General features: G+C 52.0%; 57 protein-coding genes, 1 tRNA gene, 1 pseudogene and 1 other annotated feature (1 of these 60 cut by a window edge). Of the genes and pseudogenes, 30 read left to right on the forward strand and 29 right to left on the reverse strand.

From position 1 onward, the window contains the following. A protein-coding gene (locus OGX84_RS14440) for an anthranilate synthase component 1 (protein ID WP_058669229.1) crosses the window boundary here: on the reverse strand, nt 1-953 show its 5' portion. It extends 610 nt beyond the left edge of the window; the window shows 953 of its 1,563 coding nt (coding positions 1-953); its start codon is at nt 951-953; its stop codon lies beyond the left edge, outside the window. A 23-nt stretch (nt 954-976) separates the two neighbouring features. Next, nucleotides 977-1,071 (reverse strand) — a sequence feature (Trp leader region). Then, on the reverse strand, nt 1,048-1,092 hold the full coding sequence (gene trpL / locus OGX84_RS14445; protein ID WP_012905981.1) for a trp operon leader peptide: 45 nt from the start codon (nt 1,090-1,092) through the stop codon (nt 1,048-1,050). It overlaps the preceding feature by 24 nt. A gap of 135 nt (nt 1,093-1,227) precedes the next feature. On the opposite strand from trpL, the pseudogene rnm reads away from it, so the two are divergent. From rnm to rluB, 3 genes and pseudogenes are all read left to right on the forward strand, one after another. Further along, nucleotides 1,228-2,108, forward strand: a pseudogene (gene rnm / locus OGX84_RS14450) (RNase RNM). Further along, nucleotides 2,105-2,725 carry an L-threonylcarbamoyladenylate synthase gene (locus OGX84_RS14455; protein WP_012132222.1) on the forward strand — a complete coding sequence of 207 codons (621 nt, stop codon included), beginning with the start codon at nt 2,105-2,107 and terminating at the stop codon, nt 2,723-2,725. The pseudogene rnm and the gene OGX84_RS14455 overlap by 4 nt, the downstream one beginning before the upstream one ends. 100 nt (nt 2,726-2,825) lie before the next feature. Next, the gene (gene rluB / locus OGX84_RS14460; RefSeq protein WP_012132223.1) at nt 2,826-3,701 is read left to right on the forward strand and encodes a 23S rRNA pseudouridine(2605) synthase RluB; all 876 of its coding nucleotides are present in this window, start codon (nt 2,826-2,828) and stop codon (nt 3,699-3,701) included. A 91-nt stretch (nt 3,702-3,792) separates the two neighbouring features. Here the strand turns inward: rluB and cobO are convergent, their stop codons facing one another. Together cobO and OGX84_RS14470 are read right to left on the reverse strand one after the other, a co-directional pair. Next, the gene (gene cobO, locus OGX84_RS14465) at nt 3,793-4,383 is read right to left on the reverse strand and encodes a cob(I)yrinic acid a,c-diamide adenosyltransferase (protein ID WP_200030176.1); all 591 of its coding nucleotides are present in this window, start codon (nt 4,381-4,383) and stop codon (nt 3,793-3,795) included. Continuing rightward, on the reverse strand, nt 4,380-5,141 hold the full coding sequence (locus OGX84_RS14470) for a YciK family oxidoreductase (RefSeq protein WP_047463540.1): 762 nt from the start codon (nt 5,139-5,141) through the stop codon (nt 4,380-4,382). Before OGX84_RS14470 ends, cobO begins: the two co-directional genes overlap by 4 nt. Before the next feature lie 237 nt (nt 5,142-5,378). Between OGX84_RS14470 and sohB the strand changes: the two genes are divergently transcribed. Then, entirely contained in the window at nt 5,379-6,425 is a 1,047-nt protein-coding gene (sohB, locus tag OGX84_RS14475; RefSeq protein WP_049011908.1) for a protease SohB, read from the forward strand. A 254-nt stretch (nt 6,426-6,679) separates the two neighbouring features. On the opposite strand, the gene OGX84_RS14480 is transcribed toward sohB, so the two are convergent. Continuing rightward, the gene (locus OGX84_RS14480; RefSeq protein WP_003020616.1) at nt 6,680-6,931 is read right to left on the reverse strand and encodes a YciN family protein; all 252 of its coding nucleotides are present in this window, start codon (nt 6,929-6,931) and stop codon (nt 6,680-6,682) included. A 400-nt stretch (nt 6,932-7,331) separates the two neighbouring features. Between OGX84_RS14480 and topA the strand changes: the two genes are divergently transcribed. The 6 genes from topA to acnA all read left to right on the forward strand — a co-directional run bounded on the left by topA (nt 7,332) and on the right by acnA (nt 14,841). Further along, nucleotides 7,332-9,929, forward strand: a complete 2,598-nt coding sequence (gene topA / locus OGX84_RS14485; RefSeq protein ID WP_114847857.1) for a type I DNA topoisomerase — start codon at nt 7,332-7,334, stop codon at nt 9,927-9,929. A gap of 211 nt (nt 9,930-10,140) precedes the next feature. Next, nucleotides 10,141-11,115, forward strand: a complete 975-nt coding sequence (gene cysB / locus OGX84_RS14490; protein ID WP_012132231.1) for an HTH-type transcriptional regulator CysB — start codon at nt 10,141-10,143, stop codon at nt 11,113-11,115. 303 nt (nt 11,116-11,418) lie between these two features. Next, nucleotides 11,419-11,580 carry a YmiA family putative membrane protein gene (locus tag OGX84_RS14495; RefSeq protein WP_012132233.1) on the forward strand — a complete coding sequence of 54 codons (162 nt, stop codon included), beginning with the start codon at nt 11,419-11,421 and terminating at the stop codon, nt 11,578-11,580. A gap of 3 nt (nt 11,581-11,583) precedes the next feature. Then, complete coding sequence (locus tag OGX84_RS14500) at nt 11,584-11,754, forward strand: YciX family protein (RefSeq protein WP_096753854.1); 171 nt, start codon at nt 11,584-11,586, stop codon at nt 11,752-11,754. 130 nt (nt 11,755-11,884) lie between these two features. Beyond that, complete coding sequence (gene ymiC, locus OGX84_RS14505) at nt 11,885-11,980, forward strand: small membrane protein YmiC (protein ID WP_223849120.1); 96 nt, start codon at nt 11,885-11,887, stop codon at nt 11,978-11,980. A gap of 185 nt (nt 11,981-12,165) precedes the next feature. Then, complete coding sequence (gene acnA / locus OGX84_RS14510) at nt 12,166-14,841, forward strand: aconitate hydratase AcnA (protein WP_047463548.1); 2,676 nt, start codon at nt 12,166-12,168, stop codon at nt 14,839-14,841. A 54-nt stretch (nt 14,842-14,895) separates the two neighbouring features. Here the strand turns inward: acnA and ribA are convergent, their stop codons facing one another. Then, nucleotides 14,896-15,486: a GTP cyclohydrolase II gene (gene ribA, locus OGX84_RS14515; protein ID WP_012132238.1), complete on the reverse strand. Its 591-nt coding sequence runs from the start codon at nt 15,484-15,486 to the stop codon at nt 14,896-14,898. A gap of 187 nt (nt 15,487-15,673) precedes the next feature. Between ribA and pgpB the strand changes: the two genes are divergently transcribed. The 5 genes from pgpB (at nt 15,674) to yciH (ending at nt 19,326) form a co-directional block, all read left to right on the forward strand. Then, nucleotides 15,674-16,438 (forward strand): phosphatidylglycerophosphatase B, encoded by a 765-nt coding sequence (gene pgpB / locus OGX84_RS14520; RefSeq protein ID WP_286458107.1) that lies wholly within the window; start codon nt 15,674-15,676, stop codon nt 16,436-16,438. Between the two features lie 150 nt (nt 16,439-16,588). Continuing rightward, complete coding sequence (gene lapA / locus OGX84_RS14525; RefSeq protein ID WP_286458108.1) at nt 16,589-16,897, forward strand: lipopolysaccharide assembly protein LapA; 309 nt, start codon at nt 16,589-16,591, stop codon at nt 16,895-16,897. Between the two features lie 6 nt (nt 16,898-16,903). Next, nucleotides 16,904-18,073 carry a lipopolysaccharide assembly protein LapB gene (gene lapB / locus OGX84_RS14530; RefSeq protein WP_012132243.1) on the forward strand — a complete coding sequence of 390 codons (1,170 nt, stop codon included), beginning with the start codon at nt 16,904-16,906 and terminating at the stop codon, nt 18,071-18,073. Nucleotides 18,074-18,262: 189 nt separating this feature from the next. Continuing rightward, on the forward strand, nt 18,263-19,000 hold the full coding sequence (pyrF, locus tag OGX84_RS14535; RefSeq protein WP_110494909.1) for an orotidine-5'-phosphate decarboxylase: 738 nt from the start codon (nt 18,263-18,265) through the stop codon (nt 18,998-19,000). Further along, nucleotides 19,000-19,326 carry a stress response translation initiation inhibitor YciH gene (gene yciH / locus OGX84_RS14540; protein WP_012132245.1) on the forward strand — a complete coding sequence of 109 codons (327 nt, stop codon included), beginning with the start codon at nt 19,000-19,002 and terminating at the stop codon, nt 19,324-19,326. Before pyrF ends, yciH begins: the two co-directional genes overlap by 1 nt. 112 nt (nt 19,327-19,438) lie before the next feature. Here yciH and osmB read toward each other — a convergent pair whose 3' ends face one another. The 7 genes from osmB to fabI form a co-directional block, all read right to left on the reverse strand. Continuing rightward, a complete protein-coding gene (gene osmB / locus OGX84_RS14545) occupies nt 19,439-19,657 on the reverse strand; it encodes an osmotically-inducible lipoprotein OsmB (protein WP_012132246.1) in 219 nt (72 codons plus the stop codon). 279 nt (nt 19,658-19,936) lie between these two features. Further along, on the reverse strand, nt 19,937-20,689 hold the full coding sequence (yciT, locus tag OGX84_RS14550) for a DNA-binding transcriptional regulator YciT (RefSeq protein WP_024130303.1): 753 nt from the start codon (nt 20,687-20,689) through the stop codon (nt 19,937-19,939). Between the two features lie 88 nt (nt 20,690-20,777). Continuing rightward, the gene (locus OGX84_RS14555) at nt 20,778-20,960 is read right to left on the reverse strand and encodes a YciZ family protein (RefSeq protein ID WP_024130304.1); all 183 of its coding nucleotides are present in this window, start codon (nt 20,958-20,960) and stop codon (nt 20,778-20,780) included. Between the two features lie 183 nt (nt 20,961-21,143). After that, a complete protein-coding gene (gene pdeR / locus OGX84_RS14560) occupies nt 21,144-23,135 on the reverse strand; it encodes a cyclic di-GMP phosphodiesterase (protein WP_115614757.1) in 1,992 nt (663 codons plus the stop codon). A 248-nt stretch (nt 23,136-23,383) separates the two neighbouring features. Next, nucleotides 23,384-25,318 carry an exoribonuclease II gene (locus OGX84_RS14565; protein ID WP_286458111.1) on the reverse strand — a complete coding sequence of 645 codons (1,935 nt, stop codon included), beginning with the start codon at nt 25,316-25,318 and terminating at the stop codon, nt 23,384-23,386. 88 nt (nt 25,319-25,406) lie between these two features. After that, nucleotides 25,407-26,564: a carboxymuconolactone decarboxylase family protein gene (locus tag OGX84_RS14570; RefSeq protein ID WP_115614758.1), complete on the reverse strand. Its 1,158-nt coding sequence runs from the start codon at nt 26,562-26,564 to the stop codon at nt 25,407-25,409. A 243-nt stretch (nt 26,565-26,807) separates the two neighbouring features. After that, on the reverse strand, nt 26,808-27,596 hold the full coding sequence (fabI, locus tag OGX84_RS14575) for an enoyl-ACP reductase FabI (protein ID WP_024130306.1): 789 nt from the start codon (nt 27,594-27,596) through the stop codon (nt 26,808-26,810). Nucleotides 27,597-28,073: 477 nt separating this feature from the next. Here fabI and OGX84_RS14580 point away from each other — a divergent pair. Further along, nucleotides 28,074-28,149: transfer RNA gene (locus OGX84_RS14580), tRNA-Thr, on the forward strand. A 109-nt stretch (nt 28,150-28,258) separates the two neighbouring features. Here OGX84_RS14580 and OGX84_RS14585 read toward each other — a convergent pair. From OGX84_RS14585 to pspF, 8 genes are all read right to left on the reverse strand, one after another. Further along, nucleotides 28,259-29,092, reverse strand: coding sequence for an SdiA-regulated domain-containing protein (locus OGX84_RS14585; protein WP_112002052.1), 834 nt, complete (start codon nt 29,090-29,092; stop codon nt 28,259-28,261). A gap of 85 nt (nt 29,093-29,177) precedes the next feature. After that, nucleotides 29,178-29,984, reverse strand: a complete 807-nt coding sequence (gene sapF, locus OGX84_RS14590) for a peptide ABC transporter ATP-binding protein SapF (RefSeq protein WP_012132256.1) — start codon at nt 29,982-29,984, stop codon at nt 29,178-29,180. A gap of 1 nt (nt 29,985) precedes the next feature. Further along, a complete protein-coding gene (gene sapD, locus OGX84_RS14595) occupies nt 29,986-30,978 on the reverse strand; it encodes a peptide ABC transporter ATP-binding protein SapD (RefSeq protein WP_012132257.1) in 993 nt (330 codons plus the stop codon). Continuing rightward, complete coding sequence (sapC, locus tag OGX84_RS14600; protein ID WP_012132258.1) at nt 30,978-31,868, reverse strand: peptide ABC transporter permease SapC; 891 nt, start codon at nt 31,866-31,868, stop codon at nt 30,978-30,980. Before sapC ends, sapD begins: the two co-directional genes overlap by 1 nt. Next, nucleotides 31,855-32,820 (reverse strand): peptide ABC transporter permease SapB, encoded by a 966-nt coding sequence (gene sapB / locus OGX84_RS14605; RefSeq protein ID WP_047463560.1) that lies wholly within the window; start codon nt 32,818-32,820, stop codon nt 31,855-31,857. The genes sapC and sapB overlap by 14 nt, the downstream gene beginning before the upstream one ends. After that, a complete protein-coding gene (gene sapA, locus OGX84_RS14610; protein ID WP_115181595.1) occupies nt 32,817-34,460 on the reverse strand; it encodes an ABC transporter substrate-binding protein SapA in 1,644 nt (547 codons plus the stop codon). Before sapA ends, sapB begins: the two co-directional genes overlap by 4 nt. A 178-nt stretch (nt 34,461-34,638) precedes the next feature. Beyond that, nucleotides 34,639-35,139, reverse strand: coding sequence for a DUF3828 domain-containing protein (locus OGX84_RS14615; RefSeq protein WP_081353184.1), 501 nt, complete (start codon nt 35,137-35,139; stop codon nt 34,639-34,641). A 178-nt stretch (nt 35,140-35,317) separates the two neighbouring features. Beyond that, entirely contained in the window at nt 35,318-36,292 is a 975-nt protein-coding gene (pspF, locus tag OGX84_RS14620) for a phage shock protein operon transcriptional activator (protein WP_199972032.1), read from the reverse strand. Between the two features lie 172 nt (nt 36,293-36,464). Here pspF and pspA point away from each other — a divergent pair, with 172 nt between their 5' ends. From pspA to OGX84_RS14675, 11 genes are all read left to right on the forward strand, one after another. Continuing rightward, on the forward strand, nt 36,465-37,133 hold the full coding sequence (gene pspA, locus OGX84_RS14625) for a phage shock protein PspA (RefSeq protein WP_071258393.1): 669 nt from the start codon (nt 36,465-36,467) through the stop codon (nt 37,131-37,133). Between the two features lie 54 nt (nt 37,134-37,187). Continuing rightward, entirely contained in the window at nt 37,188-37,412 is a 225-nt protein-coding gene (pspB, locus tag OGX84_RS14630) for an envelope stress response membrane protein PspB (RefSeq protein ID WP_012132266.1), read from the forward strand. After that, a complete protein-coding gene (gene pspC, locus OGX84_RS14635; protein ID WP_012132267.1) occupies nt 37,412-37,771 on the forward strand; it encodes an envelope stress response membrane protein PspC in 360 nt (119 codons plus the stop codon). The genes pspB and pspC overlap by 1 nt, the downstream gene beginning before the upstream one ends. Before the next feature lie 10 nt (nt 37,772-37,781). Next, nucleotides 37,782-38,003, forward strand: coding sequence for a phage shock protein PspD (gene pspD / locus OGX84_RS14640; protein ID WP_049008178.1), 222 nt, complete (start codon nt 37,782-37,784; stop codon nt 38,001-38,003). Between the two features lie 214 nt (nt 38,004-38,217). Further along, the gene (locus OGX84_RS14645; protein ID WP_058669435.1) at nt 38,218-39,615 is read left to right on the forward strand and encodes a YcjX family GTP-binding protein; all 1,398 of its coding nucleotides are present in this window, start codon (nt 38,218-38,220) and stop codon (nt 39,613-39,615) included. Further along, a complete protein-coding gene (locus OGX84_RS14650) occupies nt 39,612-40,673 on the forward strand; it encodes a YcjF family protein (RefSeq protein ID WP_286458112.1) in 1,062 nt (353 codons plus the stop codon). Before OGX84_RS14645 ends, OGX84_RS14650 begins: the two co-directional genes overlap by 4 nt. Before the next feature lie 148 nt (nt 40,674-40,821). After that, nucleotides 40,822-42,363: a transcriptional regulator TyrR gene (tyrR, locus tag OGX84_RS14655; protein ID WP_071258372.1), complete on the forward strand. Its 1,542-nt coding sequence runs from the start codon at nt 40,822-40,824 to the stop codon at nt 42,361-42,363. Nucleotides 42,364-42,571: 208 nt separating this feature from the next. Further along, the gene (locus OGX84_RS14660) at nt 42,572-43,831 is read left to right on the forward strand and encodes an oligosaccharide MFS transporter (protein ID WP_200030184.1); all 1,260 of its coding nucleotides are present in this window, start codon (nt 42,572-42,574) and stop codon (nt 43,829-43,831) included. Beyond that, entirely contained in the window at nt 43,824-45,551 is a 1,728-nt protein-coding gene (locus tag OGX84_RS14665) for a hypothetical protein (protein WP_200030185.1), read from the forward strand. Before OGX84_RS14660 ends, OGX84_RS14665 begins: the two co-directional genes overlap by 8 nt. A gap of 68 nt (nt 45,552-45,619) precedes the next feature. Beyond that, nucleotides 45,620-46,141 carry an oligogalacturonate-specific porin KdgM family protein gene (locus OGX84_RS14670; protein ID WP_286458113.1) on the forward strand — a complete coding sequence of 174 codons (522 nt, stop codon included), beginning with the start codon at nt 45,620-45,622 and terminating at the stop codon, nt 46,139-46,141. Beyond that, nucleotides 46,063-46,638: a helix-turn-helix domain-containing protein gene (locus tag OGX84_RS14675; RefSeq protein WP_286458115.1), complete on the forward strand. Its 576-nt coding sequence runs from the start codon at nt 46,063-46,065 to the stop codon at nt 46,636-46,638. The genes OGX84_RS14670 and OGX84_RS14675 overlap by 79 nt, the downstream gene beginning before the upstream one ends. A 51-nt stretch (nt 46,639-46,689) precedes the next feature. Here the strand turns inward: OGX84_RS14675 and tpx are convergent, their stop codons facing one another. Then, nucleotides 46,690-47,196 (reverse strand): thiol peroxidase, encoded by a 507-nt coding sequence (gene tpx, locus OGX84_RS14680; RefSeq protein WP_012132276.1) that lies wholly within the window; start codon nt 47,194-47,196, stop codon nt 46,690-46,692. 135 nt (nt 47,197-47,331) lie between these two features. Here tpx and ycjG point away from each other — a divergent pair, with 135 nt between their 5' ends. Beyond that, nucleotides 47,332-48,297, forward strand: coding sequence for an L-Ala-D/L-Glu epimerase (ycjG, locus tag OGX84_RS14685; RefSeq protein ID WP_012132278.1), 966 nt, complete (start codon nt 47,332-47,334; stop codon nt 48,295-48,297). Here ycjG and mpaA read toward each other — a convergent pair. Then, entirely contained in the window at nt 48,272-49,000 is a 729-nt protein-coding gene (mpaA, locus tag OGX84_RS14690; RefSeq protein ID WP_012132279.1) for a murein tripeptide amidase MpaA, read from the reverse strand. The genes ycjG and mpaA overlap by 26 nt on opposite strands. Nucleotides 49,001-49,228: 228 nt before the next feature. Here mpaA and OGX84_RS14695 point away from each other — a divergent pair, with 228 nt between their 5' ends. Beyond that, complete coding sequence (locus tag OGX84_RS14695) at nt 49,229-50,848, forward strand: peptide ABC transporter substrate-binding protein (protein WP_012132280.1); 1,620 nt, start codon at nt 49,229-49,231, stop codon at nt 50,846-50,848. Between the two features lie 42 nt (nt 50,849-50,890). Here the strand turns inward: OGX84_RS14695 and OGX84_RS14700 are convergent, their stop codons facing one another. After that, nucleotides 50,891-51,922, reverse strand: coding sequence for a mechanosensitive ion channel family protein (locus tag OGX84_RS14700; RefSeq protein ID WP_012132281.1), 1,032 nt, complete (start codon nt 51,920-51,922; stop codon nt 50,891-50,893). Between the two features lie 236 nt (nt 51,923-52,158). On the opposite strand from OGX84_RS14700, the gene OGX84_RS14705 reads away from it, so the two are divergent. Next, complete coding sequence (locus OGX84_RS14705; protein WP_012132282.1) at nt 52,159-52,419, forward strand: DUF2534 family protein; 261 nt, start codon at nt 52,159-52,161, stop codon at nt 52,417-52,419. A 56-nt stretch (nt 52,420-52,475) separates the two neighbouring features. Here OGX84_RS14705 and uspE read toward each other — a convergent pair whose 3' ends face one another. From uspE to ogt, 5 genes are all read right to left on the reverse strand, one after another. Then, complete coding sequence (uspE, locus tag OGX84_RS14710) at nt 52,476-53,426, reverse strand: universal stress protein UspE (RefSeq protein ID WP_012132283.1); 951 nt, start codon at nt 53,424-53,426, stop codon at nt 52,476-52,478. A 259-nt stretch (nt 53,427-53,685) separates the two neighbouring features. Continuing rightward, nucleotides 53,686-53,889: a putative selenium delivery protein YdfZ gene (gene ydfZ / locus OGX84_RS14715; RefSeq protein ID WP_024130312.1), complete on the reverse strand. Its 204-nt coding sequence runs from the start codon at nt 53,887-53,889 to the stop codon at nt 53,686-53,688. A 198-nt stretch (nt 53,890-54,087) separates the two neighbouring features. Further along, nucleotides 54,088-54,792, reverse strand: coding sequence for a class I SAM-dependent methyltransferase (locus OGX84_RS14720; RefSeq protein ID WP_225622033.1), 705 nt, complete (start codon nt 54,790-54,792; stop codon nt 54,088-54,090). Between the two features lie 325 nt (nt 54,793-55,117). Continuing rightward, nucleotides 55,118-55,870, reverse strand: a complete 753-nt coding sequence (fnr, locus tag OGX84_RS14725) for a fumarate/nitrate reduction transcriptional regulator Fnr (RefSeq protein WP_003020397.1) — start codon at nt 55,868-55,870, stop codon at nt 55,118-55,120. Between the two features lie 194 nt (nt 55,871-56,064). Beyond that, nucleotides 56,065-56,580, reverse strand: a complete 516-nt coding sequence (gene ogt, locus OGX84_RS14730) for a methylated-DNA--[protein]-cysteine S-methyltransferase (RefSeq protein ID WP_012132287.1) — start codon at nt 56,578-56,580, stop codon at nt 56,065-56,067. Nucleotides 56,581-56,760: the final 180 nt, after the last annotated feature.

Here is a 56,760-nt window from a genome sequence, read left to right on the forward strand (position 1 = left end):
CTGGTCGCGTCGTACTTCAGCGAGCTTTCCGGGGAGGCGCCAAACAGGGTGAAATCGTTATCCTGCATAAAGAACATGTATGGACTTGGGTTGCTCTTTTTCAGTACGTAATAGGCCGCCAGCGGTGACGGGCAGGGTAATGAGAAGCGGCGGGAAGGCACCACCTGGAAAATCTCTCCTGCGCGAATCGCTTTCTGCATGGTACGCACAACGGCGCCAAACTCTTCGTCGCTCTGGCTGCATTCGCAGCGCATTTGCGGCACTGGTGTAACGGGCAACGGCGGCGCGGGTTCGGTTAATTGCTGCGTCAGCTGCGCGAGGCGCGCCGTCAGACGCTGTTTTTCCGCTTCATTATCGGTAAAGAGGCTTGCCTGAATCCGGGTGCTTTTCTTCTGATGGTCAATCACCATCAGCGTTTCCGCCAGATAGAAGCAGTAATCCGGGCAGCGATTACCGGCTTCCAGTTGCGGTAACGCTTCAAATCCCGCCACCAGGTCATAGGCAAACAAACCGCCGAAAAACATGGCTTCGCGCTCTTCAGCAGGCACATTCACCAGATTCTGCAACAGACGGAATGCGTCAAATACCGACAGCGAACACAGACGCGCATCCTCATCTAACAGTGGGCTTACTGCGGGAAAGCGCAGCTTCCGGTTGCCGGGCTGCGCTGTATTTTCAACGCCTGCGGGCAGCGCGGCATCCAGCAGCGGGAGCAGGGATGCGCCGTTATCCGTTAACGCTTCGATAGTGACAGTGTCACCCAAAGCGGTAATGCGCAGCGCACTATCGACCAATAGCAGGCTTTTCAGATCATTTTTACTGTCGATATCAGCGGATTCCAGCAGCAGCGTTGCCGGGCGGTCGCCACAAACCTGATGGAACAACGCCGTCGGGTTCTCACGGTAGGCGGCATTGCAGGAAAGCAATTCGAGTGTTGGTTTTTGTATTTGCATCGTTATTCTCATTCATTCTGTTCAAAAAAAAGCCCGCTCATCTGGCGGGCCGGGTATCTGGTTGCTTATTGCAGACGTCATACACTGCCCGAAATCAGGAAGTGCGCCACCAACCGTGCAGTACGAATGTTGCTTTCATCTCAGATACCTTCTTCATGTGAACTTGCGTACTAGTTAACTAGTTCGATGAAATAAAGTCAACACCTGATTTCAGTATATTTGCCGGAACCGTTATGATGTTTGTGAAAGAACATTTATTAAGACGGGAGCCGCCTTGAGCGACACGAATTACGCAGTGATTTACGACCTGCACAGTCATACAACGGCGTCCGATGGTCGGTTAACGCCAGAAGCGTTAGTACATCGTGCGGTAGAGATGCGAGTCGGCACACTGGCGATCACCGATCATGACACCACAGCCGCTATTCCGGCGGCAAGAGAAGAAATTTCACGTTCCGGGCTTGCCCTGAACCTGATTCCTGGCGTGGAAATTTCAACTGTCTGGGAAAATCATGAGATCCATATTGTGGGTCTGAATATCGACATTGCGCATCCGGCGATGTGTGCGTTCCTGGCGGAACAAACCGAACGTCGTCAGCAGCGTGCGCGTCTGATTGCCGAGCGTCTGGAGAAAGCGCATATTCCTGGGGCGTGGGAAGGCGCTTTGCGGCTTGCCGACGGTGGGGCCGTGACGCGCGGGCATTTCGCCCGTTTTCTGGTGGAGTGCGGCAAAGCCGGGAGCATTGCCGATGTTTTTAAAAAATACCTTGCGCGTGGGAAAACCGGATACGTTCCGCCACAGTGGTGTACAATAGAACAAGCTATTGATGTGATTCATCATTCTGGCGGTAAGGCAGTATTGGCCCATCCGGGCCGCTACGACCTTAGCGCTAAGTGGCTGAAAAGGTTGATTGCGTATTTTGCGCTGCATCGCGGTGATGCGATGGAAGTGGCGCAATGCCAGCAGTCGCCCAATGAGCGAACCCAACTGGCGACCTATGCGCGCCAGCACCATTTATGGGCATCACAAGGCTCTGATTTTCATCAGCCGTGCCCGTGGATTGAACTGGGGCGCAAGCTCTGGCTGCCAGCAGGCGTCGAAGGCGTATGGCAGCTGTGGGAAGAGCCACAAACACCACAGTGAGGGAAGTATGAGCCAGTTTTTTTATATTCATCCTGAAAACCCGCAACAACGGCTGATCAATCAGGCGGTTGAAATTGTGCGTAAAGGCGGGGTGATTGTTTATCCAACCGATTCCGGCTATGCGCTGGGTTGTAAAATCGAAGATAAAGGGGCGATGGAGCGCATCTGCCGCATTCGCCACCTGCCGGACGGGCATAACTTCACGCTGATGTGTCGGGATCTGTCTGAGTTATCGACCTATTCGTTTGTCGATAACGTCGCCTTTCGCTTAATTAAAAACAATACGCCGGGCAACTACACTTTTATCCTGAAGGGAACGAAAGACGTGCCGCGCCGCCTGTTACAGGAAAAACGGAAAACAATCGGTCTGCGCGTGCCGTCGAACCCGATCGCGCTGGCACTGCTGGAAGCGCTGGGCGAACCGATGCTCTCCACCTCGCTGATGCTGCCCGGCAGCGAATTTACCGAGTCTGACCCGGAAGAGATCAAAGACCGCCTGGAAAAACAGGTCGATTTGATCATTCACGGCGGTTACCTCGGCCAGCAACCGACCACGGTGATTGATTTAACCGATGATTCCCCGGTTGTCTTGCGCGAAGGCGTTGGTGACGTTAAACCTTTCTTATAAGGGCGCAACTCTGTATACTACGCGGCCTTAAAATGGCGCTGTAAAGCGCCGTTGATTCTCCTGTTCGACGCCTGTGAAGGCGACACCTGAAGGAAGCTCTATGAGCGAAAAGTTACAAAAAGTGCTGGCTCGCGCTGGCCACGGTTCTCGCCGTGAAATTGAATCCATTATTGAAGCAGGCCGTGTAAGCGTTGACGGCAAAATCGCCACGCTTGGCGATCGCGTTGAAATCACGCCGGGTCTGAAAATCCGTATCGACGGTCATCTGATCTCGGTGAAAGAGTCTGCGGAACAAATTTGTCGCGTTCTGGCCTATTACAAACCAGAAGGTGAGCTGTGCACCCGTAACGACCCGGAAGGTCGTCCTACCGTTTTTGATCGCTTACCGAAACTGCGCGGCGCGCGCTGGATTGCCGTAGGTCGTCTGGATGTGAATACCTGCGGTTTGCTGTTGTTCACGACGGATGGCGAACTGGCGAACCGTCTGATGCACCCGAGTCGTGAAGTTGAGCGTGAATACGCCGTGCGCGTATTTGGTCAGGTTGATGACGCCAAGCTGCGTGACCTGAGTCGTGGCGTTCAACTGGAAGATGGCCCGGCGGCGTTTAAGACCATCAAATTCAGCGGTGGTGAGGGTATTAACCAGTGGTACAACGTCACGCTGACCGAAGGGCGTAACCGTGAGGTACGTCGTCTGTGGGAAGCGGTTGGCGTGCAGGTTAGCCGACTGATCCGCGTGCGCTATGGCGATATTCCATTGCCGAAAGGGCTGCCGCGCGGTGGCTGGACCGAACTGGACCTGGCGCAGACCAACTATCTGCGTGAACTGGTGCAGCTGGCGCCGGAAACCACCTCCAAAGTGGCCGTGGAGAAAGACCGACGTCGTATGAAGGCGAACCAGATTCGCCGTGCGGTGAAGCGTCACAGCCAGGTTGGCGGCGGTCGTCGTTCAGGCGGTCGTAACAACAACGGTTGATGCTGAATGCCCGGTGGCGCTTACGCTTACCGGGCCTACGTTTTGCCTGTAGGCCGGATAAAGCGTTTACGCCGTCATCCGGCACCGTTTCCTAATAATCAATTCCCATCTGGGCCTTTACGCCCGCTTCAAAAGCATGTTTGACCGGACGCAGCTCGCTGACCGTGTCGGCCAGTTCCAGAATATCGCGATGACAACCGCGACCGGTAATAATCACCGTCTGATTCTGCGGACGGGCATTTAAGGCATTGATGACCTCTTCAAGCGGCAGATAGTCATACGCCACCATGTAGGTCAGTTCATCCAGCACGACCATATCCAACGTTGGGTTCGCCAGCATACGTTTGCCATGTTCCCAGACAGCCATACAGGCTGCGGTGTCGGTTTCGCGATTTTGCGTTTCCCAGGTGAACCCGGTCGCCATCACCTGAAACTCCACGCCGTGGGGCTCCAGCAGATTGCGTTCGCCGTTAGGCCATGTGCCTTTAATGAACTGCACCACGCCCACTTTTTTACCGTGGCCGACGGCGCGCGTTGCGGTGCCGAATGCCGCAGTGGTTTTGCCTTTACCGTTGCCGGTAAACACGATGATGATGCCGCGTTCGTCCTGCGCCGCCGCAACGCGGGCGTCGACCCGGTCTTTCACACGCTGCTGGCGTTGTTGATAGCGTTCTTCAGTCATTGGGCGATTCCTGGTTTACGGCCCGGCTGGGCATCAAAAGTCATACCGGTTTTACGGCGGCTGTCGTCGCCCATCAGCCACAAATAGAGGGGCATGATATCGGCGGGCGTTTTTAACTTCTGCGGATCTTCCGTAGGGAAGGCGCTGGCGCGCATACTCGTGCGCGTGCCGCCTGGGTTGATGCAATTTACACGTAAGGGGTGGTTCTGGTATTCGTCCGCCAGTACCTGCATCATGCCTTCGGTGGCGAATTTAGAGGTGGCGTAAGCGCCCCAGTTGGCGCGTCCCTGACGACCGACGCTTGATGAGGTAAAGACCAGCGAACCGGCGTCGGATTTAAGTAATAAAGGAAGCAGCGCCTGAGTCAGCATGAATGTCGCATTGACGTTAACCTGCATAACATCCTGCCAGACGTGCGGATTTTGTTCGCTCATTGGGCAGATATCGCCCAGTAACCCGGCGTTATGCAGAACGCCATCCAGTCGTGGATAGTGCGCCGCAATCCGCTGGCCTAACTGGTGGCACTCTTCAGCGGTGCAGGTCAGTAGATCCAGCGTAAACCACTGTGGCAATGCGCCTGTATCTTCGGCGACAGTCTGTGCGACCTGACGCAGTTTTTCTTCATTTCGACCCAGCAAAATGACGTTTGCGCCGTAGCGCGCGTAGGTGAGCGCGGCTTCGCGACCAATGCCATCACTGGCGCCAGTGACCAGAATAATGCGATTTTGCAGTAGATCTTGTTTAGGTTGGTAATGCACGGCTACTCCTCGGCGACGCGTTGGGTCACCCTGCCAGTTGTCTTATCTTCTCTTTAACTTTTCGGCTTTATGCCTGAAAGCCCGCGTCATTTCAATCAGTCAACGGCGATAACGCCGAAAAATGAACACTTTGTCATACTTTTCACCCAGTAACCGCAACGCAGGATCAAACGAGACGGGCTAACACGCCTGTTGTACACTGAGCCAAAATAGCGTTGTTTAACCAAGGTGGGACTCGTGGAATTGTTGTCTGAATATGGGTTGTTTTTGGCAAAAATCGTCACTGTCGTGGTGGCAATCGCCGTCATTGTGATGCTGATCGTGAATGCTGCCCAGCGTAAACGCCAGCGTGGGGAGCTGCGGGTAACGAATCTCAGCGAACAATATAAAGAGATGAAGGACGATCTGGCGACGGCGCTGATGGACGGTCATCAACAAAAACTCTGGCATAAAGCGCAGAAAAAGAAGCTGAAGCTGGAGGCAAAAGCGGCGAAAGCGAAAGCAAAGCAGGGGGGAAATGCCGCGACGGAGAAACCTCGTGCCTGGGTGCTGGATTTTAAAGGCAGTATGGATGCCCACGAAGTCAGCGCGCTGCGTGAGGAGGTGACGGCGGTGTTAGCGGCGTTTAAACCGCAGGATCAGGTGGTCGTGCGTCTGGAAAGTCCCGGCGGCGTTGTGCATGGCTATGGCCTGGCGGCTTCGCAATTGCAGCGTCTGCGCGATAAGCAGATCCCGTTGACGGTAACGGTGGACAAAGTCGCCGCCAGCGGCGGTTACATGATGGCCTGTGTGGCCGACAAAATTGTTTCGGCGCCGTTTGCGATTGTCGGCTCTATTGGCGTTGTGGCGCAAATCCCTAACTTTAATCGCTTCTTGAAAGGGAAGGATATCGATATTGAGCTGCACACGGCGGGCCAGTATAAGCGCACGCTGACGCTGCTTGGTGAGAACACGGAGGAAGGGCGTCAGAAATTCCGTGAAGATCTGAATGAAACCCATCACCTGTTTAAGCATTTTGTGCAGCAGATGCGTCCTGTGCTGGATATCGAACAGGTGGCCACAGGCGAGCACTGGTATGGCCAACAGGCGCTGGAGAAAGGTCTGGTGGACGAAATCAACACCAGTGATGATGTCATTCTCCGCTTGATGGACGGTTATGAGGTGTTCAACGTTCGCTTTATGCAGCGTAAGAAATTGATGGATCGGTTTACGGGTAGCGCCGCAGAAAGCGCCGATCGTTTGTTGCTACGCTGGTGGCAGCGCGGACAAAAACCGCTGATGTAAAATTGTCATTGCCCGGTGGCGCTAACGCTTACCGGGCCTACGGACTGTTTTGTAGGCTGGATAAGGCGCAGCCGCCATCCGGCAAACAGCCCGGTGGCGCTAACGCTTACCGGGCCTGCGGACTGTTTTGTAGGCCGGATAAGGCGCAGCCGCCATCCGGCAAACAGCCCGGTGGCGCTAACGCTTACCGGGCCTACGGAGTGTTTTGTAGGCCGGATAAGGCGTAGCCGCCATCCGGCAAAACCTTTCCTGCGTTAATCGATCAGGTGATACTTCTCAGAAAGCACATGCGCCAGATGTTTAAACATATTAAACACGGCGGTGCTTTTTGGCGTCGGTAATCCTTGCTCGTCTAAAAAGTAATCGCCGCTGAAGACCAGCACGCCGTTTCGTTGCGTCACACCGGTGGCGACAATCCCCGCCAGCGTGTCCTCATGCTCACGAATGATTTTGTTGGCTTCAATCAGCAGTGTTTCACGATCGATAGGTTGGGTGTCTTTATGCATTATTTACTCCTTAAACAAGGACATTAGTCTACGCCGGGCGCTGCTTATGGGCAAATATTCCCTGATAAACACGAAGGTCTTGTAAAGGTGCTGTTACTGGCGAGATTTGTTTTTGCATGCTAATAAAGTTGCGTAACGAATTTTATCAGGTACAGTGTGACGCTTTCGTCAATCTGGCAACAGATTTGCTTGACATTCGACCAAAATTCCGTCGTGCTATAGCGCTTGTGTGCTAAAAAGCCTGTTAACTCAGTCACCTGAGGATCACGTTTCGCGCACTGAGTCAGTACAAGGGGTTGATATCCGCCGACACAGAGACCATATCGGTGTCTCGTCGCCAGTGGAAGGTGAATCAACGTGCGACGCATTCCAGGAAGAATCAATTTAGGTAAAGGTGAATATGGGTAAAGCTCTTGTCATCGTTGAGTCCCCGGCAAAAGCCAAAACGATCAACAAGTATCTGGGTAATGATTACGTGGTTAAGTCCAGCGTCGGTCATATCCGTGATTTGCCGACCAGTGGCTCAGCAGCTAAAAAGAGCGCCGACTCTACCTCCACCAAAACGGCTAAAAAGCCCAAAAAGGATGAACGTGGCGCTCTCGTCAACCGAATGGGGGTTGACCCTTGGCATAACTGGGATGCGCATTATGAAGTGCTGCCCGGTAAAGAGAAGGTCGTCTCTGAACTGAAACAATTGGCTGAAAAAGCCGACCACATCTATCTCGCAACCGACCTTGACCGCGAAGGGGAAGCCATTGCCTGGCACCTGCGGGAAGTAATCGGGGGTGATGACACGCGCTATAGCCGCGTGGTGTTTAACGAAATAACCAAAAACGCGATTCGCCAGGCGTTTGATAAGCCAGGCGAACTGAATATCGACCGTGTTAACGCGCAGCAGGCGCGCCGCTTTATGGACCGCGTTGTGGGCTATATGGTGTCGCCATTGCTGTGGAAAAAAATTGCGCGAGGCCTGTCGGCAGGCCGCGTACAGTCCGTTGCCGTGCGTCTGGTTGTTGAGCGCGAACGTGACATCAAAGCGTTCGTACCGGAAGAGTTCTGGGAAGTGAACGCCAGCACGACAACGCCTTCTGGCGATGCCTTGCCGCTCGACGTTACGCACCAGAATGATAAACCGTTCCGCCCGGTTAACCGCGAGCAAACGCTGGCGGCGGTCAGCCTGCTGGAAAAAGCGCGTTACAGCGTACTGGAGCGTGAAGATAAACCGACCAGCAGCAAGCCTGGCGCGCCGTTTATCACGTCGACGCTGCAACAGGCGGCGAGCACGCGTCTGGGCTTTGGCGTGAAAAAAACCATGATGATGGCACAGCGCTTGTACGAAGCGGGCTACATCACCTACATGCGTACTGACTCCACCAACCTGAGCCAGGATGCGGTAAACATGGTTCGCGGTTATATCAGCGATAGCTTCGGCAAGAAATACCTGCCGGAGAACCCGAACCAGTACGCCAGCAAAGAAAATTCACAGGAAGCGCACGAAGCGATCCGTCCTTCTGATGTCGCGGTGATGGCCGAAGCGCTGAAGGATATGGAAGCGGACGCGCAGAAACTGTATCAGCTGATCTGGCGTCAGTTTGTCGCCTGTCAGATGACGCCAGCCCAGTACGATTCCACCACGCTGACGGTCGGTGCGGGTGATTTCCGCCTGAAAGCGCGTGGCCGCATTCTGCGTTTCGACGGCTGGACGAAAGTCATGCCTGCGCTGCGTAAAGGCGATGAAGACCGGACGTTGCCTGCGGTGAATAAAGGCGATGTGTTGACGCTGGTTGAACTGACCCCGGCGCAGCACTTCACCAAACCACCGGCGCGCTTCAGTGAAGCATCGCTGGTTAAAGAGCTGGAAAAACGCGGTATTGGTCGTCCATCCACCTATGCGTCGATCATCTCGACCATTCAGGATCGCGGTTATGTCCGCGTGGAAAACCGTCGCTTCTATGCTGAAAAAATGGGTGAGATTGTCACCGATCGACTGGAAGAAAACTTCCGCGAGCTGATGAACTACGATTTCACCGCCCAGATGGAAGACAGCCTCGACAAGGTGGCCAGCCACGAAGCCGAGTGGAAAAACGTGCTTGATAACTTTTTCAGCGATTTTACTCAGCAGCTTGATAAAGCGGAGAAAGATCCTGAAGAGGGCGGCATGCGTCCTAACCAGATGGTGCTGACCAGCATTGACTGCCCGACATGCGGGCGCAAAATGGGGATTCGCACCGCCAGCACCGGCGTGTTCCTGGGATGTTCCGGCTATGCGCTACCGCCGAAAGAGCGCTGCAAAACCACCATCAACCTGGTGCCGGAAAATGAAGTGCTGAACGTACTGGAAGGCGATGATGCGGAAACCAACGCTTTGCGTGCAAAACGTCGTTGCCAGAAGTGCGGCACCGCAATGGACAGCTACCTGATCGATCCGAAACGCAAGCTGCATGTCTGCGGTAATAACCCGACCTGCGACGGTTACGAAATCGAAGAGGGCGAGTTCCGTATTAAAGGTTATGACGGCCCGATCGTTGAGTGCGAAAAATGTGGCTCTGAAATGCACCTGAAAATGGGGCGTTTTGGTAAGTACATGGCCTGTACTAACGACGAATGTAAAAATACCCGTAAGATTCTGCGTAACGGTGAAGTCGCGCCGCCGAAAGAAGATCCGGTGCCGTTGCCGGAACTGCCGTGCGAGAAATCGGACGCGTATTTCGTGCTGCGTGACGGCGCCGCAGGGATCTTCCTCGCGGCGAATACCTTCCCGAAATCGCGTGAAACGCGTGCGCCGTTAGTGGAAGAGTTGTATCGCTTCCGCGACCGTCTGCCGGAAAAACTGCGTTATCTGGCCGATGCGCCGCAGCAGGACCCGGAAGGCAATAAGACGCTGGTGCGTTTTAGCCGTAAGACGAAACAGCAGTATGTTGCCGCTGAAAAAGACGGGAAAGCGACGGGATGGTCCGCATTCTTCGTTGATGGCAAGTGGGTAGAAGGTAAGAAATAACAGTCACCTGGCTGAATTTCACTTAAGAGGGTCGCGCAAGCGGCCCTTTTTTATTCCGGGCTTATTATTTTTTCTTCGCATCTATACAGCTCTGATATAAATGATATAGTGGTTATAGTTAACGGATTTTTTATTATTAAATCGTATTAGCAGCGCGTGACGTGCTGCTTATCAAACGATGACATGACGGCGCTAATCTGGATGGGTTAACATGAAATTACAGCAGCTTCGCTACATTGTTGAGGTGGTTAATCACAACCTTAATGTCTCTTCCACCGCCGAAGGGCTTTACACCTCCCAGCCGGGCATCAGTAAGCAAGTTCGTATGCTGGAAGATGAGCTTGGCATCCAGATTTTCGCGCGCAGCGGTAAACACCTGACGCAGGTGACGCCAGCCGGGCAGGAAATTATTCGCATTGCGCGCGAAGTGTTGTCCAAAGTCGACGCCATCAAGTCCGTGGCGGGCGAACACACCTGGCCGGATAAAGGTTCTCTGTATATTGCCACCACGCACACTCAGGCGCGCTATGCGCTGCCAAATGTGATCAAGGGCTTTATTGAGCGCTATCCTCGCGTTTCATTGCATATGCATCAGGGGTCGCCCACGCAAATCGCGGAAGCGGTTTCGAAAGGGAATGCCGACTTCGCTATCGCCACCGAAGCGCTGCACCTGTATGACGATCTGGTGATGCTGCCATGCTACCACTGGAATCGCTCTATCGTCGTCACGCCAGAGCACCCGCTGGCCGCTAAATCATCGGTGACGATTGAGGAACTGGCACAGTATCCGCTGGTGACCTACACCTTTGGCTTTACCGGGCGCTCCGAGCTGGATACCGCGTTTAATCGCGCCGGGCTGACGCCGCGTATTGTCTTTACGGCAACCGATGCGGACGTGATAAAAACATACGTCCGACTTGGCCTGGGGGTAGGGGTGATTGCCAGCATGGCCGTCGATCCAATTTCCGACCCGGACCTGGTGCGTGTCGATGCGCATGATATTTTCAGCCACAGCACCACGAAAATTGGTTTTCGCCGCAGCACGTTTTTACGCAGCTATATGTACGACTTTATTCAACGCTTTGCGCCGCATCTGACGCGCGATGTTGTGGATACCGCCGTGGCCTTGCGTTCTAACGAAGAAATTGAAGCCATGTTTAACGATATTAAATTACCGGAAAAGTAATCACGCGCGTGAGTTTTCAGGTATCTCCAGACATGAGGAGATACCTGAATAACCACTAAATTTATGGATTATGGTTTTCGTTTTTTCTGCGATCATATTACCTGCATCGTATTCATGGAAAAGCGCCAGTAAAGTAGTTTCGAATTACCCGCCTCGCAAATTCCGCCTTTCAAATATTTATTTCCGGTCAAAAGATTGATTTATTCATGGGAAACGATTCGTAAATTCACTGGATTTTTGACTAAAGTTTCTTTAGGATTTGTCTCATCTGATGATTAATTGTACCGATTGTTTGGTGCTGAAATGATAAGTGATGCCGATTGTATGAGGTTAGCAATGCCTTCTGGAAACCAGGAACCCCGCAGGGACCCCGAGCTTAAACGCAAAGCATGGCTGGCGGTATTCCTCGGCTCTGCGCTGTTCTGGGTTGTGATTGCGCTGGTTATCTGGCAAGTGTGGGGGTAAGTCATGGTTTCGCAGGAACATCAGCAACCCTCAACGCCAGCACGTCAGCCTCGTGATAGCGTGAAGGAAGCGCGGAGCGAATGTGTGACGAATATTCCAGAATCCTGGAAACTCACACAACAGCAACAGGCATTTATTGATTCATTCGCTGAAGATGAGCAACAGAAACAATAATTGGCGATTTTTTTAATCATCATTTCCAGTACAGGTCATTAACATCCCGTACTGTATTTCCTTATACACCACAGCAATAAGCGCTGAGTAAATCTCAGCATAAAGTATTAAACAAATGTCGGTGTAGCCTATGCAAACTGTGAATCTTAAATATTGGTCATGGATTGGGGCGTTCTCAGTATCGCTCTTGTTCTGGGCTCAACTTATCTGGATTGTCTCTTTCTGATCGTATGCCGGTAAATGCCCGATGGCGCAACGTCATCGGGCCTGCGCATGCCGATTCCCGTCCGTAAGGTTTCTCCTCTTTTATCAATTTGGGTTGTTATCAAAACGTTACATTCTGTTTGTGTTATCTTTAATACTAACCCTGAGGAGAGTCAGGGTATCCAACCCTGTTATTAAGGAGGAGCTATGTCGTCAACCCTACGAGAAGCCAGTAAGGACACGTTGCAGGCCAAAGACAAAACCTATCATTACTACAGTCTGCCCCTAGCTGCCAAAAAACTGGGCGATATTACCCGCTTGCCCAAGTCGCTAAAAGTTCTGCTTGAAAACCTGCTGCGCTGGCAGGACGGCGACTCTGTTACCGAAGAAGATATTCAGGCGTTAGCCGGGTGGCTGAAAAAAGCCCATGCCGACCGCGAAATTGCCTATCGACCCGCCCGTGTATTAATGCAGGATTTTACCGGCGTCCCGGCGGTGGTGGATCTGGCCGCCATGCGCGAAGCGGTCAAACGCCTCGGCGGGGATACTGCGAAAGTGAATCCACTATCCCCGGTAGACCTTGTTATTGACCACTCGGTAACGGTCGATCGCTTTGGCGATGATGACGCTTTCGAAGAGAACGTGCGTCTGGAAATGGAACGCAACCACGAGCGTTATGTGTTCCTGAAATGGGGGCAACAGGCTTTTAGTCGCTTCAGCGTGGTGCCGCCAGGTACCGGGATCTGCCACCAGGTGAACCTGGAATACCTTGGCAAGGCCGTCTGGAGCGAATTGCAGGCGGGAGAGTGGGTTGCATACCCGGACACGCTGGTCGGCACCGACTCCCACACCACGATGATCAACGGCCTTGGCGTGCTGGGATGGGGCGTCGGGGGGATTGAAGCGGAAGCCGCGATGCTGGGCCAGCCGGTCTCAATGCTCATTCCCGATGTTGTTGGCTTCAAGTTGACCGGTAAGCTGCGTGAAGGTATCACCGCGACCGACCTGGTGCTGACCGTGACCCAGATGCTGCGTAAACACGGCGTCGTTGGTAAATTCGTTGAATTCTACGGCGACGGTCTGGACTCCTTGCCACTGGCCGATCGCGCGACGATAGCAAACATGTCGCCGGAATATGGCGCGACCTGCGGCTTCTTCCCGATTGACGGCATCACCCTCGAATATATGCGTTTAAGCGGCCGTAGCGAGGAGCAGGTTGAGCTGGTCGAAACCTATGCCAAAGCGCAGGGGATGTGGCGAAACCCTGGCGATGAACCTGTTTTCACCAGTTCGCTGGAACTGGATATGGGGGATGTCGAGGCGAGCCTTGCCGGGCCGAAGCGCCCGCAGGATCGGGTTGCGCTGGCGGATGTGCCGAAAGCCTTCGCCGCGAGCACGGAGCTGGAACTGAACACCGCGCAAAAAGACCGGCAACCAATCGATTATGTTATGAACGGACATCAATACCAGCTCCCGGACGGCGCTGTCGTGATTGCGGCTATCACCTCCTGTACCAATACTTCAAACCCCAGCGTGCTGATGGCCGCCGGTTTGCTGGCGAAAAAAGCGGTAACGCTGGGACTGAAACGGCAGCCGTGGGTGAAAGCCTCGCTGGCGCCGGGATCGAAAGTGGTCTCGGATTACCTGGCGCAGGCGAAACTCACGCCTTATCTTGATGAACTTGGCTTTAATCTGGTGGGGTATGGGTGCACCACCTGTATTGGTAACTCCGGCCCACTGCCGGAGCCTATCGAAACGGCAATCAAAAAGGGCGACTTGACGGTGGGCGCGGTACTTTCCGGCAACCGTAACTTTGAAGGCCGAATCCATCCGCTGGTGAAAACCAACTGGCTGGCGTCGCCGCCGCTGGTTGTCGCCTATGCGCTGGCGGGCAATATGAATATTAACCTGGCGAAAGAGCCGCTGGGCCACGATCGCAAAGGCGACCCGGTTTATCTGAAGGATATCTGGCCTTCCGCGCAGGAGATCGCCCGCGCCGTTGAACTGGTGTCGTCGGAAATGTTCCACAAAGAGTATGCCGAGGTTTTTGAAGGGACGCCGGAATGGAAAGCGATCAATGTTGATCGCTCAGACACCTATGGCTGGCAGGATGACTCCACCTATATCCGCTTGTCGCCGTTCTTTGACGAGATGCAGGTTCAACCCGATCCGGTTGAGGATATTCATGGCGCCCGTATTCTGGCCATGCTGGGGGATTCCGTCACCACTGACCACATCTCCCCGGCGGGCAGCATAAAGGCGGACAGCCCGGCAGGGCGCTATTTGCAGAATCATGGCGTTGAGCGTCGGGACTTCAACTCCTACGGTTCGCGCCGTGGAAACCATGAAGTGATGATGCGCGGTACGTTCGCGAATATTCGTATCCGCAACGAAATGGTTCCCGGCGTTGAAGGGGGAATGACCCGACATTTGCCGGGGACGGAGGTGATCTCCATCTATGATGCAGCGATGCTGTATCAGCAGGAGAAAACGCCGCTGGCGGTGATTGCGGGTAAAGAGTACGGTTCCGGTTCCAGCCGTGACTGGGCGGCCAAAGGCCCGCGTTTGCTGGGTATTCGCGTCGTGATTGCCGAGTCGTTTGAACGTATTCACCGTTCAAACCTGATTGGTATGGGGATTCTACCGCTGGAGTTCCCGCAGGGCGTTACGCGTAAAACGCTCGGGTTAACCGGTGAGGAGACAATTGATATTGCCAGTCTGCAAAACCTGAAGCCTGGCGCCGCCATTCCGGTGACGTTAACCAAAGTGGATGGCAGCACAGAGGTGATTTCGTGCCGGTGCCGTATCGATACCGCAACTGAATTAACCTACTACCAGAATGACGGCATTCTGCATTATGTGATTCGTAATATGTTGCATTAAGACATAAAAAAGGCCTGATAGCGCGGTGCTTATCAGGCCTTTAATAGCAAAAATTTATTTACCCAATAAATGCCCCATCTTAGCGGCTTTGGTATCCAGATAGTGTTCGTTATTTGGGTTACGGCCAACAATCAGCGGTACGCGCTCAACAATATTGATACCTGCTTCCGTCAGAATTTCGACTTTCTTCGGGTTATTGGTCAGCAGACGGACTTCATCGACGCCCAGCAGTTTAAACATATCGGCGCACAGGGTGAAATCACGCTCATCGGCGGCAAACCCCAGCTGATGGTTGGCTTCCACGGTATCGTAGCCCTGATCCTGTAACGCGTAGGCGCGAATCTTATTGAGCAGGCCAATATTACGTCCTTCCTGACGGTGGTAGAGCAGAATACCGCGACCTTCTTCCGCGATATGCGTCAGCGCCGCCTCTAACTGAAAACCACAATCGCAGCGCAGACTAAACAATGCGTCGCCGGTCAGACATTCTGAATGGACGCGAGCCAGGACAGGGGTTTGACCAGAGATATCGCCATAAACCAGCGCGACGTGGTCGTGTCCGGTTGCCAGTTCTTCAAATCCCACCATCAGGAAATCGCCCCATGGGGTTGGCAGTTTGGCTTCTGCCACTCGTTTAAGCTGCATGTATTTCTCCAGATAATGCTGGTGTCATCGCCAATTGGCTTCTGTATGTTTCTATTTTGCCATAAGGCGGCGGACTTCACCTAATCGCTGCCGTGCGATCGCTTTTGGAATGGCACAAATTTGTCAATTTTCCGGCACGCCAGGTTTTCAGTTATGATTGTGGCACTTATCGACGAAAGGAGAGGTCATGCTTTCGATTGCGAAGCGCACAACCGTAGGCGCTGCTCTGTTGCTTGTGATGCCGGTTAGCGTATGGATTTCAGGCTGGAACTGGCAACCCGGACACTCGGTCTGGTGGTTAAAATCCTTATACTGGGTGACAGAAACGGTGACGCAGCCGTGGGGAATTATTACGCATGTGCTTCTGTGCGCCTGGTTTCTTTGGTGCCTGAGATTTCGCCTGAAAGCCGCAATGATGCTTTTTGCTATTCTGGCCGGTGCGATCCTGCTGGGGCAGGGGGTAAAATCGCTGGTGAAGGCGCGGGTGCAGGAACCCCGACCTTTTGTTATTTGGCTGGAAAAAACGCACCATATTCCCGTTGATGAGTTCTACACTTTAAAACGTAAAGAACGCGGGCACTTAGTCAAAGAACAACTGTCCGGGCAGCAGGATATTCCGGCTTTTCTGCGTCAACACTGGCAAAAAGAGACCGGATTCGCGTTTCCTTCCGGGCATACCCTGTTTGCCGCAAGTTGGGCGTTGTTGGCGGTAGGACTATTATGGCCGCGCAGGCGTACCCTTACGATTGCGATTTTGTTAGTCTGGGCGACAAGTGTTATGGGCAGTCGCCTGTTGTTGGGTATGCATTGGCCGCGCGATTTAGTTGTCGCGACGTTGATATCCTGGCTTCTGGTGACGCTGGCGACCTGGCTTGCTCAGCGCATTTGCGGGCCGCTTACGCCACCCGTTGAAGAGGCTCGCGAGATAGCGCAGCGGGAGCAAGAACGTTGACGGTGGTTGATTTTCCGTAATTTGCCCTTAAATCATGAATGGACAGAACGCTTTTCCGTTTCGCGCGCGTCGCGAAAATGGTAATTTAAAGGGCTGAATGCGGTAAGTTGAACACGATTTATTCGCTCAAACCACATAACGGGAAGTAATGTGAAATATTTACTCATTTTCTTACTGGTGTTGGCGATTTTTGTTATTTCGGTGACATTGGGTGCGCAGAACGATCAACAGGTAACGTTTAATTACCTGCTGGCTCAAGGGGAGTACCGTATTTCTACGTTGCTTGCCGTTTTATTTGCCGCAGGCTTTGCTATTGGTTGGCTAATTTGCGGCCTGTTCTGGCTGCGTGTTCGCGTCTCCCTGGTGCGTGCCGAACGTAAAATCAAACGACTGGAAAACCAGCTTTCGCCTGCGACCGACGTTGCGGTATCTTCCGATTCGTCGGTTGTGAAGGAATAATCATTTATGCTGGAGTTGTTGTTTCTGCTTTTACCTGTAGCGGCAGCCTATGGCTGGTATATGGGTCGCAGAAGTGCGCAACAAACAAAACAGGACGAAGCTAACCGTCTTTCTCGCGACTATGTGGCGGGGGTTAACTTCCTCCTGAGTAACCAACAGGATAAAGCGGTGGATCTGTTCCTCGACATGCTGAAAGAGGATACCGGCACCGTTGAGGCTCATCTCACTCTTGGAAACCTGTTTCGCTCTCGCGGTGAAGTAGACCGCGCCATCCGCATCCACCAGACCTTAATGGAAAGCGCGTCGCTGACTTATGAGCAGCGTCTGCTGGCTGTGCAGCAACTGGGGCGTGATTACATGGCGGCCGGGTTGTATGACCGGGCGGAAGATATGTTCAACCAGCTTACGGATGAAACGGATTTCCGCGTAGGGGCGTTGCAACAGCTGTTGCAAATTTATCAGGCGACCAGCGACTGGCAGAAAGCGATTGATGTGGCTGAGCGGCTGGTGAAGCTCGGCAAAGACAAACAGCGCATTGAGATCGCACATTTCTATTGTGAGCTGGCGCTGCAACAGATGGGCTGCGATGATATGGATCGCGCCATGACGTTGCTGAAAAAAGGCGCCGCCGCAGACAAAAACAGCGCCCGTGTTTCTATCATGATGGGCCGTGTGTTTATGGCAAAGGGGGAATACGCCAAAGCGGTGGAGAGCTTACAGCGGGTTATCTCCCAGGATAAAGAACTGGTCAGTGAAACGCTGGAGATGTTGCAGACGTGCTATCAGCAGCTTGGTAAAAATGATGAATGGGCGGAGTTCTTACGTCGGGCTGTGGAAGAAAACACCGGCGCCGCCGCTGAGTTGATGCTTGCCGATATTCTGGAAGCGCGGGAAGGGCACGACACTGCGCAGGTTTATATTACTCGCCAGTTACAGCGCCATCCGACCATGCGGGTGTTTCATAAGCTGATGGATTATCACCTCAATGAGGCAGAAGAAGGACGCGCGAAAGAGAGCCTGATGGTGCTGCGTGATATGGTCGGTGAGCAGGTACGCAGCAAGCCGCGTTATCGCTGCCAGAAGTGCGGATTTACCGCCTATACCATGTACTGGCATTGTCCTTCCTGCCGGGCGTGGTCGACGATTAAACCTATTCGCGGCCTTGACGGGCAGTAGTTTAAAAAAAAACTGTATTTTAGTTACAACATTCTGTTGGTTTTTACCTGTCCCTCACGCTGACATCCGGGCAATATCGCCTCGCAGAGGTACAATCGCGCCTGTTCATTTTGCCTTTGCGCAGGTAGAATGCACGCCGTTTACCCATTTCGCGCCGCACCCGGTGCCCATCATCAAGAAGGTCTGGTCATGACGTTTACTGCTTCATCTTCTTCCCGCGCTGTTACCGATTCTCCTGTCGTTGTTGCTCTGGATTACAATAATCGTGATAACGCGCTGGCTTTCGTCGACAGAATCGACCCGCGTGATTGCCGCCTGAAAGTCGGCAAAGAGATGTTCACGCTGTTCGGCCCGCAGTTGGTTCGTGATTTGCAGCAGCGCGGCTTCGATATCTTTCTTGACCTGAAATTTCATGATATTCCAAATACCACGGCACATGCCGTTGCGGCGGCGGCAGATCTGGGCGTATGGATGGTTAACGTCCATGCGTCGGGTGGGGCGCGAATGATGACCGCAGCGCGCGAAGCCTTACTGCCGCTGGGTAAGGATGCGCCATTGCTGATTGCGGTGACGGTACTGACCAGCATGGAAGCCAGCGATCTGGCGGATCTTGGCGTGACATTGTCACCGGCTGAGCATGCGGAACGTCTGGCGCGCCTGACGCAAAATTGCGGGCTGGATGGTGTGGTCTGCTCGGCGCAGGAAGCGGTGCGCTTTAAGCAGGAATTTGGCGCAGAGTTTAAGCTGGTAACGCCGGGTATCCGTCCTCAGGGATCTGACGCTGGCGATCAGCGCCGTATCATGACGCCGGAACAGGCGCTGGCGGCGGGCGTGGACTATATGGTTATAGGACGACCGGTTACGCAGTCTGCTGACCCTGCGCAAACCCTGAAGGCCATTAATGCATCACTGAAACGGGGGGCCTGATGAACAATTCTGACAGCCGTCTGGTCTATTCCACGGAAACGGGCCGGATTGACGAACCGAAAGCGGCGGTTGAACGCCCAAAGGGTGACGGTATCGTCCGTATTCAGCGCCAGACCAGTGGGCGGAAAGGTAAGGGTGTGTGCCTCGTTACCGGCATTGATATGGATGATGCTGAACTGACCAAACTGGCCGCAGAGTTGAAGAAAAAATGCGGCTGCGGCGGGGCGGTTAAAGAGGGAATAATTGAAATTCAGGGCGATAAGCGCGATCTGATTAAATCATTACTGGAAGCCAAAGGAATGAAAGTTAAACTGGCGGGCGGCTAATGAAAAAAGCCACGATAGTTATTTATCGTGGCTTTAAATTTCACTGTGTATATTTAGAGTAAAGACCTGTAAAGAATTACCGTATTATTATTTCGAGCCGGTCGACCGTAGATTATTTACCTACCTGATGGCCGATAACACCACCTACCGCAGCCCCGCCAAGCGTACCCAGCGTGCTACCGTCAGTTAAAATGGCTCCGCCCAACGCCCCAGCCCCTGCACCGATCGCAGTGTTACGGTCACGTTTAGACCAATTAGAGCAAGCGCTCAGAGACATCGCCAGGGTAATTGCCAGAACAGCGGCGGTCATTTTTTTGCTCGTCATAAACATAATACTTTCTCCTGAATAATTGATTCACGGAAGTAATTTCTCTTTAATTATAGCTAAAATGATGTTCATTAAAGCCATTAAAGAGACTGTCCGCAAAACCTTGTTGCGCAGGGGTAACAGCTTAAAATCACGCAGGTGATAGTCACTTCCTGTTATATCGCTAATATAAATTTTACGACTTTACCCTGTTAATAACAGGTAAATAGTCTTAATTAGATTGTCGGAAAAATCTCAGAGGGGAGAGATGATTTGCCGGATGGCAAATCATCTGCAATGCGCTCAGGCACGAGGTTCGATGATGTTCACCGTCAGCCCGGTGCGTTCCAGTTGCATTTGATGGTCCGCACTTATTCTGGAATCGGTGATAACGCGGCTAAAACGTGTTAACGGCCCCAGCGTATAAGGATGTACTGCGCCGAATTTAGAGCTGTCCGTCAGAACAATGGCTTCAGAGCCTTTTTCCAGTACGGCATTAACCACATCCGATCGCATCATGTCCCGTCCGGTAAAACCGGTATCCGGCTGCCAGCCATCGATACCGATGAAGGCCTTACTGAAGTGAACCTGCTGGATAAACTGGCGGGTCAATGGCCCGACCATACTTTCACTTTTTTTCTGGTAGATTCCGCCAAGGAGGATCACTTCGCACGGCGTCTCTTTGAGCAAGTGAGCGATATAGCTACTCACCGTAATAATGGTGACATCCTTTTGTTCCGCTAACGTTCTGGCCAGCAGGGCATTGCTGCTGCCGTTTTCAATAAATACGGATTCGCCGGGGCTGACCAGTGACGCGGCAAATTCAGCCAGTTCGCGTTTGAGCGTGTAATTGGTCATCATGCGCGTTTCGACGTCATCGCTGTCCAGCGAGACGGCAAAACCATGCGCACGGCGCAGATAGCTCTGTTTTTCCAGAGTGTTAAGATCCTGTCGGATCGTGACTTCAGAGACGCCGGTGATTTTCGCCAGCTCAGCCACGCTCATCTGGCCTTTATCAATGACCATTTGCAAAATTGATTGTTGTCGGGAATTCATAATTTTAATTTTTATAACGGTATCAGTACCGGGGAGTATAAGGGATGCTGCGTTTCCTGAGTCAGGTGCCACGAAAAGCTCGCGTCACTTAGATCTCCCACGGAGCCCGGGGTTTCGTCGAGGAGGCGTCGGTATCTTCTTTCACCTGACTTAACAACTCCGCCTTAAGAATTTCAAGGTTGTGGATGGCAGAGTGGTAATCGCCAGCAACAAGGATATCCAGCACGGTATCAATGCGTTCGGCAACACGTTGGGCGTCGATATCAGACATGGTTATCATCCTTACGTCAAAAATGTATGAATTTCATGATGCAAAAAATAATGCCAAAAGAGAAGGGGAAAAACAGGATTCGCCAAAACCATTGGGTAATATTATATATTCTGTTATTACATGCAGATAAGTTTGTTATCAGATGTCTCTTACCCTGTCCTGAACGCCTGTTTTTTGCCCATCTCAGCGCGTCTTTTTATTCAGATAACGTTTGTACCAGCGTTCAAAAGCGGCGGCGGGCATGGGTTTGGCAAACAGGAACCCCTGGCGCTCGTTGACGCCATTCTTGGTTAAAAATGCATCTTCTTTTGCGCTTTCGACGCCTTCCGCAATCACCTGTAGATTTAACGCCTGCGCTACGGCGACGATCGCGCGTACTAACGATTGCGAAACCGACCGTTTATGAATGTCTCTGACAAACGTCTGATCCAGCTTGACCGCATCAATGGGGAAGCGGGCAAGCTGAGAAAGCGACGAGTAGCCGGTGCCAAAATCGTCCAGATGTATCTGCGCGCCAAGCTGGCTGAATTGCTGGATGACGGTCAGCGCCAGTTCTTCGTTTTCAATCAAACAGCTTTCTGTCAGTTCGACATCAATCGGGCAATATTCGAAGTTCAGTTCATGAAGCACCTGCTTCAGGTCGGTAAAAATAGTTTGATCCGCGAGCTGGCGGGCGGATACGTTCACCGCGACGCGCAGGTTGATGCCTTTGCTGCGCCATTTGGCGACCTGCCGTACAACATCCATCATCACCCATCGCCCCAGCGGGACAATCAGCCCAGACTCTTCGGCGTAGGAGATAAACTCCAGCGGGGGAATTAACCCGCGTTCCGGTGATTGCCAGCGCACCAGCGCTTCGAGGCTGCGGACTTCGCCGCGCCAGGTCATCTTCGGCTGGTAGTGGATCAGGAGCTGATCGTTTTCCAGCGCTTTGCGCAGATTGGTGTCCAGCCAAAGATACTCAAAGACGCGCTGGTTCATCTCGGGAGAGAACACGCAAAACTGTCCACGTCCGCCTTCTTTCGCGGTGTACATTGCGGTATCCGCATTACGAATCACGCTTTCGCTGTCATGCCCGTGCTGCGGCGCAAGGGCGATACCGATAGAACAGCCGGTATACACCTCGATAAGGCCAATGCGAAAGGGTTGACGTAAGCGTGTGAGAATTCGCGATGCCATGGCCTCCAGCGACCCTTGCGAAGTCTGCGTGGCGAGAACGATAAACTCATCGCCGCCGAGGCGGGCCAGCAGTTGATTCTCCTCAAGGCAACTCAGGATCGCCAGCGAGACGGCCTGTAACAGCTGGTCTCCAAACATATGCCCGTAGGCATCGTTCACCCTTTTGAAGTTGTCCAGGTCCAGATAGACGATACCAACCTGATTGTCGCCCGCGTTTTCAATGGCATCGTTAATCAGCTCATGAATGGCATTCCGGTTAGGCAGCCCGGTGATTGTGTCCGTATTCGCCAGTACGCGTAAACGCTCCTGCGTACGCCGCTCCTCGGTAATGTCGGTGCCTGAACAGATTAAAAAGATTTCGTTCTTACCGCTGCCGCTATGGACAAATTTATTCCGAAACAGAAACAGGCGCTGGCCTTTGCGGGTCTTTACCCAGCGTTCGATCTCATAAGAGTTGCCGTTGCGGAAAAAACCGCTGATGTTGCGCCTGGAGGCTGCGGCTTCGCGCCGGCTCATAAATAATTTGAAGACGCTTTGCCCAATGACGTCATGCTCTTTTAACCCGGTGTATTCTTCGCAAAGACGGTTAAAACGCTGGATATTCCCGCGGCTGTCAAGGATCACGATCGCTGAGTTGGCCTCTGATACCACCTGCTCGGCAAAGGAAAGTCCCAGAACGGCCTCCTGCGTATCTGAGGGCGCATCATGCCAGACCGATACGTTTCCTGCCCATTCGCGCTTGTTGATTTTTCGCCCGACAAGTTGCACGGGAACGGCATTATGTTCACCGGGAAGGGTGAGTAACAGGCTTGACGTGATGACGGTCATCTCCCGGATGCGGTCAGCCTGCTCGGAAGATAACGCAACGGTCTGGTCAGCGTCGGCAGCCTCAGTCGCGGATAAACGCAGAGTGTCGCAGTCATCCGATAAACGCCAGTAAGGGCTATGGGTTCCCAAATCGCTAAACAATGAAACAGGCTCCAGAACGTCTTTCATGATGCTTACCATCCCGTTTAAAGCGCATACAGCCTCAGGAGAAAGGTTAGCCATGATTCGTACGAGGTAATTATGGCTGAACATATTGTTTTACTTATGTATTTATATGTAATCCAGATTCAGAAAAAAGCATAGCGAGCGGATAAAAATAATTCTGAACGGATGAGTGAAGTGTAGCGTGCGGTGGGTGGGGCGGGCAGAAAAAAAACGGCCTTTCCGGTTAAAGAAAGGCCGCTACATCAAAAACGTCAGGCGACAGGCCGGGCGATAATGCTACGGGTTTCCATGCGAACTTCCGCGATCGTTACATCGATCACATCAGTCACTTTGTATACCGTTTCACCTTTGATCTGCACGGTGCCGCTTTCCTGGCTGCAAACCAGCTCGTCACGTACGGCATGCAGGAACGGCGCCGGGATAAAGGCCATTGCGCCATTATCGACCAGGCGAACGCGCATCCCGCCGCGGCTGATATCAACGATTTCCGCCGCAAAGCGTGTTTCTGTACCGGCTTTATCATTCAGGAAGCGCGCATATAACCAGTCTCCGACGTCACGTTCCGCCATACGGTTCAGGCGGCGGCGTTCAGCCATCTGCTGCGTTGTCTCTTCCTGCGGACGCGCGATGGTTTCGCCTTTGATGACGGCTTTCAGCAGGCGGTGGTTAATCATGTCGCTGTATTTACGAATCGGAGAGGTCCAGGTTGCATACGCTTCCAGACCCAGTCCGAAGTGAGGGCCCGGTTCGGTGCTGATCTCTGCGAATGACTGGAAGCGACGAATACGGCTGTCCAGGAAACCGGACGGTTGGGCATCCAGCTCGCGGCGCAGTTTGCAGAAGCCTTCCAGGGTTAATACGTCTCCTGCGTCAACGTGCAGGCCATGCGTTTTCAACAACGCCGCCAGCGCGTCGGCGTTGGCCGGGTCGAAGCCCATGTGAACGTTGTAAATACCAAAGCCCAGTTTGTCGCGCAGCACGCGGGCGGCGCAAATGTTCGCCGCGATCATGGACTCTTCCACAATGCGGTTCGCAATGCGGCGAGGTTCCGCGACGATATCCAGCACTTCGCCTTTCTCTCCAAGAATAAAGCGATAGTCCGGGCGATCTTTGAACACCAGCGCATGGTTGTGACGCCATTCGCCACGGCTCAGGCAAATGCGCTGGAGCAGGCGGATCTGTTGGGCGATAGCGTCACTTTCAGGCTGCCAGCTGCCGGTATTTTCCAGCCAGTCGGAGACATTGTCGTAGGCCAGTTTGGCTTTCGACTTGATCGTGGCCGCAAAGAAGGTGATGTCATCTTCAATAGTGCCGTCGGCGGCAATGGTCATGCGGCAGGCCAGTGCCGGACGAACTTCCTGCGCGCGCAGGGAACAGAGGTCGTCAGACAGTTCGCGCGGCAACATCGGGATGTTGAAGCCCGGCAGATAGTTGGTAAACGCCCGGATTTTTGCGATGTTATCCAGCTTGCTGCCTTCCGCAATCCACGCGGTCGGATCAGCAATCGCAACCGTCAGTTGCAGCTTACCTTCGCCCAACTCTTGCGCATAAAGGGCGTCATCCATGTCTTCGGTGCTGGCGCTGTCGATAGTGACAAAATCCAGCGCGGTCAGATCCTGGCGTACCAGACCTTCATCAAGCATTTCTGTCGCCGCGCCGTTCGGCGCTTCTTTTTCGAGATTATGGCGAGCCAGCGTGACCCACCACGGTACGAAGTGGTCGTCGGCGAAGGTGATGAACTGGGTTAACTCGGCGTAGAAAGAGCGGTCGCCTTTCAGCGGATGACGGCGCATTTCGGCAACGGCCCAGTCACCCTCTTTAAATTCGTGTTCCACGCCACGGGCGGCACGGCATGGGATAGCGTCTTTCAGCAACGGATGATCCGGTACGATGGACAGACGATCGTTTTTACCCTGGATTTTGCCCACGAAGCGGGTCAGGAACGGCTCGATCAGTTCTTCTGGCTCGGCGGACTCGCGTTCTTTTTCCGTATGGATCACCGCGACAATGCGGTCGCCGTGCATGACTTTTTTCATCTGCGGCGGCGGGATGAAATAACTTTTTTGTGCATCGACTTCCAGGAAGCCAAAGCCTTTTTCCGTGGCTTTTACCACCCCTTCAGCACGCGGCGTCTGGGAATGTAGTTGCTGTTTAAGCTGCGCTAGCAGCGGGTTGTCCTGAAACATAATTGTCTATTTTCGTGGCCAAAAGAGCGGCTGACAGTTTTACGCGATTCTGCCTGGCGCAGCAAGCGCTCTTTCAGTAAAGGCGCGGTTAATGTGTTTCGCCCAACGCGATTTTTAAACGGTTCAACCAACCGCACAATCCGCACCAGCCCAGCAAGTTGACGGCCTGTTCCAGTGACGCCCCTTGTTCGAGTAACGGCGTGAATTGCGCAGCGCTAAAACGATCGGGCGCCCTGGTCAGCCATTGTATCGCTTGCGTGACAGGACGCTCAACCGGATGTTGGCTTTCCCAGTGCTGTATCTCCCGTTCATCCCGGCGGAACACCGAAATTGTCTCTGCCCATTCGCTCGCGTGGCGTGACTGTTCATTAAAACAGGCGACGCTGCCATTGATGCGCGACGTGAGCAGCGTGGCGAGTGGGAGCGACGCCGGTGGCGCATCCGTACGCAGGGCGCTGGTGAGCAGTGTGCCAAGCAAAGAAAGCAGGGCGGGTTCGTGAACCAGGACTGGCGCGAGCGTCAGCAGTTCTGCAACCGGCTGATGGTGGGACAGGCACTCCAGCTGTTCGGCGCTGGCGTAACGTATTTCCACGCCTTCCTGAGCCGGGTGCCATTGCGCGTCCCTTTCCTGGAAAAGCTGCGCATCGGCGAATTGCTGTATATCCAGACCCGGCACCCAGCGGACGGGGTGTCCACGATAAGCCTGGAATATCGCCACGACGCGCGCCTGAAAACCCACAAAACCAATAATCTGGTTTATCAGAATGATGTCGCAGGTCGTCAGACCCACATCGTCAAGGTGCTGGCGGTCGCGGGCATTAATGACCGCAGGGGAACTGGCCAGTTGACGCGCGTATTGCGTGATTTGCGCCAGTCGGTGGTTACTCTCCCGGGAAGAGTCCGGGCCGGGAAGCGGGGTCAGTCGCGCGGCGTAATGGTTACAGAGCCGCTGTACGCCATAGACCTGGGCAACGGTCAATGCGGTACTCATCCGTTCATAGGCGCTGAACGTGTGGAGACGATTCTGTGTGACGCGCTCGGGAAAGAGGCGTTGAGCAAGTTGACGGGCAGGGTGCAACCAGGACTGAAAGGGTAAAAGCACGTCTTCGGCGATCGCTAAATCCAGCAGAAAACTGTCCTCGACGTTCGCGGCTTCCGGCACCAGCGGGAGAACCTCTTGCGGATAAGTGCTGGACTGGGTTTCATGATACCAGTGGCTTTTGCCTTCAATTCGGCGTTGTTCCATGGGCGTTCCTTGGTCTAAAAGTGGCGACCCGGACACGTCGTCGTCGAATCACGCCGGATCGTTTTCGCTGCATTATCCTGGCGTAAGCAAGAGAGGGGATAAAAGATTGTTAGGTGATAATAAATATCAGAATGATATATACCGCGATGCGACAGCGCGCGAAGAATGGAAGGGGGTGAAAGGCGTCATCAGAGAAGGGAATAATGGGCGACGCTGCGCCGCCCATTGCGGGAAGTGAAACGATTATTTCAGTTCCAGTTCGTTCATGGCTGCGATGCTGAAACCGCCGTCGACGTGAACGACTTCACCGGAGATACCGGCAGACAGATCGGAGCACAGGAAGGCGGCAGAGTTGCCCACATCTTCAATGGTAACAGTGCGGCGAATCGGCGTAACCGCTTCGCAATGCGACAGCATTTTACGGAAATCTTTGATGCCGGACGCGGCCAGAGTACGGATCGGACCTGCGGAGATTGCGTTAACACGAACGCCTTCCGGGCCCATCGCGTTAGCCATGTAACGCACGTTTGCTTCCAGAGACGCTTTTGCCAGACCCATGACGTTGTAGTTCGGGATTGCGCGCTCAGCACCCAGATAAGACAGGGTCAGCAGGGCGGAACCCGGATTCAGCATGGTACGGCAAGCTTTTGCCATCGCCACAAAGCTGTAAGAGCTGATGTCGTGCGCGATTTTAAAGCCTTCACGGGTAACGGCATTCACATAGTCGCCATCCAGCTGATCGCCAGGCGCGAAGCCGATAGAGTGAACGAAACCGTCGAATTTCGGCCAGACTTTACCCAGCTCGGCAAACATAGCGTCGATGCTGGCATCTTCAGCCACATCACACTGCAACACGATGCTGGAATCCAGTTGAGCGGCAAACTCTTCCACGCGGCCTTTCAGTTTGTCGTTCTGGTAGGTGAACGCCAGTTCAGCTCCTTCGCGGCGCATCGCCTGAGCGATACCGTAGGCGATGGACAATTTGCTGGCAACACCCGTTACCAGAATGCGCTTACCGGAAAGAAAACCCATAGCTTTAATCCTTATAGTCATTACTTATTTTTTGCTTTTAATATCAATAAATTAAAAGCAACATTTCAAAGTTATTCGAAATTAGCTCGAAATTATATCCCACTCACAGCCCTTTGTGTCACGATATTTTTCCGTCATTTCCCGTGACTTAGCTCCGGGGCGGCGCAGGGCGAGCCTGTTTACTTTCGATATTTTCCTGCATCCGTCCAGTATATCACCCGCTATCAGGTTCGCCTCATCCAACCAGCACGAGCGGGTGACGCGCTGCGAATATAAGGGATAAATACATTTGGACGAATCATAATGGTTGCATGACTAATTCTACTTATGTATTATCCGCAGCCGGTTCGTTATGACGCGTAAGTGCGTGATAACTCACAAGAACCGTCAAACCGCCATTAGCTCATCTGGAAGAGCGAACGACATTTGTTGTGGGTGTTGTAGGGAACGGGGTTCGAGGCCTCGATGGCGGCCCAGGCCGACTTAGCTCAGTAGGTAGAGCAACTGACTTGTAATCAGTAGGTCACCAGTTCGATTCCGGTAGTCGGCACCATTTCAAACGTTTCCAGTGTTTTCTGACTTCACAAAAGCCCGCGTATCGCCGTTTCTTCTCTCCCGTCAAAACCGCGTTTCAACGGGAAAGAAGAGTCTGAACTTACGGTTTACCTGCCAGTCGAGACCTTTTCAAATCGATAAAACAGGTTCGGCTCACTCATAATATAAATGTTGCCGGCCTTATCCATCGACACGCCTTCAGGTTGCGGGATATCTTCCTCAAGACCATTTTCGCCCTGCGTTAATGACATCCGGCGCAGCACATTGCCGTTCAGGTCTATCTCTGTCAGGCTGCGTGACTCATCAGATAAGATCAGCAGATGTTCACCGTGGATGTGAAGGGCGGAGATATCGTCTACGTCCAGATTTTTAATCAGATCATCCAGCGGGACGATCTCAGAAAAATGAGTAAGGCCACTGTCGCTTTGGGTCCGGTACAGCATGACCGGTTTACGTTCTTTGGCGAAATAGAGTTCATTTCGTCCGGCCATCCAGGCAATGCCTTCGATTCCCCGGTTGCGCGCGTTCTCAAACAGGTCTGTTTCTATTTTTCTCACTGACCTGACGTCCAGATTCTGGCTGAGCTGGTAAACATACATCGCGGAGTCTGCTTCATCGACCAGTAAGTATGTCCCGTTACCCGCGTATTCGATTGATTCAGCATCTTTAATCCGATCTGCGATGCTTTTTCTGGCGAGTATTTCTCCATTTTTAGACAGTTTGAGGATGGTGGCGGGTCTGTTGAGGGTGGCGACAAAAACATCTTCTTCGGGCACGTAGCTCAGGGAGGATAAATTGTCGATCCCGGACAACGGTTTTTTGAAGTCCAGAGTGTAGCCGAATGCCGGTTCAGTCTGGTTGTCAGCGCGAGTGAATGCGAAAGCGGACGCCAGTAGCACAGCCAGCGCCAGACACAGGATCAGCCAGGAATATTTTCTCATGGGCGCTCCTGCATTCGAGGCGCGTGGTGGATGACCAAATGGCCGCTAATTGATTCAGACAACAACATCATAACGCTCCTTCAGGCTAGCGATCTTTTCGCCAGGCGTCGGCGGTGAGGGCTTCGCCGAAGTGTCCTGCGATCAAACGGCGGGTGAGTTCATGTAACGGAGAGGCGAGAACATCAGCAGTGCTGCCGCGTTCGACCACTTCGCCCTGGTGCATGACCAGCACCTGATCGCTGATGTGTTTCATCATCCCCAGATGCTGAGTGACGTAGATATACGAAATCCCCTGTTTTTCCTGGAGTTCCAGCATCAGGTTGATGAGCTGCGAGCGCATCGACATATCGAGCGAAGCCAGCGCTTCGTCGGCGATGATCACCTTCGGGCGTAAAATCAGGGCGCGGGCTAATCCCAGACGCTGTTTCTGCCCTGGCGCCAGCATGTGCGGATAATAGCTGACGTGGTCAGGGAGAAGGCCGACCATCCGCATGGTTTCAATAATCTGCTTACGTCGCTGCTCCGGTTCCAGATCGGTGTTCAACCGCAGCGGGAAATCCAGAATCTGCGAGATGCGCTGTCGCGGATTGAGTGACGTTGACGGGTCCTGAAAAATCATGCGGATGCGCTGGCTGCGAAACGAGTAGTCGCCGTATTTCAGCGGATGATCGTCAATCAGCAGTTCGCCGCTGGTCGGCGCGATCATTCCTGCCAGCATTTTCGCCAGCGTGGATTTGCCGGAGCCATTCTCACCAATAATGGCGAGCGTCTGGCGTTCGCGTAAGGTGAAGCTGAGCGGCTTTACCGCCTCGACGGTCTGACGCCGGAACCATCCTGTACGGTAGCGGAAGGTTTTACTCAGGTTACGCACTTCGAGCAGGGTTTCCACCATGTCACTCTTTCTCCATATTCAGCGGAAAATGACAGGCGTAGAGATGATTCTTCGCCCCGGTCAGACGCGGGGTTTCAATGCATTCTCGTTGAGCATACGGGCAACGCGGCCCCAGACGACAACCTATCGGTAATTGTTCCAGCAGCGGGATTGCCCCTGGCATGGTATTCAGGCGGCTTTTATGCGGCATGGCGCTGCCAAAATCCGGTATCGCGCGGATGAGCGCCTGAGTATAAGGGTGGTGAGGCGTAGCCACCAGATCCTTACTGGGCGCAGTTTCAACCGTCTGCCCGCAATACAGAACGTTAATTTTGTCTGCCCACTGGCTGAGCATTTGCAGGTCATGACTGATCAGCAAAATAGTGGTATTGCTGTTCTGGTTCAGGCGCGTCAGCAGGCGGAAAATCTGCGCCTGGGTGGTGGGTTCCATCGCGTTGGTCGGTTCGTCGGCAATCAGCAAGCGCGGCTGATTGGCGAGCGCAATGGCGATCATGACTTTCTGACATTCGCCATCCGTCAGCTCATACGGAAAACTGCGCATCGCGTCTTTGTGATCTTTAATGCCGACCCGGTGCAACAGTTCAATGGCACGGCGTTTTCGCCAGCCAATACGCTGCCACCAGCGACCTTTATAGGTCCAGGCGGGAATATTCTGCATCAGTTGACGGCCAATGCGCTCCGAAGGATCAAGGCACGACTGCGGTTCCTGAAAGATCATCGACACGTTATGGCCGACCAGTTTGCGGCGCTCGCGCGCGGAAAGACGCAGCAGGTCGATATCGTCAAAGCGCATACGGTCGGCGGTGACGCGCCAGTTGTCTTTCGCCACACCGCAAATGGCTTTCGCAATCAGGCTTTTCCCGGAGCCGGATTCGCCGACCAGTCCACGAATTTCCCCTTCATTTAACGTCATGCTGACCCGATCTACGGCTTTAACCCAGTCTTCGCCGGTTTTAAATTCAATGGTCAGGTTGCGGATATCCAGTAACGGCATTATTCCACCCCCGCGATAATCGCGCGCCGGATGCCGTCGCCGAGCAGGTTCACCAGCAGAACGCTGATCATAATTGCCGCGCCAGGTAACATCACCGTCCACGGCGCGACATATATCAGCTCCAGCGCGTCGCCGAGCATGGCGCCCCATTCAGGAGAGGGGAGTTGCGCGCCGAGGTCGAGAAAACCGAGCGCGGCGATATCGAGGATCGCCATCGACAACGCGCGGGTGATTTCGGTAATCAGACCGGCGGTAATATTGGGCAGAATGGCAAACCAGAGAATATTGAGCGTGGTGGCGCCATCGAGGCGTGCGGCGATCACATACTCTTTTTCCAGCTCGTCATGCACCATGCTGTAGACCGAGCGCACCATACGCGGCAGCAGTGCGAGCCAGACGGCAAACATTGCGTGACTCAGATGCGGCCCGGCAAAGGCAACAACGATAATCGCCAACAGCAACGACGGAATAGAGAGCAGGGTGTCCAGAATATGGTTGAGTACGGCGGAGCGTAAGCCGTGCGTAGCCCCGGCGACAACGCCCAGAATCAGGCCGCACAGCGTTGCCGCCAGCGTGACGATAAACGCGCCGCCGACGGTGGGCGCCGCGCCGCTCAGCAGGCGACTTAAAACGTCACGCCCCAGATCGTCCGTGCCCAGAAAAAACGAGACTTCGCCATAGCGCGACCAGGACGGCGGCAACAACTGGTAGCCGAGGAACTGCTGATCGATGCCGTAGGGAGCAAACCAGCTGCCAAAAATACACAGCACCACCAGACCTGCGCAGCCGTAAAGACCGACCATCGCAGAAGCGTCGCCATAAAATTTGCGCCAGGCAGTGCGCAACGTTCCCGGTGGGCGCTTTTCGCTGTACACACTATCGTAAGGCATACCATTCCTTATGTTTCAGAGGGTTAGCCATAGCACCCAAAATATCAGAGATCACGTTGACGATAATCACTAGCGAACCAACCACCATTACGCCTGCGGAAATAGCGGCGTAGTCCTGCTGGCGGATAGCGTTGATCAACCAGCGTCCCAGCCCCGGCCAGCTAAAGACCATCTCGGTGATCATCGCCAGCGTCAGCATGGTGGAAAACTGCAAGCCGAGACGCGGGATCACCGGCGGCAGCGCGTTGTGCAGCACATGCCGACGCAGAATCGTCAGCCGTGACAGACCGCGCGTCGCCGCTGCCTTCACGTAATTCTGGTCATACACTTCAATAGTGCTGATGCGCATCAGACGAATCACTTCCGTGGTGGGGGCGACGGCCAGCGTCAGCACCGGCAATACCATGTGGCGCACTGCGCTCATCACCATCTCATCGCGCCAGGGCGAGTCGGAAATCCAGGCATCAATAATGGCGAAACCGGTGACCGGCTTCACTTCGTAAAGCAGATCAAAACGACCTGATACCGGCAGCCAGCCGAGCGTGAGCGAGAAGAACAGCGTCAACAGCAGCGCCAGCCAGAAGACCGGAATCGAAAATCCCACTAAGGCGAGGGCGCTGATGAAACGGTCTGGCCATTTATTCCGCGTTACGCCTGCCAGCATCCCCACGGGGATTCCGACCATCAGGGCAAAGCCGAAAGCGAGAATGCACAGCTCCATCGTGGCGGGAAAAACCTCTTTGAGCTGTTCAGAGATCAGCTGGCCGTTAATGCTGGAAACACCAAAATCCCAGTGGATCAGGCTGTTAAACCAGAAAACCCAGGCGTTCCACAGCGATGCGCCCTGTAATGGCGCATGAGGCGTGAAATAGCTCAGGCTAAAGCCGATAAAGGTCAGAAAGAACAGCGTGACCAACAGCAGCAGAAACCGACGCAGGGTGAAAATAATCATGGTTTTTTCACCTCATCTTCTTTTTCCCGCGAAACACCGGCAAACGAGGCGTTACCAAAGGGACTTAAAACCAGTCCTTTAATATCATAGCGATAAGCCTGTAAACGCAGCGAGGAGGCGAGCGGCAGTATCGGCAGCTCTTTTGCCAGAATATTTTGCGCTTCATCATACGCGTCAATACGCGCCGCAAGTTGCTGGGACGAGAGCGCTTTTCGCAGAATGCCGTCAAACTCAGGATGGCACCAGTGTGCAAAGTTGGTTTGTGAGTTAATGGCGGCGCAGCTCAGCAACGGCCTGAAGAAGCTGTCTGGATCGTTACTGTCGGTTGCCCAACCGGACAACGTCAGATCATGGTTCATGTCCATCAACCGCGCCTCCTGGAAACGACCTTCTACCGGAACAATCACCACTTTTACGCCGACCTGCGCCATATCCGCCTGGATCAGCTCGGCGGTTTTCAGCGGGCTGGGGTTCCAGGCCTGGGAACTGGTCGGCACCCACAGCTGTAGCGTTAAGTTTTCCAGCCCCAGCGCTTTCAACTGCTCGCGGGATTTAGCCGGATTGTATTCTGTAATTTTAGCCTCGTTGTCATAGGCCCACGAGGCGCGCGGCAAAATAGAGGCGGCGGTTTCCGCTGTACCGTAGTAGATCGACTGCATCAGCCGCTGGTTGTTGATCGACAACGCCAGCGCATGGCGTACGGCGGGATTATTCAGTGGCGGCTTATCGGTATTAAAGGCCAGGTAGGCGATGTTCATACCGGGGCGCAGCGTCAAACGCAGGCGCGGATCGTCGCGCAGAATCGTGAGCTGACTGGCGGCGGGCCAGGCCAGCACATCGCATTCGCCGGTGAGCAATTTCGATAAACGGCCTGTGCCGCCGGAGCCTAAGTCAACCACCACCTGCGGCATCAGCGGTTTACCACGCCAGAATCCCTCATGACGTTGCAGACGAATATATTGTCCGGCGCGATATTCCGAGAGCTGGAACGGGCCGGTGCCGACCGGCTGGCGGTCAATCAGTTCCGGGTGATCCTGCTTTGTCAGCTGCGCCGCATATTCCGCTGACATGACCGACGCATAGTGCGTCGCCAGATGCCATAAGAAGGAGGCGTCTGGTTGGGTCAGGCGAAATTCGACGATATTGTTGTCCAGCTTACGCACGCTCTGGACGTTATCGGCAAACTGCAAACTGTCGAAATAGGGAAAGCTGCCGCCGTTAACGTTATGCCAGGGATGTTTGCGATCAAAAATGCGCTCGAAGGTAAACACCACGTCATCCGCGTTCAGCTTGCGGGTAGGGGTGAACCAGGCGGTCTTCTGGAAAGAGACGTTGCGACGCAGGTGGAAACGGTAGGTCGCGCCGTTGTCCAGCACTTCCCAGCTTTCTGCCAGTTCCGGCACCAGACGATAAGTATAAGGGTCCACATCCAGCAGTCTGTCATACAGCTGGGCGGCAAGTGTATCAACGATCAGGCCGCTGCTCGCTTTTTGTGGATTGAAGGTGTTGACCTGCCCACTGACGCAATAGACAAAGCCGCTGTCGCGAATATCAGCATGCATAGTCGGTTCAGGCGCAGCCGCAGCCTGACCACTCAGGAGTCCAGCCATCACGATCAGAGACGATAAAACCAGGCGCATAATTTTTAAGGTTTTTAGATTCGATCTGCAAAGTGTATCGCACTTCGGCCCGCCAGGTAAAAATGACTGCGGACAACTGGCGTAAATGTACACAATTGCGATGAAGGAATCGTCATACTGGTTGAATAAACACCAAAGGAAATGCCCGTTCAGTTAAGTTACGGGCTTTGATACATGATTACTTCAGGCTTACGTTTCGCAATATTTTCTGGCCTGCGACAGATTGTACTTTCCAGGTACCGTTTTCTTTCACCATGCAGTCTATTACTGTGTGTTTCTGTTCAGCGCCGAAAGAGACATAGACCTGTGTACATACGGGATCTAAGTCTGATGAGACGATCTCTATTTGCTGCCAGTCATCGTCAAAATCCTGGGCTTTGATGAACATATCAGAATCGGGTACATCTTCGGAGCCTGGGTCTGCTGTATTTGAGGTCTTTAACGCAGCAATGGTGTTTGCTGTAACGTAGGGCTGGAGTCCCTCATAATCAGCCAGTGGATTTTTCTCCTGTATTAACTGGGATATGTACCAGCGATTAAATGTTAAAGCTGTAGCTTCGGGTCCGCCGGGAGACAACGCCGCAAAAGCAGAAGAGCTGATTAACAAGCCAGCCAGGCTCGCACCCATCATAGCGTGTCTGCGTGCGTATTCTACGGTTGCGTGTTTATCCCAATTCATGGCATTTCCCTTGTATGCAAAATCGTTGGGTATAACATTACGCTGGAAATTCAATCACCTTTGTAATTATTTTTATTATGTTATTAACCAATATCGAAATTAATTATAAAGAAAACCTCATTAATTCACTTAACATATTACCCCCACAGAATGAGAACAACTGTCCCGGGCATGAGCGCTAAATCTGATGTTTTTTGAGCAATGCGCGCAACTGGTGGTAGGTCAGACCCAGCAATTCTGCTGCCCGTTTTTGATTAAATTTCGCCTGTTGCAGACTGATTTGCAGAAAGTCTTTCTCCTGCTGTTGCTGAAATTCGCGTAAATCCAGCGGCAATGATGGCACAGAAACGGGCGTTTCCGGCGGCGTCGGTTCGGGAGTGTCACGCTTAAACGGGTCGATGATAATTTCATCTAACGGATAATCGCTGCTGCCATGCCGATAAACCGAACGCTCAACCACGTTTTTCAGCTCACGAATATTTCCCGGCCAGCGGTACTGAAGCAGGGTTTCTCTCGCCCGCGCGGTAAAACCCGGGAAGAGGGGCAGATGAATCTCACGGCACATCTGAATGGCAAAGTGTTCGGCCATTAACATGATGTCGCTTTGACGCTGGCGTAAAGGGGGAAGCTGTACGACGTCGAAAGCGAGCCGGTCCAGCAGATCGGCGCGAAATGTCCCTTCGCTCACCATTTGCGGCAAATCGGCATTTGTCGCACAGACCAGACGCACATTAACCTGCAACGGCTGGCTGCCGCCGACGCGCTCCAGCTCGCCGTATTCGATCACCCGCAGCAGTTTTTCCTGAACCAGCATGGGAGCGGTCGCCAGCTCATCCAAAAAGAGCGTACCGCCATCGGCGCGTTCAAAGCGCCCGGGATGACGTTTTTGCGCGCCGGTAAATGCGCCTGCCTCATGACCAAATAACTCGGAGTCGAGCAGGTTTTCATTGAGCGCGGCGCAGTTAAGGGAGATGAACGGCCCTTGCCAGCGCGTTGAGAGAAAATGCAGCCGGTTGGCGATCAGCTCTTTCCCTGTTCCGCGTTCGCCAATGATAAGCACGGGTTTATCCAGCGGCGCCAGATGGGAAACCTGCTCCAGCACTTCAAGAAAGCTGTTGGCTTCGCCGAGAAGGTTATCTTTGTATTCTGCCATGATGAGATTCACCACTTGTTAGTGTTATTCACCACTTTAGCCTATTTCTCTCGTGAGGTAAAATCGTGCATTGTTTTAATAATCAATATATTAAAAAGTTGGCACGCAGATTGTATTAACCCTGTAGCAGGGCATAGCCCGATATCAGAACATACCGTGTGAGGATTGAATTATGGGTATTTTTTCTCGTTTTGCCGACATCGTGAACGCCAACATTAATGCGCTGCTGGAAAAAGCGGAAGATCCGCAAAAGCTGGTGCGCCTGATGATTCAGGAAATGGAAGATACGCTGGTGGAAGTCCGTTCTAATTCCGCGCGCGCGCTGGCAGAAAAGAAACAGTTATCCCGTCGCATTGAGCAGGCCGCCGCGCAGCAGGCGGAGTGGCAGGAGAAAGCCGAGCTGGCGCTGCGTAAAGACAAAGAGGATCTGGCGCGCGCCGCGCTGATTGAGAAACAAAAACTGACGGATTTGATCGCCACGCTCGATCAGGAAGCGGTACTGGTTGACGACACGCTGGTGCGGATGAAAAAAGAGATTGGTGAGCTGGAAAATAAACTCAGTGAAACTCGTGCCCGTCAGCAGGCATTGACGTTGCGCCACCAGGCGGCAAGCTCTTCCCGTGATGTCCGCCGTCAACTGGACAGCGGCAAACTGGATGAGGCTATGGCGCGTTTTGAATCGTTTGAACGCCGTATCGATCAGATGGAGGCGGAAGCGGAAAGCCAAAGCTTTGGCAAGCAGAGAACCCTGGATCAGCAGTTTGCCGATCTGAAAGCAGATGATGAAATCAGCGAACAACTGGCGCAGTTGAAAGCCAAAATGAAGCAAGATAACCAATAATAATACCTGGCGGCGCCCGAACGCGCCGCCGCTCATCACCTGTAAGGAGCACTCATGAGCGCGTTATTTCTGGCCATACCGTTAACCATTTTCGTGCTGTTCGTGTTACCGATTTGGTTATGGCTGCATTACAGCAACCGTTCCGGTCGGGGCGAACTGTCGCAAAGCGAACAGCAACGTTTAATGCAGCTAACCGACGAAGCGCAACGCATGCGCGAGCGTATTCAGGCGCTGGAAGCCATTCTTGACGCCGAACATCCGAACTGGAGGGATCGCTAATGGGAGGAATTAACCTGAACAAGAAATTATGGCGCATGCCGCAGCAGGGGATGGTGCGAGGGGTGTGTGCCGGTATCGCGCAGTACCTTGATGTACCGGTGAAACTGGTGCGTATCCTGGTGGTGTTGTCGATCTTCTTTGGTCTGGCATTTTTCACCCTGGTGGCTTATATCATTCTCTCTTTTGTACTGGACCCGATGCCGGACAGCATGGCAACGGGCGAGCAACAGCCTTCCAGCGGTGAACTGTTAGATGCGGTGGATCGTGAACTGGCCGCAGGCGAAAAACGTTTACGCGAAATGGAGCGCTATGTGACCTCTGATACCTTCACGTTACGCAGCCGCTTCCGTCAATTGTAAGAGGACAGAGATGAATACTCGCTGGCAACGCGCCGGGCAAAAGGTGAAGCCGGGCTTTAAACTTGCAGGGAAGCTGGTTCTCCTGACCGCGTTACGCTACGGTCCCGCAGGCGTAGCGGGGTGGGCGGTGAAATCCGTGGCCCGGCGCCCGCTGAAGATGTTGCTGGCGGTGGCGCTTGAGCCTTTACTGAGCCGGGCAGCGGCTAAATTATCCCGGCGTTATGGGCGATAAGAGGATGCAGGAAATATTTTCTTAAGGCCATGTGTACAGGATGATGAAATCCTGATCATCAGTAAGAACGATAACAGGTGTACTTTTCTGCTTGTGGCGGCGTAAACGGCGTCGCCATAAATACCTCAGAGAGTTGATAATTAATAATCAGCCCCTATCTTTATTTCCTGCTCGTTATACTTTTTATGGACTCTTCAGGCACAACAGGATGGCGATGAAGCGACTCAAAAACGAACTTAACTCGCTGGTTAATCGCGGTGTAGACAGGCATTTACGTCTGGCCGTTACCGGACTTAGCCGCAGTGGAAAAACCGCGTTTATCACTGCGATGGTTAACCAACTGCTCAACATCCATGCCGGATCGCGACTGCCGCTGCTAAGCGCGGTGCGTGAGGAGCGTTTGCTGGGCGTGAAACGCGTTCCACAACGTGATTTTGGTATTCCACGTTTTACCTACGATGAAGGGCTGGCCCAGCTTTATGGCCAGCCGCCTGCCTGGCCGACGCCAACGCGCGGTGTGAGCGAAATCCGCCTCGCGTTACGCTATAAATCCAATGATTCTTTGCTGCGTCATTTTAAAGACACCTCGACGTTATACCTGGAGATTGTCGATTATCCCGGCGAATGGCTGCTCGACTTGCCGATGCTGGCGCAGGATTACCTGAGCTGGTCCCGGCAAATGACCGGCTTATTGCAAGGGCAGCGGGGCGAATGGTCGGCCAAATGGCGTCAGTTATGCCAGGGGCTGGACCCGCTGGCGCCTGCTGATGAAAATCGCCTGGCGGAGATCGCCGCGGCCTGGACGGCGTATCTGCACCAATGTAAACAGCAGGGGCTGCACTTTATTCAGCCTGGCCGCTTTGTGCTGCCGGGCGATATGGCGGGCGCGCCTGCGTTGCAGTTTTTCCCGTGGCCGGATGTGGATGCGCATGGCGAATCGATACTGGCGCAGGCGGACAAACACACCAACGCCGGAATGTTGCGTGAACGCTTTAATTACTACTGTGAAAAAGTGGTGAAAGGGTTCTATAAAAACCATTTCCTGCGGTTTGATCGCCAGATTGTACTGGTGGATTGCCTGCAACCGTTGAACAGCGGGCCGCAGGCGTTCAACGATATGCGTCTGGCGCTGACGCAATTGATGCAGAGTTTCCACTATGGTCAGCGAACGCTATTTCGCCGACTCTTTTCCCCGGTGATTGATAAACTGCTGTTTGCGGCGACCAAGGCAGACCATGTGACTGTCGATCAACATGCCAATATGGTCTCTTTGCTCCAGCAACTGATTCAGGATGCCTGGCAAAACGCGGCGTTTGAAGGCATCAGCATGGATTGTCTGGGACTGGCGTCCGTACAGGCGACGACCAGTGGATTGATCGACGTGAATGGTGAAAAGATCCCGGCCTTACGCGGTAACCGTTTAAGCGACGGAACGCCGTTAACGGTATACCCCGGCGAAGTGCCCGCACGCCTGCCGGGACAAGCGTTTTGGGACAGTCAGGGTTTCCAGTTTGAAGCGTTTCGCCCGCAGGTGATGGATGTGGACAAACCATTGCCGCACATTCGTCTGGATGCCGCGCTGGAATTTTTAATAGGAGACAAATTGCGATGAGCGAACCGTTAAAACCGCGTATCGATTTCGCAGGTCCACTGGAGGTGGAGCAAAACCAGACGCTTAAAACGCAACAGACCTTCAGCGAGACGCAGGCGCAGACCTTTGCCCCCGCGCAGGTGGATGAGTCTCTGGAAGACAAGGGGCAGGCGGAAGCGGTCATTGATGCCGCGCTGCGCCCTAAACGCAGTTTGTGGCGCAAGATGGTGATGGGGGGACTGGCGTTGTTTGGCGTCAGCGTTGTGGGCCAGGGCGTGCAATGGACTATGAACGCATGGCAAACCCAGGACTGGGTGGCGCTGGGCGGTTGTGCCGCCGGGGCGTTGATCATTGGCGCAGGCGTTGGCTCGGTCGCAACCGAATGGCGTCGGCTATGGCGATTACGCCAGCGGGCGCATGAACGGGATGAAGCGCGCGACCTGTTGCACAGCCACGGTACGGGAAAGGGCCGTGCGTTTTGCGAAAAGCTGGCGCAGCAGGCCGGTATCGATCAGTCTCACCTGGCGTTGCAGCGCTGGTATGCTTCGATTCACGAGACGCAAAACGATCGGGAAGTGGTCAGCTTATACGCTCAACTGGTGCAACCGGTGCTGGATGCCCAGGCGCGACGTGAAATCAGCCGTTCGGCCGCCGAGTCCACGTTAATGATCGCCGTCAGCCCGCTGGCGTTGGTGGATATGGCATTTATCGCCTGGCGAAATTTGCGACTGATCAATCGCATTGCGACGTTGTATGGCATTGAACTGGGGTATTACAGCCGTCTGCGCCTGTTTCGTCTGGTGTTGCTCAATATTGCGTTTGCGGGCGCCAGCGAGCTGGTGCGTGAAGTCGGGATGGACTGGATGTCGCAGGATCTGGCGGCGCGTTTGTCTGCCCGTGCGGCGCAGGGTATTGGCGCCGGGCTGTTAACCGCTCGTCTGGGCATTAAAGCGATGGAGCTGTGTCGTCCTTTACCGTGGATCGACGATGATAAGCCGCGTCTGGGGGATTTTCGTCGCCAGCTTATCGTTCAGGTCAAAGAAACCTTGCAGAAAAGCAAAACCCCGCGTGAAAACTGATCGCTGGAAGGGCGCTGACCGTATAACTTTACGGCCCGGCGCCCAATTTTCCGTCATGCTGTCAATAATTGTTGACAGAATCCTTCCTGCTAATCGAATACTGGCTTATCATCTATCTAATAGCTCATTGTTTTAGGTGAAAGTTCCCATGCGTCTGGAAGTCTTTTGTGAAGACCGTCTTGGTCTGACCCGCGAATTACTCGATTTGCTGGTGCTTCGTAGCATTGATTTACGCGGTATTGAGATTGACCCCATCGGGCGAATTTACCTTAATTTTGCTGAACTGGAGTTCACCAACTTCAGCAGCCTGATGGCGGAGATCCGCCGCATTTCCGGCGTGACCGATGTCCGTACTGTGCCGTGGATGCCGTCTGAACGCGAGCATCTGGCGCTGAGCGCACTGCTCGAAGCGTTGCCGGAACCCGTCCTCTCTCTGGATATGAAAAGTAAAATAGAGATGGCGAACCCCGCGAGCTGTCAGCTTTTCGCACAAAATCAGGAGCGTATGCGCAATCACACTGCCGCGCAGTTGATCAACGGCTTCAACTTCCAGCGTTGGCTGGAGAGCAACCCGCAGGTCTCTCACAACGAGCATGTGGTGATCAATGGGCAGAACTTCCTGATGGAGATTACCCCGGTTCATTTGCAAGGGGAAAATGACGAGTACATGCTCACGGGCGCTGTCGTTATGTTACGTTCTACCATCCGAATGGGGCGTCAGTTGCAGAATTTGACGACTCAGGATTTGAGCGCGTTTAGCCAGATTATCGCCGTCAGCGCGAAAATGAAGCATGTCGTAGAGCAGGCTCGCAAGCTGGCTACGCTGAGCGCGCCACTGCTGATTACCGGCGATACCGGAACCGGTAAAGATCTCTTCGCCCATGCCTGTCACCTGGCAAGCCCGCGTGCGGCAAAACCGTATCTGGCATTGAACTGCGCCTCCATTCCTGAAGATGCAGTTGAAAGCGAACTGTTTGGTCATGCGCCGGAAGGTAAAAAAGGCTTCTTTGAACAGGCTAACGGGGGTTCGGTGCTGCTGGATGAGATTGGTGAGATGTCGCCACGCATGCAGACCAAATTGCTGCGTTTTCTTAACGACGGCACTTTCCGTCGCGTTGGCGAGGATCATGAGGTTCACGTTGATGTCCGGGTGATCTGCGCCACGCAGAAGAATCTGGTGGAACTGGTGCAAAAAGGGCTGTTCCGCGAGGATCTCTACTACCGTCTGAATGTGCTGACGCTCAATCTGCCGCCGCTGCGTGATTGCCCGCAGGATATCATGCCGCTCACTGAACTTTTCGTGGCGCGTTTTGCCGATGAGCAGGGTGTGCCGCGTCCAAAACTCTCTGCCGATCTCAGCACCGTATTAACCCGTTATGGCTGGCCGGGCAACGTGCGCCAGCTTAAAAACGCCATCTACCGGGCGCTGACGCAGCTTGAAGGGTACGAATTACGTCCGCAGGATATCTTGCTGCCGGATTACGACGCCACGACCGTTGCCGTTGGTGAAGATGCGATGGAAGGCTCGCTGGATGATATCACCAGTCGTTTTGAACGTTCCGTGTTGACGCAGCTTTATCGCAATTATCCGAGCACGCGCAAACTGGCGAAACGCCTGGGCGTCTCACATACCGCGATTGCCAATAAGTTACGTGAATACGGTTTGAATCAGAAGAAAAGCGAAGAGTAATTAATGAATAGAAGAACACCCGACAGTTATTGCTGTTGGGTGTTTTTTTATATCAGAATAAATAAATTTGCATCATAATTCTTAAGTTTTTACGATTTTTTCCTATTTTTTAAAACGCCATTTCATGTGCGATGTTTTTTTTGTGATCTTAATTCAATTTTGCTACATATCTTGCGAATAATGTAACCCTCTCAAAACAGGAGGGTGTATGAATAAAAGTGATAGTGCTGAAAAGAACAGGCGTAAAATTTATATTACGCTCAGTCTCTTTATCCTGGTCTACTTCTTCTCATGGAAAGCGACACTTGATACTTATTCTTTTTGGCTATCAGAAAAGATAGGCCTTGATGGTGTTGCGATTGGTATTGTTTTTGCCGTAAACGGCTTTTGTGCGGTACTAATCAAACCTGTATATGGGTTTCTTATCGATCGGCTAGGGTTAAGGAAAGATCTGTTATTCTTTATCTCGCTTATTTCGATAACCGTTTTCCCCTTTTTCTTTTATATATACAAACCACTATTGCAGTCTGCGTTGTATGCTGGTATTGCGTTGGGCGGTATATTTTTAAGTATGGGATACTACGCAGGGTGTGCAGCCGCAGAATCATACCTTGATCGCTTCGGCCGTTTGTTTGATCTTGAATTTGGTCAAATCCGCATGTGGGGCGCAATTGGTTCTGTATTCTCTGCCGCAAGTACAGGCTATATTTTTAATATTAACCCAATGATCAATTTTGGGTTAAGTTCCGCAGGTGCGCTGATAATTCTTATTATTGTTTTTACGATGAAGATCGAAGTCAATGAAGAGGTAAAAAATCGCATCATTGCTAAAGATAAAGCGACAATATACGATATTATAGCATTATTTAGCACACGCAATTTCTGGACGTTTGTTTTATATGTTTGTGGTGTTGTGTGGATTATTTTTGTCGCAGAACAACAATATCCACGTTTCTTTATCACATTTTATGCCAGTAAAGAAATCGGGCATCAAATGTTTGGTTATCTTGGTGCTGCCAGTCTGGGAGTAGAGTTTCTGTTCATGATGATTGCACCTGGCATTGTCAACCGTCTGGGGCCAAAAACCGGCTTGCTGATTACAGGCTTTGTTGTGGCCGCTAGATTTATTGGTTCTGGTTTGGTTACAAGTGCAATAACAATTGGAATTATCAAATTGTCGTGGGGGATAGAAATGTCATTCCTGCTGGTTTCAATTTTCAAATATCTGGAAATTAACTTTGATAAAAAAGTAAATGGTTCAATGTATTTATTAGGCTATCAAAGCGTTAACTATATCGGAACAGTTATCTTGTCGCCGTTGAGTGGTTACTTGTATGAGCGATTAGGTTTTTCACATACATATTTTATGATGGGATGTACAGTATTGTTTTTCACTATTATATCCGCATTTCTTCTTCAAAATAACAAACGAACAGAACCAGTCATTGCGGAGAATGCGCATGCTTGAGCGTAATATGCTTAGAGAAAATATCATTGATAAATTATACGACGTGCTGGATAGTGTCGTGAACAGAACGATTAACAAAGAGCAAAGTTTTGGTGTTGTACTGACGCTGGATGATGATCCCTACGCTAGCGGTAAGTTTGCTTTGGCCCTGAGTTTTCTGATTGAGCGTTTCCCGGCACGCGCTGACCAGTGGTCTGGAGTATGGCATGAGCTGGTTAAAGCACCCAGTGAAAACTGGGGGAAATATTACTTCTTGCAGGCGCTGTGGAAACTGCACTGTTTGGGGTTGCTGAATACTATTTTTAGCGATCAGCAATTGCAAAGGCTTACTGAAAAACTTCGCTGGCAAGAACTGGTGGATGAGGAATCGTGGAAATTAAACCCACCTTTTCCAACTAATTATTATGGTGTCGCATTTAGCATCGCCCGATTGCGCTTTTTACTTGGTTGGGAGACGCAATTTGCATCACAAAAAATCCTCCAGCAACTTGTCGAACATTATCGTACCCATTCGCAACATGGATGTGTGGATGAAACTGAGGGAAAAGGGCGCTTTGACCGTTATAGCATATTGCTGATTGCGGAAATTTGCCAACGGCATATTGATACTGGGTTAGAGATATGCGACTGGCTCAAAGACGCATTGCGGCAAGTGTCGACACTGATACTGGCAATGTTGAATGATGAGGGTGTCGGGTTCCTGTGGGGAAGATCAATTGGCGCGTATGGTGATAGTGCATTTAATGAAATTCTGACTATCAGTATGCGACTTGGTTTGTTGGATCGACAAGAATGCGCGGCGGCTAGCAGATTTACGCTTGCCTGTAGCGAACGTTTTTTAAACTTTTGGTATGACTCAAATGAACAGAGTGTGAATCTGTGGTTTTATGGGAGACAAACAGACGCGTATCGGGCTGAGCATAGACTGGTTGGTGAAAATATCAGTTTGTCTTGTCAGCATCTTTGTGTGCAGCGAGCCTGGGCTGATGCCTCCTTTGATGCAACGCCTTTAATGTTACCAGAACAAACGCTTAAATTTACGCCATTTTGCAATGACAAATATACCAGAGGTCTATTCCATTGGTATGACGGCAAGCGGTTATTTGTTTTACCATTAATTAACGGTGATAAACATTATTTTGCCACATCTCCCTATTTCCCGGTTCCCTTTTCTACCGGACTGATTACTGGCGTAGCTCAGGGACATGCGCCGCTTTGGGTGCCTGGATTAGTGGACTCTCGTGGCTGTATACTGCGACCATTAGTGTGGTTTGGTGACTGTGGTTACCAGAAGACGAAGAATGGTTGGGAAATTGAGATTAATTATTCCGCACTTAACGTAGTAATGGAAAATGGGGTTCTGCTATCAGAACCGAAAAAGGATTACTCTTGTCAGTGTCGTACCCGTTATTTTATTGAACCCTCGACTTTGACCAGAGTGGATACATTTTCTTTTTTAAAACATAGCGAGATGTATCTCGAACTACAATGTGCCGTCTTTCCAGAAAAAATGCGTATGATACATTCGGCAGATAGTTTACATATAGATTATGAAAGTAATGGTATTCAATCTCTCGAATTAAATGGATTTGAAGACTATTGTGTGGAAAGAACAGCATTGTGTAGCCCTTATGGCGCATTAGGACAACAGATTACAGGAAGGAGAAATGTTTCTGGTGCTAAAAATGTGACTGTCAGTTGGCAAATACGTTATTGCTAAAAATTAACACCACAATAATATCGTGGATGATAATTATCTATATTAGATTATTAGCCGGAGTGCTTTTTATGTCTATGTCAAAAAAATTCCTGTTCACAGGTGCGGTTATTTTTTTATCTTTTACGCCTTTTGTACATGCAGTTCAGTTTGATGTGCGTGGTGGGTATAATATAGAAAACCACAGTTATGAGTCCCGATTTAAAGTCAGCAATAGCTGGAGCAGTGGTTGGTGGGCCAGTATGGAAACCGATAGCAATAATGGTTCACCTTCATTAGATGATATGACTTCCTCTTATAATGAGATGGAGACTAACTATACCTGGCATATTAATGACCGTTTCGCTCTGGTACCTGGTGGTGTTATTCATTGGAGTAATAGTGGTACGCAGTTACGTCCTTATATTCGACTGAACGGTTATTTGTTTTTCCGCCAGGCCGCGTTCATAAAATTTATGTGGAGCATGATTTACACAATCAATATCATCGTACAACCTTACATTTCAGTAGCGCAATGTTGCTGCCATTTTTTCGTGATTTTCCGCGTCAGCAGATACAATTTCGCCAACTTAGCAGTTATGGTGAAGAGGTGAGGATCTTTGATGTTTCAGAAATACAAAACTTTATTGAAGCGCTATTCTTTCGTTTTGAACAGCTGAGTTCAAAAAATGTACTAACAATTAATGATAGTGCTTTTTTACTTCTGCAACTTATCGGTCTTTTGCCTGAACATGATCAGCAACAGGCTTCGCTTTCGGGGATAAATACATTCTCTGCATCAATTATCCGCTGGATTGAGGATCATTTTAAGGAGAATTGTTCACTGGAGATATTGGCTACGGTATCTGGTTGTTCGGAAGGGCATGCTTCCAGGCGTTTTCGCAAGGAGACCGGAGGAACCATTCAGGAATATGTGGTTATGCGAAGGATTCGCCATGCATGCGAATTGCTGGTGCATACTTCTCTTACGGTCAGAGAGGTGGGTTTAGAATCGGGATTTGCAGAATATGCCTGGTTCATAACCAGCTTCAGACGATTGATGGGAAAAACACCGCTTCAGTACCGCAGATCCTACAGTTTAAGGAGATAATGACAACGGTAACTTGTCCAGCTCATAATTGAGCTGGACAAGAATGAATCATTACGCTTTCAGCACGTCCAGCGCAGCAGCATAGTCAGGTTCGTTGGTGATTTCGTTCACCAGCTGGCTGAAAATGACGTTGTCGTTTTCATCAATGACCACCACGGCACGCGCCGCCAGACCTTTCAGCGGGCCTTCAGTGATTTCAACGCCGTAGTCTTTCAGGAAGTCAGGATTACGCAGAGTGGAAAGGGTAATGACGTTGCTCAGACCTTCCGCGCCGCAGAAACGAGACTGGGCGAACGGCAGATCCGCAGAAACGCACAGTACGACGGTGTTGTCGATTTCTGTCGCCAGTTGGTTAAACTTACGTACCGATGCCGCACAAACGCCGGTATCAATACTTGGGAAAATATTCAGCACCTTGCGCTTGCCTGCAAACTGAGCCAGTGTGACGTCAGACAGATCTTTTGCCACGAGGGTAAAAGCCTGTGCTTTGCTACCAGCTTGAGGAATGGTGTTGGCGACGGCGACTGGATTGCCCTGGAAATGAACGGTTTGTGACATGGTTATCTTCCTGTTTACATATAGTTAACGTCGTGGCTAGTTTATGCCATCAGCAGTTAACACGGCAAACGCTATTTGTGTTTAATCCACCGCCACGCATCTGCAACGAGAAAAACGGCGAGAAAAGGAGAACCAATGAGATCTGTTAAGGTGTATGAGGAGGCCTGGCCGCTGCACACGCCCTTTGTGATTGCCCGGGGAAGTCGTACCGAAGCGCATGTTGTGGTCGTGGAACTGGAGGAAGAGGGCGTAAAAGGCGTAGGGGAATGTACGCCTTATCCACGTTATGGCGAAAGCGATGCCTCGGTGCTGGCGCAGATCATGAGTATCGCGCCGCAACTGGAACAGGGGCTGACCCGCGAAGCACTACAAAAATTGCTGCCCGCCGGTGCGGCCAGAAATGCGGTCGATTGCGCGCTGTGGGATCTGAGCGCTCGCCAGCAGCAGCAAACGCTGGCGGAGTTTGTGGCCGTTGAATTGCCCGCTACGCTGACAACAGCACAGACTGTCGTGATCGGTACGCCTGAACAGATGGCGGCCAGCGCGGCGGCACTGTGGGAAAAAGGGGCGAAACTGCTCAAAATTAAGCTGGACGATCGCCTGATCAGCGAACGAATGGTCGCGATTCGCTCAGTCGTGCCTGATGCGACGCTAATTGTGGATGCAAACGAGTCCTGGCGTACAGAGGGGCTGGCGGCGCGATGCCAGCTGCTGGCGGATTTAGGCGTCGCGATGCTGGAACAACCGTTACCTGCGCAGGATGACGCCGCGCTGGAAAATTTTGTTCATCCGCTCCCTATTTGCGCGGATGAAAGTTGCCATACCCGCAGTAGCCTGAAGGCGTTACAGGGGCGCTACGATATGGTCAATATCAAACTGGATAAAACCGGTGGTCTGACGGAAGCGCTGGCGCTGGCCGCCGAAGCCAGAGAACAGGGTTTTGGGCTGATGCTGGGATGCATGCTGTGTACCTCCAGGGCCATTAGCGCAGCGTTGCCGCTGGCCCCACAGGTGCGTTTTGCTGACCTCGATGGCCCCACCTGGCTGGCGGTGGATGTCGAGCCCGCTTTACGGTTTACGACCGGGCAACTTCATCTTTAGGGTGCCAGCGCAGCAGAGTAGACATCGCCATCAGATACTTTTCGCTGGCCTCATCGGATGAGATCGGCGGGAACTCTGCGGTAATACAGTGCAGATTGAGGTCGGCGCACCAGCTTCCAAACGAACCGGGCGTTTCGTAACCTACGCTGGAGACCAGCGGCAGCTCAAATGCCCGGGCCAGCCATTCGCCTAACTCGCTATGTCTGGGATCTTCAATACAGGCAAGAGGATCGTGAAAGGAGACCACCCAGGCAGGATGCACCCGGTGTATCAGTTGACACAGCGCCTGGGTTTCGGGTTCAGATCCCGGATGTTCGCCGGTAAGCAGCACCACATCGCGCTCCTCGGCGCTGCTGTTCCAGCGATAAACCGTCTCACCCGCTTTCCAGTTCGCCGCCGGAAAATTACGGTTCAAATCGACGCCATTGGCATTGGCGCGCAGACCAAGCTGGCAACCGTCCGGGTTCACCGCCAGCACCACATGATGACGGCGGAGTGAAGGATTCAGCGTACGCAGCGCACACGAGAGCGTCACCACCGACGCGTTCTCATCGCCGTGCGTTCCGGCCAGAATCAGGCCGCTTTCGCGATCGGCCGCCGGAGCCGGAAACCAGATCAACGGCGCTCCCAGCAATGAACGCCCATAATGTTCGGTTCCTGGCGGAAATGCGCCGCGCTCGGCACGAGGACGGGTAACGGTCATAAGTGTCTCTGAATGCTGTTGTTATTACTCGCAGTGTTGTGCAAATTGCCCAGATAATCAAATCGTTTTCACGCGTTGCGCGCGCTATGCAATATCCTCCATCTGGCTTCCTGGAAGCGGATGCGTATATCGGGTTAATATCAACTTTCTGTAGGAAGACGTTTGCATTTCCTTCATGCGAAACAAATAATTACGCAGTCATCTAACTTCATCATTTAAGGGCATCTTATGAAGCACTCTGTTTCAGTTACCTGTTGTGCGCTGTTGATTAGCAGCGTCTCCCTGACACACGCTGCGGATGTTCCCGGCGGAACGGTACTGGCAGAGAAGCAAGAACTGGTCCGCCATATTAAAGATGAACCGGCGTCGTTAGATCCGGCAAAAGCGGTTGGGTTGCCGGAGATTCAGGTCATTCGCGATTTGTTTGAAGGTCTGGTGAATCAGAACGAGAAAGGGGAAATCATTCCTGGCGTCGCTACGCGCTGGAAGACCAATGATAACCGGATCTGGACGTTTACCCTGCGCAATAACGCAAAGTGGTCGGATGGCACTCCGGTGACCGCGCAGGATTTTGTCTACAGCTGGCAACGTCTGGTTGATCCGAAAACCCTGTCACCGTTTGCCTGGTTTGCCGCCCTTGCTGGCATTAATAACGCCCAGGCGATTATTGATGGTAAAGCGTCGCCGGATACGCTTGGGGTTAGCGCCGTGGACGCCCGCACGCTAAAAATACAGCTGGATAAACCGCTGCCGTGGTTTGTTAACCTGACTGCCAACTTTGCTTTTTACCCGGTACAGAAAGCCAATGTAGAAAGCGGTAAAGACTGGACGAAGCCCGGAAACCTGATCGGCAATGGCGCCTATGTGTTGAATGATCGCGTGGTCAACGAAAAACTGGTGGTGGTGCCCAATACCCACTACTGGGACAATGCGAAGACGGTGCTGCAAAAAGTGACTTTCCTGCCGATTAATCAGGAGTCGTCAGCGACTAAACGTTATCTGGCTGGCGATATCGATATCACCGAATCTTTCCCGAAAAATCTGTATCAGAAGTTGCTGAAGGATATACCGGGGCAGGTTTACACACCGCCGCAGTTGGGCACCTATTATTATGCGTTTAACACCCAAAAAGGCCCGACGGCGGATTCCCGCGTTCGTCTGGCGCTGAGCATGACGATTGATCGCCGCATCATGGCGGAAAAAGTGTTAGGAACCGGGGAGAAACCGGCCTGGCGTTTCACCCCGGACGTGACGGCAGGCTTTACTCCCGATCCTTCGCCATTTGAACAAATGAGCCAGGAAGAACTCAATGCTCAGGCGAAAACGTTATTGCTTGCGGCTGGCTATGGCCCGCAGAAACCGCTCAAATTGACGCTGTTATATAACACGTCTGAAAATCATCAGAAAATCGCGATTGCGGTCGCCTCGATGTGGAAAAAGAATCTGGGCGTAGAGGTGAAGCTGCAAAACCAGGAATGGAAAACCTATATCGACAGCCGCAACACCGGTAATTTTGATGTTATCCGCGCCTCCTGGGTGGGGGACTACAATGAACCGTCTACTTTCCTGTCATTGTTAACCTCGACCCATACGGGCAATATCTCGCGCTTCAATAACCCGGCCTACGATAAAATCATGACGCAGGCGACAGTAGAAAATACGGCGAAGGCGCGCAATGCGGACTATAATGCGGCAGAGAAAATCCTGATGGAACAGGCGCCGATTGCGCCGATTTACCAGTATACCAACGGACGTTTGATCAAACCGTGGCTGAAAGGTTATCCCATTAATAACCCGGAAGACGTGGCGTATAGCCGGACAATGTATATTGTGAAGCACGACAAATAATATGCGGCAGTGAGCGAAAAGACGCGGAATACCGCGTCTTTTTTAATTTGCGGATTGCGGTGACGCGGCGTTATCCAGATAAAGCGTCTGGCTTGGGAACGCAAAATCTGCGCCGTTCGCCTGAACAATGTCGATAATCTTCAGGTAAACATCCTGCTGAACCGCAAGCCAGGCTTCCCATTCGGTGGTTTTGCTAAAGCAATAGACCATGATATTCAGCGATGATTCGCCGAATTCATTGAAATAGACCAGCAGTGTCTGGTGCTGATCGATATCAGGGTGGTTTTGCAGCATCGTTCTGACCGCATCAACAATAACGCCTGTTTTACTGGCATCCTGATACCGTAACCCGATCACCGTTTTAATACGTCGGTTGGTCATCCTGCCGGGATTCTCCACGCTAATGGCGGAGAAAATAGAATTCGGCACATATAAAGGGCGGTGGTCGAAGGTGTTAATTTTGGTCATTCGCCAGCCGATTTCAGTCACGGTACCTTCAATATTTCTGTCCGGGGAACGAACCCAGTCGCCAATGCTAAAGGGGCGATCAAAATAGAGCATAATCCCCGAGAAAAAGTTGCTCAGAATGTCCTTGCCCGCCATCCCAACAGCGATGCCGCCAATGCCGCCAAAAGTCAGCAATCCGGACAGACTCATGCCGAAGTGTTCGCCATAGAGTAAAACGATGGCGATAATAATAGTGATCTTTATAATGCGAGACAGGATCTTCGCACTGGTGACGTCTCTGCCTTTACCGATCTGTGATTTTTCAAAGCGGTTGATGAGTAAAAACAGTTTTATTGTCAGAATCAGCGCAATCAGAGATGTGCAGATAAAATCGACGGCATTTGGAGAGATGAATTTCAGATCGTAGTTTTCAATAACATTATTGGCGATACTGCCCAGCGTGCCGATGATAAGGGCATAAACGAAGAACTGCACGGCATGAAATATAAATCCTTTTCTTCTTTTCTCGCCACGACGAAACACAATACTCATCAGAAGTAAGGCGGCGCCACTGCCAAAAATTATTGCCAGATTAAACGCGTTTTTGAAAAAAAATTCTGCAATCATTTTGGTCTGTCACTACCCCGTATGGTTGATATAACGCTAAAAGATTCTGAGGTGCAGATATTTTATCCGCTTCGAATGCGCTGGTCATTGATCAAAAAGAATAAGACGTAGCGCATTTTCAGACAGGGACGCGCGATGTGAATATTATGTCACGACTTGTGTGGCAGACAACGGGGGATTGTCATGGTATTGTTACGCGCAAGTAACAGGGCTTTCATCTGCAAAAGGACGATACCATGATCATGACAAAGCTGAAGACAGCAAAGGGGAAGAAATTTCTGTTGGGCCTGCTGGCGGTGTTTATTATTGCGGCATCAGTGGTTACGCGGGCGACTATCGGCGGCGTGATCGAACAGTATGATATTCCGTTGTCCGAGTGGACAACCTCGATGTATTTCATCCAGTCATCAATGATTTGCGTCTACAGTCTGGTTTTCACTATTCTGCTGGCCATTCCGCTGGGGATCTATTTCCTCGGTGGTGAGGACAAACAGTAACGTGAGTGAGCGGCTTCGCCGGGTAGGCATAAGCGCTACCCGGCACGAAAATAGGCTTAATCGTCTTCTTCGTCGTCCAGTTCGACCGGTGTCTGATACTGATCGGGTTTAATGACGAGCAGATCGCAGCGCAAATGGTCGATAACCTGTTCCGCCGTATTGCCCAGGAAGGCCGCAGATATCCCGGTACGACCAACCGTACCCAGTACAACGATACCCGCCTGTAGATGCTCGGCTAAATCCGGGATAACCTCTTCAGGCAACCCTTTTTCAACATGCGTCACTTTCTCATCAATGCTGAATTTCTGACGTAGCGCCTTCATCGCCAGCAAATGCTGACCGCGAATCGCGTCGTTGTAAACGCTCGGATCAAATTCAGGCAGTTCGATTGCGATATTGATGGGCGTCACGGGGTAGGCGCCAACCAGATGGACTTCGGTATGGTTCACCTGTTCTGCAAGTTGCAGCGTTTCTTTGACCAGCTTTTCATTCAGCGCATTGTGATAAGGTTCTTCGCTCGCCAGGTTCACGGCCACCAGCGCTTTACCGCCTTCAGGCCACGGTTGGTCCTTGACCATCCATACCGGGCTTGGGCATTTACGCAACAAATGCCAGTCAGTCGGCGTAAAGATTACCGCTTCCAGGCGGTCATGCTGGTGCGCCATTTTGAGCACCAGATCGTGATCGTCGCTGATCACTTCCTGGATAATGGCTTCAAAGGGACGGTTGTGCCAGACCACTTTTATCTCAACGGGAACACCTGCTTCGATGTAGTATTTCGCTTGTTCGCGTATCCAGGCTGTTCGCTGGCTGATGACGCCCTGACGCATCGCGGTACGCTCATCAGGCGAGAGCAGGGTGGTCATTTCATAGGAAAAATCATAGATCGGCAAAAAGGCTTTAATTTTGCCACCAATCCGTTGATGCAAATAAACAGCGCGTCGTAATGCGGGTTGATCGTCCTGGTTTGGGTCGATGACCACCAGCATATTTTGATACATAGCCATACAGGGTCTCCTTACAACTGTCACCGCAGTTTGTAATTAAAAGAGTAACCCATATATGTTGAATGAAACAGGGGGGAACCTTCTGCCAGATCAATAAATCAGGAAAATTTGCTGTTCTATAGGGCAGTGTATTGAATGTAAACAATTTCTATCAGTAAAATCAGACTTCCGGGGCATACCTGGGGTAAATAGCGGCTTAGTAGAGTCTGTAATTAAATCTGTTTGATTCATGAATGCCGCCATAGCGGCATTCTTATCGTTAGTGGGAACCAAGACGGATCAGTTCAACGGGTTCGAACTGGCCTTCACAGCCTTCCACTTCGACGGTTTTGTTGCGGCGTAACTGGGCTGGAGTTAACCCGTTAGAATGTATGGCAACGATTTTACCCGTTCTGCCCGTCCCATTAATCATAACCCGACTGCCATTAGTAATAGGATTATGGTTACGATCATAAGTGATCATGGTTATTTCTCCTCTTAATATCTGGGTATCAAAAAATCCGCTTAACAATCCGGGCCGCAGTCCAGAAGCGAACGTAATATAAATACACCTTTGCCATAATCTTTTTTTGTTTTTGATCAAGGTCACACTTTTTCTATACTCACTAAACCGCTGACGACGGGGTTTACGCACGATGCAGGACCCTGGTGCGGCTGACTGTTATTTTTTTCCTGAAGCTGAAAACATAACTACAGTACCTTTAACCGTAGTTTTAACATCCTCGAAGTACTCGGACAGTATTTGCGTTAAGCCCGCCTCTGAATCTCCGGTATTTGAGAAAATGCCTTTCCGGTTGTAAATGCGCATCAGTTTTTGACCGAAAATATTGTGCTTAACGCCATCACCAAGAATGGTAGCGCCGTAAAGAGTGCCATTGTCGGTTAAAGCCTGCGCGGCATTCTGTATTACACATCCTTTTGCAGACATATCTCCAGGCAGGCAGTGAAGAAGGTAAAACATGGAGATGGAGTCAAATTGATTATGCAAGGTTTTTGGGTAAGGCTCGAAAACATCATGGGTAATTTTGCTCTGAATTTTCGTTTCTCCAGCCCTTGTTGATGCTGTGCTCAAGCTTGCTTCGTTCAAATCCATTAGCGATATTAAACGGCTTTCAGGAGCGTGAGTGAGGTAATATCCGGTTCCTACACCAATATCCAGATGTTTTTTCCCTAAATGTCGGAGGAAGTGTGGAAGAAGGTATTCCTTAGTGGGGCACCCCCATGCAAGCCGATTTGATACCCTTAAGACCCACCAGTCATAAAGTTTTAGTGTGAGGGGGGTGTAAACTTTAGATCCGTTATCTGTGTTTCTATTCATTAATTCCACCTGTTTATAGTTTTCGGGGGGAATTAAATCAATAATCATTATAAATGACAAGGGGTTAGAGTTGCCGCAGTTGCGTCGTATGCAAGAACGCAACTGCGGCCAGCTGGCGATCGTTCGATAGTGCGAATATAGAACGGTTGCCAGCCGCTGCGGATTGTACTTTTCCGGCATGATGAATCAATGTGGTTAATCCGAAAACGGCCAGGCGGGGCGTAAACCATGCCAGTGGTGTCCAACTGGAGTAATGGCTACGTATTTGAGATTTCTTTAGCTTATTGACGTGGTGTGATTCCTTCTGTCAAACCAATAAATCAGGAAAATTTAATGATTTAACAGAAGGATAACTGACTTACTTGCGGAAAGATTAAGCAACGTTGCGAGTATGACCAGCAAGCACTGCGAGCGCATCGCTGTTTTCGATGGTGATGTATTTACCTTTCACCGCCAGCATGCCGCTTTTCTGGAAACGACCCAGCAGACGGCTGATCGTTTCGACCGTTAAGCCAAGGTAGTTACCGATATCGCCACGGGTCATCGTCAGGCGGAATTCACGCGGAGAGAAACCGCGCTGGGCAAAACGACGGGACAGATTGTAGATAAAGGCAGCCAGACGTTCTTCCGCATTTTTCTTCGACAGCAACAGGATCATATCCTGATCGCCTTTGATCTCGCCGCTCATCAGACGCATCATCTGTTGACGTAGGTTAGGCATCTTACCGGAGAGATCGTCCAGAGTCTCAAACGGGATTTCACATACCATTGAGGTTTCCAGCGCCTGGGCAAAGCTCGGGTGGTGCCCGCTGCCAATCGCGTCAAAGCCGACCAGGTCGCCTGCTAAATGAAAACCAGTGATTTGCTCGTCGCCCTGCTCGGTAATGGTGTAGCTTTTAATCGTACCGGAGCGGATAGCATAGAGCGATTTCAGTTCATCACCTGCTTTAAACAGCGTTTGCCCTTTCTGAATAGGCTTTTTACGCTCGATGATATTATCAAGCTGATCAAGCTCATGTTCGTTAAGTGTGAACGGGATGCAAAGCTGGCTGATACTGCAATCCTGGCAATGGATAGCACAACCGCCAGACTGAATGCGCCGTATAATTCGCTTTTCCGGGATCATAGGTCTGCTCAAGCCGTAATTGATATTTGTCAATTTTAACATCTTTTTGGTGAGCACGTAAGCCTGAGCTACCCCCAATAGAGGATAATTCAGGCATAAGCAGGAGAAATATTTATATCCCTTTGAAAATCCATGCTTTATAAGTGGTTACTTTGCATCAAAGTGTGACGGGTAAGGCACAAAATGCCTGGTTTCTACAGCAGCAGATACCCTTCATGGCGTAATAACCACTCTTTTCTTTGCACGCCGCCAGCATATCCCGTCATTGTCCCGTTGCGCCCGATTACGCGATGGCAGGGTACAACGATACTGACCGGGTTAGATCCGTTAGCGGCGCCTACGGCGCGAGCGGCTCCCGGACGGCCTAATTTTTCGGCAAGTTGACCATAATGCATAACCTGACCGCAGGGGATGGTGCGCAGCGCCTGCCACACTTCCCGCTGAAAAGGCGTTCCCCCAGTGGCGGTCTCCAGCGTATCAATGATGCTGAGATTTCCCTCAAAATACGCGGTGAGCTTATCGCTCAGGCCACCCGGATTTTTGGCGGCGATGCGCTCGTATCCCTCTGAACGATAATGTATGTCCAGTAGCTGTTCCATACGGTCGCTGTGTTGCTCCCATTCGACGGCGCGCAGGCGGAATTGCTCATCGCAAATCACCCATAACGGCCCCAGCGGGGTCGCGATATTGTCTTCAAGTAATCTCAGCATCCGTTATCTCTCATTGCAGGCGGGATAATTCCCGGACTTATCAGCAGTTCAACAAGATACCATGCGACCAATATCCGCAACCATACCCCTAAAAAGATAAGCGGGCATAATACGTTTAGCGTCATTGTTTGTTGAAAAAGCGAACAAATAAAGATGCTGAAAAAATGAAGCACGGCAGGA

The sequence above is a fragment of the Citrobacter sp. CK202 genome (genome assembly GCF_030333225.1).
GTDB classification, from domain to species: Bacteria; Pseudomonadota; Gammaproteobacteria; order Enterobacterales; family Enterobacteriaceae; genus Citrobacter_B; species Citrobacter_B koseri.

Excerpts from the sequence above, each read along its gene's own strand:
- OGX84_RS14555 (WP_024130304.1), bottom strand. The coding sequence starts at position 20,960 with ATGTCTGATATCGACGCCCAACGTGTTGCCGAACGCATTGATACCGTG.
- sapF (WP_012132256.1), bottom strand. The coding sequence starts at position 29,984 with ATGGTGGAAACCCTGCTCGAAGTGCGTAACCTGAGTAAAACCTTCCGC.
- yciH (WP_012132245.1), top strand. The coding sequence starts at position 19,000 with ATGAACAATTCTGACAGCCGTCTGGTCTATTCCACGGAAACGGGCCGG.
- tpx (WP_012132276.1), bottom strand. The coding sequence starts at position 47,196 with ATGTCACAAACCGTTCATTTCCAGGGCAATCCAGTCGCCGTCGCCAAC.
- cobO (WP_200030176.1), bottom strand. The coding sequence starts at position 4,383 with ATGACTGAAGAACGCTATCAACAACGCCAGCAGCGTGTGAAAGACCGG.
- OGX84_RS14585 (WP_112002052.1), bottom strand. The coding sequence starts at position 29,092 with ATGAGAAAATATTCCTGGCTGATCCTGTGTCTGGCGCTGGCTGTGCTA.
- OGX84_RS14615 (WP_081353184.1), bottom strand. The coding sequence starts at position 35,139 with ATGAATTGGGATAAACACGCAACCGTAGAATACGCACGCAGACACGCT.
- yciT (WP_024130303.1), bottom strand. The coding sequence starts at position 20,689 with ATGAATTCCCGACAACAATCAATTTTGCAAATGGTCATTGATAAAGGC.
- mpaA (WP_012132279.1), bottom strand. The coding sequence starts at position 49,000 with ATGACCGTTACCCGTCCTCGTGCCGAGCGCGGCGCATTTCCGCCAGGA.
- ogt (WP_012132287.1), bottom strand. The coding sequence starts at position 56,580 with ATGCTGAGATTACTTGAAGACAATATCGCGACCCCGCTGGGGCCGTTA.
- pspA (WP_071258393.1), top strand. The coding sequence starts at position 36,465 with ATGGGTATTTTTTCTCGTTTTGCCGACATCGTGAACGCCAACATTAAT.
- OGX84_RS14565 (WP_286458111.1), bottom strand. The coding sequence starts at position 25,318 with ATGTTTCAGGACAACCCGCTGCTAGCGCAGCTTAAACAGCAACTACAT.
- tyrR (WP_071258372.1), top strand. The coding sequence starts at position 40,822 with ATGCGTCTGGAAGTCTTTTGTGAAGACCGTCTTGGTCTGACCCGCGAA.
- fabI (WP_024130306.1), bottom strand. The coding sequence starts at position 27,596 with ATGGGTTTTCTTTCCGGTAAGCGCATTCTGGTAACGGGTGTTGCCAGC.
- pgpB (WP_286458107.1), top strand. The coding sequence starts at position 15,674 with ATGCTTTCGATTGCGAAGCGCACAACCGTAGGCGCTGCTCTGTTGCTT.
- OGX84_RS14705 (WP_012132282.1), top strand. The coding sequence starts at position 52,159 with ATGATCATGACAAAGCTGAAGACAGCAAAGGGGAAGAAATTTCTGTTG.
- OGX84_RS14495 (WP_012132233.1), top strand. The coding sequence starts at position 11,419 with ATGATAAGTGATGCCGATTGTATGAGGTTAGCAATGCCTTCTGGAAAC.
- cysB (WP_012132231.1), top strand. The coding sequence starts at position 10,141 with ATGAAATTACAGCAGCTTCGCTACATTGTTGAGGTGGTTAATCACAAC.
- ydfZ (WP_024130312.1), bottom strand. The coding sequence starts at position 53,889 with ATGATCACTTATGATCGTAACCATAATCCTATTACTAATGGCAGTCGG.
- OGX84_RS14665 (WP_200030185.1), top strand. The coding sequence starts at position 43,824 with ATGCTTGAGCGTAATATGCTTAGAGAAAATATCATTGATAAATTATAC.
- ribA (WP_012132238.1), bottom strand. The coding sequence starts at position 15,486 with ATGCAGCTTAAACGAGTGGCAGAAGCCAAACTGCCAACCCCATGGGGC.
- sapD (WP_012132257.1), bottom strand. The coding sequence starts at position 30,978 with ATGCCGTTACTGGATATCCGCAACCTGACCATTGAATTTAAAACCGGC.
- rluB (WP_012132223.1), top strand. The coding sequence starts at position 2,826 with ATGAGCGAAAAGTTACAAAAAGTGCTGGCTCGCGCTGGCCACGGTTCT.
- fnr (WP_003020397.1), bottom strand. The coding sequence starts at position 55,870 with ATGATCCCGGAAAAGCGAATTATACGGCGCATTCAGTCTGGCGGTTGT.
- OGX84_RS14660 (WP_200030184.1), top strand. The coding sequence starts at position 42,572 with ATGAATAAAAGTGATAGTGCTGAAAAGAACAGGCGTAAAATTTATATT.
- sapB (WP_047463560.1), bottom strand. The coding sequence starts at position 32,820 with ATGATTATTTTCACCCTGCGTCGGTTTCTGCTGCTGTTGGTCACGCTG.
- pspD (WP_049008178.1), top strand. The coding sequence starts at position 37,782 with ATGAATACTCGCTGGCAACGCGCCGGGCAAAAGGTGAAGCCGGGCTTT.
- uspE (WP_012132283.1), bottom strand. The coding sequence starts at position 53,426 with ATGGCTATGTATCAAAATATGCTGGTGGTCATCGACCCAAACCAGGAC.
- ymiC (WP_223849120.1), top strand. The coding sequence starts at position 11,885 with ATGCAAACTGTGAATCTTAAATATTGGTCATGGATTGGGGCGTTCTCA.
- OGX84_RS14455 (WP_012132222.1), top strand. The coding sequence starts at position 2,105 with ATGAGCCAGTTTTTTTATATTCATCCTGAAAACCCGCAACAACGGCTG.
- OGX84_RS14670 (WP_286458113.1), top strand. The coding sequence starts at position 45,620 with ATGTCTATGTCAAAAAAATTCCTGTTCACAGGTGCGGTTATTTTTTTA.
- osmB (WP_012132246.1), bottom strand. The coding sequence starts at position 19,657 with ATGTTTATGACGAGCAAAAAAATGACCGCCGCTGTTCTGGCAATTACC.
- OGX84_RS14720 (WP_225622033.1), bottom strand. The coding sequence starts at position 54,792 with ATGATTATTGATTTAATTCCCCCCGAAAACTATAAACAGGTGGAATTA.
- OGX84_RS14570 (WP_115614758.1), bottom strand. The coding sequence starts at position 26,564 with ATGGAACAACGCCGAATTGAAGGCAAAAGCCACTGGTATCATGAAACC.
- sapC (WP_012132258.1), bottom strand. The coding sequence starts at position 31,868 with ATGCCTTACGATAGTGTGTACAGCGAAAAGCGCCCACCGGGAACGTTG.
- acnA (WP_047463548.1), top strand. The coding sequence starts at position 12,166 with ATGTCGTCAACCCTACGAGAAGCCAGTAAGGACACGTTGCAGGCCAAA.
- OGX84_RS14650 (WP_286458112.1), top strand. The coding sequence starts at position 39,612 with ATGAGCGAACCGTTAAAACCGCGTATCGATTTCGCAGGTCCACTGGAG.
- OGX84_RS14700 (WP_012132281.1), bottom strand. The coding sequence starts at position 51,922 with ATGATTGCAGAATTTTTTTTCAAAAACGCGTTTAATCTGGCAATAATT.
- pspC (WP_012132267.1), top strand. The coding sequence starts at position 37,412 with ATGGGAGGAATTAACCTGAACAAGAAATTATGGCGCATGCCGCAGCAG.
- lapB (WP_012132243.1), top strand. The coding sequence starts at position 16,904 with ATGCTGGAGTTGTTGTTTCTGCTTTTACCTGTAGCGGCAGCCTATGGC.
- pyrF (WP_110494909.1), top strand. The coding sequence starts at position 18,263 with ATGACGTTTACTGCTTCATCTTCTTCCCGCGCTGTTACCGATTCTCCT.
- pdeR (WP_115614757.1), bottom strand. The coding sequence starts at position 23,135 with ATGAAAGACGTTCTGGAGCCTGTTTCATTGTTTAGCGATTTGGGAACC.
- ycjG (WP_012132278.1), top strand. The coding sequence starts at position 47,332 with ATGAGATCTGTTAAGGTGTATGAGGAGGCCTGGCCGCTGCACACGCCC.
- topA (WP_114847857.1), top strand. The coding sequence starts at position 7,332 with ATGGGTAAAGCTCTTGTCATCGTTGAGTCCCCGGCAAAAGCCAAAACG.
- OGX84_RS14645 (WP_058669435.1), top strand. The coding sequence starts at position 38,218 with ATGAAGCGACTCAAAAACGAACTTAACTCGCTGGTTAATCGCGGTGTA.
- OGX84_RS14500 (WP_096753854.1), top strand. The coding sequence starts at position 11,584 with ATGGTTTCGCAGGAACATCAGCAACCCTCAACGCCAGCACGTCAGCCT.
- sapA (WP_115181595.1), bottom strand. The coding sequence starts at position 34,460 with ATGCGCCTGGTTTTATCGTCTCTGATCGTGATGGCTGGACTCCTGAGT.
- OGX84_RS14695 (WP_012132280.1), top strand. The coding sequence starts at position 49,229 with ATGAAGCACTCTGTTTCAGTTACCTGTTGTGCGCTGTTGATTAGCAGC.
- OGX84_RS14675 (WP_286458115.1), top strand. The coding sequence starts at position 46,063 with ATGTTGCTGCCATTTTTTCGTGATTTTCCGCGTCAGCAGATACAATTT.
- pspF (WP_199972032.1), bottom strand. The coding sequence starts at position 36,292 with ATGGCAGAATACAAAGATAACCTTCTCGGCGAAGCCAACAGCTTTCTT.
- OGX84_RS14480 (WP_003020616.1), bottom strand. The coding sequence starts at position 6,931 with ATGCATAAAGACACCCAACCTATCGATCGTGAAACACTGCTGATTGAA.
- pspB (WP_012132266.1), top strand. The coding sequence starts at position 37,188 with ATGAGCGCGTTATTTCTGGCCATACCGTTAACCATTTTCGTGCTGTTC.